Annotated in this window: 78 protein-coding genes (1 of these 78 only partly in view); 29 read left to right on the forward strand and 49 right to left on the reverse strand. The window is 56.8% G+C overall.

Annotated features, from left to right (window positions below):
- Positions 1–186: 186 nt before the first annotated feature.
- Entirely contained in the window at positions 187–486 is a 300-nt protein-coding gene (locus PMI36_RS02890; RefSeq protein ID WP_008075722.1) for a hypothetical protein, read from the reverse strand.
- Between the two features lie 140 nt (positions 487–626).
- Between PMI36_RS02890 and PMI36_RS02885 the strand changes: the two genes are divergently transcribed.
- On the forward strand, positions 627–1,325 hold the full coding sequence (locus PMI36_RS02885) for an SOS response-associated peptidase family protein (protein ID WP_008075723.1): 699 nt from the start codon (positions 627–629) through the stop codon (positions 1,323–1,325).
- A gap of 1 nt (position 1,326) precedes the next feature.
- On the opposite strand, the gene PMI36_RS02880 is transcribed toward PMI36_RS02885, so the two are convergent.
- The 3 genes from PMI36_RS02880 to PMI36_RS02870 form a co-directional block, all read right to left on the reverse strand.
- A complete protein-coding gene (locus tag PMI36_RS02880) occupies positions 1,327–1,572 on the reverse strand; it encodes a hypothetical protein (RefSeq protein ID WP_008075724.1) in 246 nt (81 codons plus the stop codon).
- Entirely contained in the window at positions 1,569–1,847 is a 279-nt protein-coding gene (locus tag PMI36_RS02875) for a hypothetical protein (protein WP_008075725.1), read from the reverse strand. Before PMI36_RS02875 ends, PMI36_RS02880 begins: the two co-directional genes overlap by 4 nt.
- Positions 1,848–1,965: 118 nt before the next feature.
- A complete protein-coding gene (locus PMI36_RS02870) occupies positions 1,966–2,415 on the reverse strand; it encodes a cell wall hydrolase (protein ID WP_008075726.1) in 450 nt (149 codons plus the stop codon).
- A 137-nt stretch (positions 2,416–2,552) separates the two neighbouring features.
- On the opposite strand from PMI36_RS02870, the gene PMI36_RS02865 reads away from it, so the two are divergent.
- Entirely contained in the window at positions 2,553–3,716 is a 1,164-nt protein-coding gene (locus PMI36_RS02865; protein ID WP_008075727.1) for an acyltransferase family protein, read from the forward strand.
- 6 nt (positions 3,717–3,722) lie between these two features.
- On the opposite strand, the gene PMI36_RS02860 is transcribed toward PMI36_RS02865, so the two are convergent.
- From PMI36_RS02860 to PMI36_RS31785, 10 genes are all read right to left on the reverse strand, one after another.
- Entirely contained in the window at positions 3,723–4,058 is a 336-nt protein-coding gene (locus PMI36_RS02860) for a tail fiber assembly protein (protein WP_008075728.1), read from the reverse strand.
- 3 nt (positions 4,059–4,061) lie between these two features.
- The gene (locus tag PMI36_RS32180) at positions 4,062–5,195 is read right to left on the reverse strand and encodes a hypothetical protein (RefSeq protein WP_008075729.1); all 1,134 of its coding nucleotides are present in this window, start codon (positions 5,193–5,195) and stop codon (positions 4,062–4,064) included.
- A gap of 24 nt (positions 5,196–5,219) precedes the next feature.
- Positions 5,220–5,900 carry a hypothetical protein gene (locus PMI36_RS02855; RefSeq protein ID WP_008075730.1) on the reverse strand — a complete coding sequence of 227 codons (681 nt, stop codon included), beginning with the start codon at positions 5,898–5,900 and terminating at the stop codon, positions 5,220–5,222.
- On the reverse strand, positions 5,900–6,211 hold the full coding sequence (locus tag PMI36_RS02850; RefSeq protein WP_032830723.1) for a hypothetical protein: 312 nt from the start codon (positions 6,209–6,211) through the stop codon (positions 5,900–5,902). Before PMI36_RS02850 ends, PMI36_RS02855 begins: the two co-directional genes overlap by 1 nt.
- 15 nt (positions 6,212–6,226) lie before the next feature.
- Positions 6,227–9,790 carry a host specificity protein J gene (locus tag PMI36_RS02845; protein WP_008075732.1) on the reverse strand — a complete coding sequence of 1,188 codons (3,564 nt, stop codon included), beginning with the start codon at positions 9,788–9,790 and terminating at the stop codon, positions 6,227–6,229.
- A gap of 57 nt (positions 9,791–9,847) precedes the next feature.
- The gene (locus tag PMI36_RS02840) at positions 9,848–10,414 is read right to left on the reverse strand and encodes a tail assembly protein (protein WP_032830724.1); all 567 of its coding nucleotides are present in this window, start codon (positions 10,412–10,414) and stop codon (positions 9,848–9,850) included.
- 84 nt (positions 10,415–10,498) lie between these two features.
- Complete coding sequence (locus PMI36_RS02835; RefSeq protein ID WP_008075734.1) at positions 10,499–10,843, reverse strand: hypothetical protein; 345 nt, start codon at positions 10,841–10,843, stop codon at positions 10,499–10,501.
- 117 nt (positions 10,844–10,960) lie between these two features.
- Complete coding sequence (locus PMI36_RS30120) at positions 10,961–11,689, reverse strand: phage antirepressor N-terminal domain-containing protein (RefSeq protein ID WP_008075735.1); 729 nt, start codon at positions 11,687–11,689, stop codon at positions 10,961–10,963.
- A complete protein-coding gene (locus tag PMI36_RS02830) occupies positions 11,686–12,654 on the reverse strand; it encodes a BRO-N domain-containing protein (RefSeq protein WP_008075736.1) in 969 nt (322 codons plus the stop codon). Before PMI36_RS02830 ends, PMI36_RS30120 begins: the two co-directional genes overlap by 4 nt.
- The gene (locus PMI36_RS31785; RefSeq protein ID WP_008075737.1) at positions 12,632–12,793 is read right to left on the reverse strand and encodes a hypothetical protein; all 162 of its coding nucleotides are present in this window, start codon (positions 12,791–12,793) and stop codon (positions 12,632–12,634) included. Before PMI36_RS31785 ends, PMI36_RS02830 begins: the two co-directional genes overlap by 23 nt.
- Positions 12,794–12,865: 72 nt before the next feature.
- Between PMI36_RS31785 and PMI36_RS02825 the strand changes: the two genes are divergently transcribed.
- The 3 genes from PMI36_RS02825 (at position 12,866) to PMI36_RS0129980 (ending at position 14,213) form a co-directional block, all read left to right on the forward strand.
- Complete coding sequence (locus tag PMI36_RS02825) at positions 12,866–13,423, forward strand: Arc family DNA-binding protein (protein ID WP_238543603.1); 558 nt, start codon at positions 12,866–12,868, stop codon at positions 13,421–13,423.
- 130 nt (positions 13,424–13,553) lie between these two features.
- Positions 13,554–13,808 (forward strand): hypothetical protein, encoded by a 255-nt coding sequence (locus tag PMI36_RS02820; RefSeq protein ID WP_008075739.1) that lies wholly within the window; start codon positions 13,554–13,556, stop codon positions 13,806–13,808.
- An 81-nt stretch (positions 13,809–13,889) separates the two neighbouring features.
- Positions 13,890–14,213 carry a hypothetical protein gene (locus PMI36_RS0129980; protein WP_238543604.1) on the forward strand — a complete coding sequence of 108 codons (324 nt, stop codon included), beginning with the start codon at positions 13,890–13,892 and terminating at the stop codon, positions 14,211–14,213.
- 81 nt (positions 14,214–14,294) lie between these two features.
- Here PMI36_RS0129980 and PMI36_RS02815 read toward each other — a convergent pair whose 3' ends face one another.
- The 10 genes from PMI36_RS02815 to PMI36_RS02770 form a co-directional block, all read right to left on the reverse strand.
- Positions 14,295–15,089, reverse strand: coding sequence for a C40 family peptidase (locus PMI36_RS02815; protein ID WP_008075740.1), 795 nt, complete (start codon positions 15,087–15,089; stop codon positions 14,295–14,297).
- 2 nt (positions 15,090–15,091) lie between these two features.
- Entirely contained in the window at positions 15,092–15,841 is a 750-nt protein-coding gene (locus PMI36_RS02810) for a phage minor tail protein L (protein ID WP_008075741.1), read from the reverse strand.
- 9 nt (positions 15,842–15,850) lie between these two features.
- Entirely contained in the window at positions 15,851–16,189 is a 339-nt protein-coding gene (locus tag PMI36_RS02805) for a phage tail protein (RefSeq protein WP_008075742.1), read from the reverse strand.
- Positions 16,189–19,227 carry a phage tail tape measure protein gene (locus tag PMI36_RS02800; protein WP_008075743.1) on the reverse strand — a complete coding sequence of 1,013 codons (3,039 nt, stop codon included), beginning with the start codon at positions 19,225–19,227 and terminating at the stop codon, positions 16,189–16,191. Before PMI36_RS02800 ends, PMI36_RS02805 begins: the two co-directional genes overlap by 1 nt.
- A gap of 27 nt (positions 19,228–19,254) precedes the next feature.
- Positions 19,255–19,527 (reverse strand): DUF1799 domain-containing protein, encoded by a 273-nt coding sequence (locus tag PMI36_RS02795; RefSeq protein ID WP_008075744.1) that lies wholly within the window; start codon positions 19,525–19,527, stop codon positions 19,255–19,257.
- A gap of 47 nt (positions 19,528–19,574) precedes the next feature.
- Entirely contained in the window at positions 19,575–19,958 is a 384-nt protein-coding gene (locus PMI36_RS02790) for a phage tail assembly chaperone (protein WP_008075745.1), read from the reverse strand.
- A 9-nt stretch (positions 19,959–19,967) separates the two neighbouring features.
- On the reverse strand, positions 19,968–20,615 hold the full coding sequence (locus PMI36_RS02785; RefSeq protein WP_008075747.1) for a phage tail protein: 648 nt from the start codon (positions 20,613–20,615) through the stop codon (positions 19,968–19,970).
- 68 nt (positions 20,616–20,683) lie between these two features.
- A complete protein-coding gene (locus PMI36_RS02780) occupies positions 20,684–21,100 on the reverse strand; it encodes a phage tail terminator-like protein (RefSeq protein WP_008075748.1) in 417 nt (138 codons plus the stop codon).
- Complete coding sequence (locus PMI36_RS02775; RefSeq protein WP_008075751.1) at positions 21,097–21,693, reverse strand: hypothetical protein; 597 nt, start codon at positions 21,691–21,693, stop codon at positions 21,097–21,099. The genes PMI36_RS02780 and PMI36_RS02775 overlap by 4 nt, the downstream gene beginning before the upstream one ends.
- Positions 21,690–22,058: a hypothetical protein gene (locus tag PMI36_RS02770; RefSeq protein ID WP_008075753.1), complete on the reverse strand. Its 369-nt coding sequence runs from the start codon at positions 22,056–22,058 to the stop codon at positions 21,690–21,692. The genes PMI36_RS02775 and PMI36_RS02770 overlap by 4 nt, the downstream gene beginning before the upstream one ends.
- 93 nt (positions 22,059–22,151) lie before the next feature.
- On the opposite strand from PMI36_RS02770, the gene PMI36_RS02765 reads away from it, so the two are divergent.
- Entirely contained in the window at positions 22,152–22,391 is a 240-nt protein-coding gene (locus PMI36_RS02765; RefSeq protein ID WP_008075755.1) for a hypothetical protein, read from the forward strand.
- 2 nt (positions 22,392–22,393) lie between these two features.
- On the opposite strand, the gene PMI36_RS02760 is transcribed toward PMI36_RS02765, so the two are convergent.
- Genes PMI36_RS02760 through PMI36_RS02745 form a run of 4 tightly spaced genes read right to left on the reverse strand, consistent with a single transcriptional unit; the run spans position 22,394 to position 24,854 of the window.
- Entirely contained in the window at positions 22,394–22,894 is a 501-nt protein-coding gene (locus PMI36_RS02760; RefSeq protein ID WP_008075756.1) for a DnaT-like ssDNA-binding protein, read from the reverse strand.
- Positions 22,895–22,897: 3 nt separating this feature from the next.
- Complete coding sequence (locus PMI36_RS02755; RefSeq protein ID WP_008075759.1) at positions 22,898–23,116, reverse strand: hypothetical protein; 219 nt, start codon at positions 23,114–23,116, stop codon at positions 22,898–22,900.
- 50 nt (positions 23,117–23,166) lie between these two features.
- Entirely contained in the window at positions 23,167–24,135 is a 969-nt protein-coding gene (locus PMI36_RS02750) for a major capsid protein (RefSeq protein ID WP_008075761.1), read from the reverse strand.
- Between the two features lie 11 nt (positions 24,136–24,146).
- A complete protein-coding gene (locus PMI36_RS02745) occupies positions 24,147–24,854 on the reverse strand; it encodes a hypothetical protein (RefSeq protein ID WP_008075763.1) in 708 nt (235 codons plus the stop codon).
- 180 nt (positions 24,855–25,034) lie between these two features.
- On the opposite strand from PMI36_RS02745, the gene PMI36_RS02740 reads away from it, so the two are divergent.
- Positions 25,035–25,631 carry a hypothetical protein gene (locus PMI36_RS02740; protein ID WP_008075764.1) on the forward strand — a complete coding sequence of 199 codons (597 nt, stop codon included), beginning with the start codon at positions 25,035–25,037 and terminating at the stop codon, positions 25,629–25,631.
- 43 nt (positions 25,632–25,674) lie between these two features.
- Here the strand turns inward: PMI36_RS02740 and PMI36_RS02735 are convergent, their stop codons facing one another.
- The 4 genes from PMI36_RS02735 to PMI36_RS02720 are packed head-to-tail and all read right to left on the reverse strand — an operon-like array spanning position 25,675 to position 30,292.
- On the reverse strand, positions 25,675–26,760 hold the full coding sequence (locus PMI36_RS02735; protein WP_008075766.1) for a minor capsid protein: 1,086 nt from the start codon (positions 26,758–26,760) through the stop codon (positions 25,675–25,677).
- Entirely contained in the window at positions 26,735–28,195 is a 1,461-nt protein-coding gene (locus tag PMI36_RS02730) for a DUF4055 domain-containing protein (RefSeq protein WP_008075767.1), read from the reverse strand. Before PMI36_RS02730 ends, PMI36_RS02735 begins: the two co-directional genes overlap by 26 nt.
- Complete coding sequence (locus tag PMI36_RS02725) at positions 28,195–29,682, reverse strand: hypothetical protein (RefSeq protein WP_008075769.1); 1,488 nt, start codon at positions 29,680–29,682, stop codon at positions 28,195–28,197. Before PMI36_RS02725 ends, PMI36_RS02730 begins: the two co-directional genes overlap by 1 nt.
- Before the next feature lies 1 nt (position 29,683).
- Positions 29,684–30,292, reverse strand: a complete 609-nt coding sequence (locus PMI36_RS02720; RefSeq protein ID WP_008075771.1) for a hypothetical protein — start codon at positions 30,290–30,292, stop codon at positions 29,684–29,686.
- A gap of 76 nt (positions 30,293–30,368) precedes the next feature.
- Between PMI36_RS02720 and PMI36_RS02715 the strand changes: the two genes are divergently transcribed.
- Positions 30,369–30,575: a hypothetical protein gene (locus tag PMI36_RS02715; RefSeq protein WP_008075773.1), complete on the forward strand. Its 207-nt coding sequence runs from the start codon at positions 30,369–30,371 to the stop codon at positions 30,573–30,575.
- A 31-nt stretch (positions 30,576–30,606) separates the two neighbouring features.
- On the opposite strand, the gene PMI36_RS02710 is transcribed toward PMI36_RS02715, so the two are convergent.
- The 16 genes from PMI36_RS02710 to PMI36_RS02645 all read right to left on the reverse strand — a co-directional run bounded on the left by PMI36_RS02710 (position 30,607) and on the right by PMI36_RS02645 (position 38,121).
- The gene (locus PMI36_RS02710) at positions 30,607–30,861 is read right to left on the reverse strand and encodes a hypothetical protein (protein ID WP_008075775.1); all 255 of its coding nucleotides are present in this window, start codon (positions 30,859–30,861) and stop codon (positions 30,607–30,609) included.
- Positions 30,862–31,050: a hypothetical protein gene (locus PMI36_RS02705; protein ID WP_008075777.1), complete on the reverse strand. Its 189-nt coding sequence runs from the start codon at positions 31,048–31,050 to the stop codon at positions 30,862–30,864.
- Positions 31,050–31,280: an Acb2/Tad1 domain-containing protein gene (locus PMI36_RS02700; protein ID WP_008075780.1), complete on the reverse strand. Its 231-nt coding sequence runs from the start codon at positions 31,278–31,280 to the stop codon at positions 31,050–31,052. The genes PMI36_RS02705 and PMI36_RS02700 overlap by 1 nt, the downstream gene beginning before the upstream one ends.
- Positions 31,281–31,339: 59 nt before the next feature.
- Entirely contained in the window at positions 31,340–31,807 is a 468-nt protein-coding gene (locus PMI36_RS30125; RefSeq protein WP_157214985.1) for a DUF2514 family protein, read from the reverse strand.
- A gap of 26 nt (positions 31,808–31,833) precedes the next feature.
- Positions 31,834–32,178, reverse strand: a complete 345-nt coding sequence (locus PMI36_RS02695; RefSeq protein ID WP_008075792.1) for a hypothetical protein — start codon at positions 32,176–32,178, stop codon at positions 31,834–31,836.
- A complete protein-coding gene (locus tag PMI36_RS02690) occupies positions 32,175–32,507 on the reverse strand; it encodes a hypothetical protein (protein ID WP_008075793.1) in 333 nt (110 codons plus the stop codon). Before PMI36_RS02690 ends, PMI36_RS02695 begins: the two co-directional genes overlap by 4 nt.
- A 136-nt stretch (positions 32,508–32,643) precedes the next feature.
- A complete protein-coding gene (locus PMI36_RS02685) occupies positions 32,644–33,102 on the reverse strand; it encodes a DUF2158 domain-containing protein (protein WP_008075794.1) in 459 nt (152 codons plus the stop codon).
- A gap of 185 nt (positions 33,103–33,287) precedes the next feature.
- Positions 33,288–33,965 carry a hypothetical protein gene (locus PMI36_RS02680; protein ID WP_008075795.1) on the reverse strand — a complete coding sequence of 226 codons (678 nt, stop codon included), beginning with the start codon at positions 33,963–33,965 and terminating at the stop codon, positions 33,288–33,290.
- On the reverse strand, positions 33,962–34,537 hold the full coding sequence (locus tag PMI36_RS02675; protein WP_008075796.1) for a recombination protein NinG: 576 nt from the start codon (positions 34,535–34,537) through the stop codon (positions 33,962–33,964). Before PMI36_RS02675 ends, PMI36_RS02680 begins: the two co-directional genes overlap by 4 nt.
- Positions 34,534–35,004 carry a hypothetical protein gene (locus tag PMI36_RS02670; RefSeq protein WP_008075797.1) on the reverse strand — a complete coding sequence of 157 codons (471 nt, stop codon included), beginning with the start codon at positions 35,002–35,004 and terminating at the stop codon, positions 34,534–34,536. Before PMI36_RS02670 ends, PMI36_RS02675 begins: the two co-directional genes overlap by 4 nt.
- A 2-nt stretch (positions 35,005–35,006) precedes the next feature.
- A complete protein-coding gene (locus tag PMI36_RS02665; protein ID WP_008075798.1) occupies positions 35,007–35,813 on the reverse strand; it encodes an ATP-binding protein in 807 nt (268 codons plus the stop codon).
- A complete protein-coding gene (locus PMI36_RS02660) occupies positions 35,803–36,672 on the reverse strand; it encodes a replication protein (protein WP_008075799.1) in 870 nt (289 codons plus the stop codon). Before PMI36_RS02660 ends, PMI36_RS02665 begins: the two co-directional genes overlap by 11 nt.
- 171 nt (positions 36,673–36,843) lie before the next feature.
- Positions 36,844–37,266, reverse strand: a complete 423-nt coding sequence (locus PMI36_RS02655; RefSeq protein ID WP_008075800.1) for a phage regulatory CII family protein — start codon at positions 37,264–37,266, stop codon at positions 36,844–36,846.
- Positions 37,267–37,453: 187 nt separating this feature from the next.
- Positions 37,454–37,645, reverse strand: coding sequence for a hypothetical protein (locus PMI36_RS31650; RefSeq protein ID WP_008075801.1), 192 nt, complete (start codon positions 37,643–37,645; stop codon positions 37,454–37,456).
- 21 nt (positions 37,646–37,666) lie between these two features.
- Positions 37,667–37,870 carry a hypothetical protein gene (locus PMI36_RS31075; protein WP_008075802.1) on the reverse strand — a complete coding sequence of 68 codons (204 nt, stop codon included), beginning with the start codon at positions 37,868–37,870 and terminating at the stop codon, positions 37,667–37,669.
- Positions 37,871–37,905: 35 nt separating this feature from the next.
- Positions 37,906–38,121 (reverse strand): transcriptional regulator, encoded by a 216-nt coding sequence (locus PMI36_RS02645; protein ID WP_008075803.1) that lies wholly within the window; start codon positions 38,119–38,121, stop codon positions 37,906–37,908.
- Positions 38,122–38,209: 88 nt separating this feature from the next.
- On the opposite strand from PMI36_RS02645, the gene PMI36_RS02640 reads away from it, so the two are divergent.
- From PMI36_RS02640 to PMI36_RS02555, 20 genes are all read left to right on the forward strand, one after another.
- Positions 38,210–38,866 carry a helix-turn-helix domain-containing protein gene (locus PMI36_RS02640; protein ID WP_032830743.1) on the forward strand — a complete coding sequence of 219 codons (657 nt, stop codon included), beginning with the start codon at positions 38,210–38,212 and terminating at the stop codon, positions 38,864–38,866.
- Between the two features lie 275 nt (positions 38,867–39,141).
- Positions 39,142–39,330 (forward strand): hypothetical protein, encoded by a 189-nt coding sequence (locus tag PMI36_RS02635; RefSeq protein WP_008075805.1) that lies wholly within the window; start codon positions 39,142–39,144, stop codon positions 39,328–39,330.
- Between the two features lie 157 nt (positions 39,331–39,487).
- Complete coding sequence (locus PMI36_RS02630; protein ID WP_008075806.1) at positions 39,488–39,799, forward strand: hypothetical protein; 312 nt, start codon at positions 39,488–39,490, stop codon at positions 39,797–39,799.
- 38 nt (positions 39,800–39,837) lie between these two features.
- A complete protein-coding gene (locus PMI36_RS02625) occupies positions 39,838–40,071 on the forward strand; it encodes a hypothetical protein (RefSeq protein ID WP_008075808.1) in 234 nt (77 codons plus the stop codon).
- Positions 40,072–40,078: 7 nt separating this feature from the next.
- A complete protein-coding gene (locus tag PMI36_RS02620; protein WP_008075816.1) occupies positions 40,079–40,306 on the forward strand; it encodes a hypothetical protein in 228 nt (75 codons plus the stop codon).
- A 65-nt stretch (positions 40,307–40,371) separates the two neighbouring features.
- Positions 40,372–40,884 (forward strand): hypothetical protein, encoded by a 513-nt coding sequence (locus PMI36_RS0129995; RefSeq protein WP_008075817.1) that lies wholly within the window; start codon positions 40,372–40,374, stop codon positions 40,882–40,884.
- The gene (locus PMI36_RS02615; protein ID WP_008075818.1) at positions 40,877–41,644 is read left to right on the forward strand and encodes a DUF1828 domain-containing protein; all 768 of its coding nucleotides are present in this window, start codon (positions 40,877–40,879) and stop codon (positions 41,642–41,644) included. Before PMI36_RS0129995 ends, PMI36_RS02615 begins: the two co-directional genes overlap by 8 nt.
- Before the next feature lie 611 nt (positions 41,645–42,255).
- The gene (locus PMI36_RS31080; protein ID WP_008075822.1) at positions 42,256–42,507 is read left to right on the forward strand and encodes a DUF1654 domain-containing protein; all 252 of its coding nucleotides are present in this window, start codon (positions 42,256–42,258) and stop codon (positions 42,505–42,507) included.
- Between the two features lie 434 nt (positions 42,508–42,941).
- The gene (locus PMI36_RS02605) at positions 42,942–43,706 is read left to right on the forward strand and encodes a hypothetical protein (protein WP_008075823.1); all 765 of its coding nucleotides are present in this window, start codon (positions 42,942–42,944) and stop codon (positions 43,704–43,706) included.
- A 621-nt stretch (positions 43,707–44,327) separates the two neighbouring features.
- The gene (locus tag PMI36_RS02600; RefSeq protein ID WP_008075824.1) at positions 44,328–44,510 is read left to right on the forward strand and encodes a hypothetical protein; all 183 of its coding nucleotides are present in this window, start codon (positions 44,328–44,330) and stop codon (positions 44,508–44,510) included.
- Positions 44,511–44,632: 122 nt separating this feature from the next.
- Positions 44,633–44,884: a hypothetical protein gene (locus PMI36_RS0130000; RefSeq protein ID WP_008075825.1), complete on the forward strand. Its 252-nt coding sequence runs from the start codon at positions 44,633–44,635 to the stop codon at positions 44,882–44,884.
- A gap of 21 nt (positions 44,885–44,905) precedes the next feature.
- A complete protein-coding gene (locus PMI36_RS02595; protein WP_008075827.1) occupies positions 44,906–45,154 on the forward strand; it encodes a hypothetical protein in 249 nt (82 codons plus the stop codon).
- Complete coding sequence (locus PMI36_RS02590) at positions 45,151–45,384, forward strand: hypothetical protein (RefSeq protein ID WP_008075829.1); 234 nt, start codon at positions 45,151–45,153, stop codon at positions 45,382–45,384. The genes PMI36_RS02595 and PMI36_RS02590 overlap by 4 nt, the downstream gene beginning before the upstream one ends.
- Positions 45,381–45,575, forward strand: a complete 195-nt coding sequence (locus tag PMI36_RS02585; protein ID WP_008075831.1) for a hypothetical protein — start codon at positions 45,381–45,383, stop codon at positions 45,573–45,575. Before PMI36_RS02590 ends, PMI36_RS02585 begins: the two co-directional genes overlap by 4 nt.
- A 155-nt stretch (positions 45,576–45,730) precedes the next feature.
- The gene (locus tag PMI36_RS02580) at positions 45,731–46,852 is read left to right on the forward strand and encodes a hypothetical protein (protein WP_008075836.1); all 1,122 of its coding nucleotides are present in this window, start codon (positions 45,731–45,733) and stop codon (positions 46,850–46,852) included.
- 53 nt (positions 46,853–46,905) lie between these two features.
- Positions 46,906–47,895: a RecT family recombinase gene (locus tag PMI36_RS02575; RefSeq protein ID WP_008075838.1), complete on the forward strand. Its 990-nt coding sequence runs from the start codon at positions 46,906–46,908 to the stop codon at positions 47,893–47,895.
- Complete coding sequence (locus PMI36_RS02570) at positions 47,895–48,557, forward strand: lambda exonuclease family protein (RefSeq protein WP_032830727.1); 663 nt, start codon at positions 47,895–47,897, stop codon at positions 48,555–48,557. Before PMI36_RS02575 ends, PMI36_RS02570 begins: the two co-directional genes overlap by 1 nt.
- 2 nt (positions 48,558–48,559) lie before the next feature.
- Complete coding sequence (locus PMI36_RS02565; RefSeq protein ID WP_008075847.1) at positions 48,560–48,802, forward strand: hypothetical protein; 243 nt, start codon at positions 48,560–48,562, stop codon at positions 48,800–48,802.
- Positions 48,799–49,260, forward strand: coding sequence for a hypothetical protein (locus PMI36_RS02560; RefSeq protein ID WP_008075848.1), 462 nt, complete (start codon positions 48,799–48,801; stop codon positions 49,258–49,260). Before PMI36_RS02565 ends, PMI36_RS02560 begins: the two co-directional genes overlap by 4 nt.
- Positions 49,261–49,341: 81 nt before the next feature.
- Entirely contained in the window at positions 49,342–49,713 is a 372-nt protein-coding gene (locus tag PMI36_RS02555) for a hypothetical protein (protein WP_008075850.1), read from the forward strand.
- Here PMI36_RS02555 and PMI36_RS31085 read toward each other — a convergent pair.
- Positions 49,682–50,362: a DUF4145 domain-containing protein gene (locus PMI36_RS31085; protein WP_008075852.1), complete on the reverse strand. Its 681-nt coding sequence runs from the start codon at positions 50,360–50,362 to the stop codon at positions 49,682–49,684. The genes PMI36_RS02555 and PMI36_RS31085 overlap by 32 nt on opposite strands.
- A gap of 109 nt (positions 50,363–50,471) precedes the next feature.
- On the opposite strand from PMI36_RS31085, the gene PMI36_RS02550 reads away from it, so the two are divergent.
- A protein-coding gene (locus PMI36_RS02550) for a hypothetical protein (RefSeq protein ID WP_008075860.1) crosses the window boundary here: on the forward strand, positions 50,472–50,586 show its beginning. Its footprint extends 209 nt past the window's final position; the window shows 115 of its 324 coding nt (coding positions 1–115); it begins with the start codon at positions 50,472–50,474; its stop codon lies beyond the right edge, outside the window.

Genomic DNA, 50,586 nt, shown 5'->3' on the forward strand with positions numbered 1-50,586 from the left:
TCGACCCCTAGCACCCCATGCTTGCAGGGGCGCTAAAAAGCTATAAAAAACAGTCCTTTGGAACGGCGCCCACTGCAATCGATGCCGTACCGTGACTAACCGTACTTTACGAATCCCCGCAAAAGTCCCTACAGGCTTTCGATAAGAAAGCCCCTGCATTCCGGCGTCCTGCCGATCGCAACACAATCAAATCTCCCTGCAATACCAAGACTGTGCATACAGAACACCATCGACCTCCTCCAGGCCACTCAACGTGAAACCGAGCGTTGCCATGCTGGTCAGGCGAGCATCAAGAAGCGGCCGAAGCGGTGGTGCGTCACCCGGCCAGGCACCGTGTCGCAGAGATGCGGTATTGGCTGTTCTCTTCAAAAGGTCAGACGGCGCGCTGGAGAAAATGACATCGCCCTTTACTGGATCGGTACTGGCGATATCCCTTTTCGATCTGGCGACGCCGCACTCTCTCATGGGCACAATCAGGAAATGCATTGCTTGCTCGATACTGGATAAAAATACAGTATCCGAAGGATTTGGCGATTGCTCAATTGGACGCTGACGATCGGTAACGTTTCGTTCTTATGCAGTAGGGGGCTGGACTACGCTGAAAGCACTGGCGGAGGACTTGACCCATGTGTGGACGACTTTCCCAATACAGCGGCATTCATGACTTTGTCGCGACGCTGAGCATGCCCAACGCGCTGATCAACTATGCAGGCGACCAGCCTTTCGAGCTCTACAACGCCGCGCCGTCCGCTCAGCTCGCCCTCTTTCACCAGGAAGGTCAGTTTCTCCGGGCCGACATGGTGCGCTGGGGATGGCGGCCGCACTGGGCCAAGGACTGCGCCGCGCCGATCAATGCCCGGGTAGAGAAAGTCGCCCGCGGAGCGTTCTTCAAAGCGATCTGGCCACACAGGGCAATCATCGCAATCAACAACTGGTTCGAATGGGTCGATGAAGGTGGGCCGAAGAAGCAGCCCTATCTGATCCGCCGCAAAGACCGGGCGCCAATCCTGTGCGCCGCGATCGGCCAATACCCAAGCGCCGAGTTTGGACCGAGTGAATATGACGGATTCGTCATCATCACCGCCGACAGCAAGGGCGGCATGGTGGATATTCACGATCGCCAGCCGGTGACGCTCAATCCCGAGCTGGCGCGGGAGTGGCTGGATCCGGCTACACCGAAAGAACACGCCGAGCAAATGGTGCTATTTCAGGGTGAGCCAACCGAGGTGTTCGAGTGGTACCCGGTGGGCCGGGCGGTGGGCAATGTACGGAACCGAGGGCCGGAAGTTATAGCGCCAACCCCTGTAGAGGGTGGCACTACATAAATCAGGCGATTTTATCTCGAGAGGCCACAGCGTCTTTACGAGCTTTATGTGCTGCCTTACGAAATCGCCTGAATGTGCGGACGTGGATCACTAAGACTTTGTCGTCCTTTTCCTTGTCCTTTTCCTTGTCTTTACCGAGCACCTTGAATTCGCGACGAACGGCTTCCACTGCGCCGACAATAGGGGCGAAGAACATTCGAGGTGTTTCCCTCGCGGCTTTAAGAAATTCTTCTTTGAACATGCTCATTGGGCACGCACCTCCAGCCAGACTTCACGCACAAATGTATACGTGGCACCTAACAACATTATCACAAAGCAGGATATGTCTAGATAAAACAGCAGATGCTCTACCCAGACAAAAACCACTATAAGGTTTTCACTAACGCCCTGCTGCTCCAGCCAATGTACGAATTTTTCGAGGATGGAAGCAATTGCTGCGATAGCTATAAACATAGCAGTGCCGACCAAGATATGCGCCAGCAGATGCATGGCAGCCTTGAAAATCCCCTTTCCTTCGCTCACTCGCCGCCCCTCTTTCGATTAGAGGAGAACTGTAGCATTGGCGGCGCGATGCACCTATGAAATCGAAATAGCCAGGACGCCTGCGAATAGGGGTTTTCGCGACGGTTTGCGAAGGCATTCACGGCACATCCCTGAAGAAAAAGTGGTGGCCGAGCTTCAGTGTCAGCTTCGCTCCCACAGCCCAGGCGGGCGCTTTCGGCATCGTGGTCGCGTAGTAGTGGGTCGCGCCTCCCGTAGAATCAGGCTCTGCACCAGACATCACCAGGTCGGCTGCCTTTTGCGCCCGGGCGAACTCAGCGGCAGGTATCGGCTTGCTTCCACAAAGGTACGGGTAGTTTGGGTCGTTCTTGTTCCAGCAACTGAACTGGTATGGCTTCAGGCACACGCCGGCGTAGCCTTCCCCCCACCACGACTTGGCCTTGCCATCGTTCACGCGGTTGCGGATGGTCCATGCCACAGCGATCTGACCAGTAAGGCTTTCGCCGCGAGCCTCTCCCCACAAAGTGCGGGCGAGGACATCTCGATCTTTTTCGGTTTCGGTTTCGGTTTCGGTTTCGGTTTCGGTCATAGTTTTCTCCAGGCAAAAAAAAGCCCGCTCAATGGCGGGCGCAGCGCATCAAATAAGAGAACATCTGTAGAATGCCCCAACGAAATTTTGCTCAATACGTCGAAATCGAACCCTGCGAAGGATCAAGAGTTAGGACAATGCATATAGCAAACCACACAAAAATGAAAAAAAATAGCGACATAGAAGCCCTTCGAGCACTAGCTATTATATTAGTCATTTTTGCGCACATCGCCATCATCCTTTCCCCCAAATCAATTTATTGGCTAGTCTTGGAAAATTTCCGATTTGGTTATGGCGTAGACATATTTTTCTGTGTATCCGGCTTTATCATTACAAAATCAATCAAGAACGAAATCCCTGTATCAAGATCATTATCTTCGCTACTAAGCCTAGCAGTGCCATTCTGGGTAAGAAGGTTCTGGAGATTGATGCCTTCTGCACTATTTTGGATTGGTGTATGCCTTGCGCTTTCTTATTTCTTCAGTAAAAAAGGCGTCTTCCTTGAATTCAATCAGATCCTGCCAGCCGCCACTGCAGCAGCACTCCAGTACTTCAACATTATCTATTCAGGTGCCAGGGACGCAGGAACACTAGGCGATACAGGAATTTACTGGAGTCTTTCGTTAGAGAACCAGTTTTATTTCGCACTACCCATCGTTGCCGTGATACTTGGTAAGCGTTGGATGCCTTTATTATTTATCACATTGATTTTGGCTCAATTTTTTATTACCAGACAGCTTATCAAGCCCACTCCAGAACTCTGGGCTGTGAGAACTGACGCTATTTCCTTTGGAGTACTATTAGCACTCTGGCACGGATCAGCTTCGTACACAAAACTTGAGCCAACATTCTTGAGCAGTAAATTGGCAACCATCCTACTACTATCAGGAATGATGCCCCTATTAGCATCCCTGACAGCACCAACCCCCCCACTTCCTTTCGCGATGGGGCTGACAGCCTTAGGTTCCGCCCTACTCGTATGGATCGCAAGCTACAACGGGTCATACTTCACGAAGAACGCTACTGTGGCTAAATTATCCAGCTACATTGGGTCACGTTCATATGCCATATACTTAACGCACGCGATATGCTTGTCGTTGGTGCGGCAAATATTTTTCAACGACTTCAACGACCCAACCCCGACTAATTTTGATGTTCCGCACACGGCTATTTACATAACTGCCTTTTTAGGCATGACATTAATTCTTGCAGAACTTAGCTACAGACTAATAGAGACGCCCCTGCGTTCAAAAGGGGAATCCATCTCTAAAAAAATAAAATACAAGACATCTATCGCTTAGGAGCTTTCAATCGGGCACGACTGGCCAATCAGGATCGCTTGGCCAGCCTGCCCGTGTCGGGGTATTACTCAGTGCTATAAAATAGCGTTTCCAGGACCTCCACCTGGAAAGCTCCTCTTCGCTGATTTCGTCAATGTCGACGCCAGCTTGCAAAGGACTTATCACCTCATTTGCTTTTTGCTGTTTTGATAGAAGCACTTCAAGATTCTGACAAACTATCTCAGCCTTAACAATTTTATCTACGAGCGACTGAGGAATCTCATCGACGCATATCTCACCGCCAGTCAAGGGCCAATCCACTTCGATTGAACGCCAGCCTGTTTCTGTAATTGCGTATGGCATGCTTTATCTCTCCATTCCATAGCCGGCAACGTCAATATACATTCCCGAACCACTGGCGGCACTTAAAGAGTAAGCTACCGCTTGGTTAGTATCCGTGACGAAATTAATCTGATTCCTTGCTCCCCCATCAATTGCCACCATCGCTAATCCGCCTACCGCGGGAATGGTCAATAGTCCAACCGTGCCCACAGCACAACTGCCTCTCAAGATTACGGACTGCGTATGTGGAGGGACGACAGCCGCAAGCGAAACAGTAACAAACGAAGTTGATAGCCCTCCCGAGAGACACCTGAAAGGAACCGCCGAAACGTTCGCAACATAAAATACGTTCTCAAATGAATATTTGAAATTGTAAATATTTCCAGAGCTATCAGTGCGCGCGCAAAAGATCATGCGACGGCTGGTATCGAGATTCTTGGTTCTTGCTAATCCAGAGTACGGCTGAGCCGGCCAAGTGGTCGAGTACTCTACAGCTGGTGTTCCGTTGTTGTTGTAGAGGTAAAAGAAAATGAAGGCATCGGTTGTGAGCCCAGCCATTCCTGATACAACAATTGGTGCAACGACCTTTATGCTCTTCCCGAGGGATGGAATGTATGCCGATCCGGTTCCGATGGTGATTGAAGATCCACTATTCCACGTCGGTATAAGGCCATCAATAAAGCTCTCCGCTACTCCGCCCTGGGTAACTGTCAACGCGGTTGTCAATCCCGTAAGCGCGGTGATATCCGAGTTGGCGCCACTCTTGGCGGCTGATAGTGCCGCTCTTGCAGCGGTATCGCTGGTCGCTCCAGTACCACCTTTGGTTACCGGCAAAACATCGTAATTGCCCGTCGTGCCTAGCGCCGCCATCTTGGCGCCATACAGGTTGACCAGAGAGCGCAGCGCATCGGCTGAATCCTTGACGTACCCCTGCAGCGGTGCCAGCGCATAACCTCCCGCCCCATTCGTGGTCCCCTGGTAATTTGGCGAAATCGACACCGCCGTATCGCTGGCGATGTTGGTCAACTCATACCAGCCGCCATCCGGCCCCCGGAAGGCATCACCTACCCGGCTGTTGGCAATAAATGCAGTGCCGGTGCCGATCACGGCATTGGAATTTTGGGTAACAGAAACCGTTCCTGATTTGTACCAGGGCATGGCTTACTTCCTATTTTGATTTATTTAAGCGGCGAGTTTTGCGAATACAGCAGGCAAGAAAAACGCGATCGGGTTAGTAGCGGCGATGGTGATTGCGTATAGCGTGTTGTTTGGGAAATCCCACCAGCAGTAGAGATTGCGGGGAATACCGCTGCCCGACGTCATGTTCATGCCGAAGGTGTTCAACAACATGTATTCGTTCTGTGGAAAGTTGAACGGAACGGTGTAGTAGATTCTGGTCAAACCTTGCGCGGTAGTGTCGTACCTGACGTAGCTCCAGTTCTGAAACGAACGGGTAAACGTGGCATTTGGCGTCCCAGAATCAAACAACAAGGCCCCTGCTCCATTCCACAACCGCATGCCGTATTGAGCTGCCGCCTGTGCTGCAAAGGCGGCGACGAAATATCGACCATTAGGCTGTGCGGTGTTCACGTCATAGGCGCGGACGTAGAACCCCGTCCAGTTGCCGGCCGAGCCGATCAGGCGCATTTGACAAAGGCCTGCCACGCCACTAACGGTGTCAGGCCGGACAAAGACCAGCGGCGGTTCCTGAGAGGTTACGGGCGTTGCGAAATACGTCGTCGAGCCCAAGCCCGATTCTTCCGTCGGCGCGAACCGTCCGGAAGAGATCACCATTAGGCGCGCATATTCCGAATCGAGAACCACGGTATTGCTGCTGTTCGTGAACTGAAGTCCGTATGCCATCAGCTGAACCTCATCACGATCAGGCGCATAGTCCCGCTCGCGATAGTGCTCGCCGCGAAGCCACGCGTATGGTTGTAGACCCGTGCGACATTGTCGACGAGCTCAGTTTCGAACTGCATCTGACTGTCGCTGTAAGCCCCGACAGGTACGACGATGGCAGATCCATTGCCCGGACCAACCCCAGGGACCGAGAAGTCCTGATTGGTCTTGCTGCCGCCTACGGGGAAGGTCACCAGGACCGACAGCGCCACACGGATGGTGAAAGAGTTCTCGTCGACCTGGAGCGATCCATCGCCGCCCCAGACCCGCATTCCATAAGCCATCTTTCACCCCAGATATCCAAGCCGCACACGCAGCACGTTGTTCGCGTCATAGACCGAGACGTTCAGCGAGTTGATCACCAGTCGACCCTGCCCCGGGACAATACCGTTGATCTCAAGTGTTCCGTCCTTGTTGAGGATCCAGCCTTGCTGGCCGGCGATATAGTTGGTCGAGCTGATGTAGCTGCCGATCTTGGCGTTGGTGATGGTGCCGTCAGCGATGAACGCCGAGTTCATGAACACCTGGCCACCCTGCACCGCAAACGGCACCGAGATGGCCCCGCCGGCGATGGTGTTGACTATGGCGAAGCGGTCAGCGCTCACCAGGAACTGGCTTTGCAGGCCGGCTCCGGTGTTCTCGATGCCAAGACCGATACCGGCCGCGATGTACTGGCCGCCCGCAGTGACCTGCATCTTCACCGACCACATAGTGCTCAGCTTGCCAGCGGTATCGGCATAGGCCGTCGATGTTTGCTGAATCGCAGCGGTGTTTTGTCCCACCGACACATTCAACTGGTCAATCTTCGTGGCCGTTGCTGACTCGTTGGTGGCAACCACCTGTTCCAGCTCGGTGATGTTCGCTGCGTTCTCGCCAATCTTTGCGTCAAAGGTGGTCAGGCGGCGTGCTGTTGCCTCGTTTTCCGAAGCTCTTACGCTACTTTCCGAGGCGATGGCCGCAGTGCTGGTCCAGCCCTTCAGGGCGTCGGCCAAATCACCCTCCCCGTTGTCATCACGGGAAGAGGCGCGCAAGGCTTGGAACGCCGTAGCCTGGGCCGTGACCACGCCGTCGAGCTCGGTGATATCGGCGGTGTTAAAGGCAACTTGTTGCGCCAGCCCGTTCGCTGTCTCGATCGACTGACCGACATCCAGCCAGTAGGTCGCGTTCGGCGGCGTCGTGTTGATTGGCACTTCGCCGGTCGCCTGGTAGATCCGCTTTCCGACAACCACAAGATCGTATTCTTCGTAGGTTGCTTCCGGGTCGTAGCCCATCAGCCCATCAAGCGCATCAATCTGAGCCTGAAGGCCCGGGATTTTGTCGATTTCGTCCAGGATGTCTTGGCCAAGTTCCGTGCGGCCGATCTCTCCAGCGATCATTTCAAGAATCGCCGCAGCATCAGCGCTCGACTGCCCCTGCACACCGATACCCACCGGATACCACGGACCGATGTTGCCGATCCGGTCCACCAAGCGCGCCCAGAAATAGAAGGTCACGCCGGCGCGCAAGCCCAGCATCGAGAAGTCGCTTTGCGGATACGATAGGTCCGTCATCTTTGTCGCCATCTCCAGGCTGGTCGTCGGCCCGTACCAGAGCTCCGTGCGCTGGGTATCCTCGGCCCCGGCAGGGAAACCCCACTTCAGGTAGATGCCGAACAGCAGCGGCGTGGCCGTCAGGTACGACACCGCCGGCGGCAGACCTTCCTTTCCCTTGAGCTGGGTGAGCATCGAATTACGCCAGATCGACGAGATGTCGAAGGCGCTCACCGCACGTACGCGAGCCACGTAGGCACCGGCGTAAATCCCGACCACATCGACACTGGTCATCCCGGTGCGCTGCAGCTTGATCCAGTTGCCGCTGTCCTTGCGCCACTCCACGTCATAACCCACCGCACCGGGCACCGCGGGCCAGGTGATGGTCATGGTGGCGATGGCGATGCCCTGCGAGACAACCGAGTTCGACGTAACGGTGATACTGGTCGGCGCCGGAACCACGGTGATCGGAATCACGCTGATCGGCCGCTCTTCCAGGCGGGCACCGGTGTCGATGTAAGCGAACTTGCTCGGCTCATATTGCAGTGCGCTGATTTCGAAGTCGCCCTCAGCAGTGCGCTTGGTCCGTAATACGCGATAGAGCGGAATCGCCAGATCATCGGCATCAAGCGCCCATTGCAATTGCGGTAGCGGCGCCTCGCTGTAGTTGGTGCTCACCGTCACCGCTCGGTTGTTCACGCTCTGCACGGTGCGCCCTTCGGCACGGCCGCCCGGCAGGTTGATGATCAGCCGGTCGCCAGCCTTGGCCTGGGTGTCACGGTCGAGCGTCACCACGCGACCAGCAACCGCAGAGATGCGCCCGCCCACCTCGCGACCAGCCAGCAGCGAATCCGCCACCGGGATGATGTGGCCAGGGAGCGGAATCACGCCCTCCATGCCGGTCTTGAACGATACGGTGCGATCCTGATTGTTGCTGAGGATCGCCCACTTGCCGCGGCGCTGGGCCTCAGAGGCGCGCGTGCAGCCAATGGCGCTCAGCTCGGTCGGTTTGTCGCCCAGACGCCGTTGCAGATCCAGATCCGCAAATGGAATGACGTCGGTGTCGTAGTTGTTCGCCGGGTTGTCGTAGCTGACCAAGGCGCGGGTGTATCGGGTCTTCGCCGAGGCGCTGCCGTACGAGAACTTCCCGTCGATGACGTTAGCCCGGGTGAACACGTAGTCGAAGTCCTGCGCGCGCGGCATATCGGCCTGCATCACAAGCTGGCCCTGAGCCCAGTAGGTCATGCCCCGGTAAATGCCGGCGATATCGCGCAGCAGCGACCAGGCATCGGCCTTGCCCTGAAGGTTCATGTCGCACAGGAAGCGCGGTTCGGTACCGCCGAGGCCGTTCGGCACCAACTGATCGCAGTACTGCGAAATCCGGTACAGCTCCCACTTGTCCACCATGAACGGCTTGATGCGCTTGCCCAGGCCGAAACGGTCCTCGGTGCACACGCCGTAAGTGATCCAGGCCGGGTTATTGGTCCAGGCTTGCTTCATGCTGCCGTCCCACGTCCCGGTGTAGGTGCGTGCGATCGGGTCGTAGTTGCTCGGTACCTGCCAGCGACGCGCCCGGCACTTCACGGTGACGGCCGGAATGTTGGTGAACTGCTCGGCGTCGAATTCGATGTAGAGCAGCGCTGTATTCGGGTAGCGCAGCTTCGCGTCAATCACTTCGGTGAAGCCGGCAATCAGCATGTTGTCGGCGATCTTGTTGCTGTTCTGGTTCGGCGTCAGGCGCCGCACGCGGATCTGCCAGCCGGTGGTAGCGTCTGGCAGATCGATCCGGCGGGAGCGCTCGTAGCGCGTGGTGGTCTTGCCGTCCACGGCGTCCACTGCCACTTGCTGATAGGCGCCACCATCGGTGGCCACGTCGATTGCGTACTCGATGCGGTAGCCAACGATGTTGCCTTCATCATCCTGACGCTGCAGCGCCGGCCAGGCGAAACGCACGCGCACGGCCGACAGCTGAATGTTGGTGATCGAGCGTACCCACGGGGAGTCGCTGCGCAGTTCCACGTTCAGCGAGGTTTCATTCTCGACTGAAGGGATACCAGGGATATAGGTCTGGTCCACGGAGCCCGGGCGCCAGTCCCACTTCACATTCGGGAAGTTGTAGTTGCCGCTCGCATCCCGGATCGGGGTGTTGTCGAGATAGATGTCGTAGTCGGTCGGGGTTTCGTCGAACTCGCCCTCGCCCACGGCGATCAGCAGCTTGGCCAGGTTGGTCGAGCGCAGGCTGTCGCTGGCCTCAGTCGGCGACTTCGGCTTGCTGCTGCCGCCCTTCTCACCGCGGATGTCGATTTTCTGTGCTGCGCCCATGCTTTCCTCCAGGCATAAAAAAACCGCCTCGCGGGCGGCCTGCTTGCTGTGTGCTGCTTACGCTTTGTCTTCGGCGTAGATCGAGGCAGAAATGATCATCCCGCCCCACCGGCGTTCGCCGATGCAGATCGGCACCGGGTTGCCGCTTGCGGTGGTGTTCTTGGCGCTGCCGAAGGCGTAGGACGGGGCGTTTTCGGGGGATGCGCTTTGCTTAAGCCCAGTTGCTTGGGGGCTTAGCAGTTGCACAACACCGCCAATAGTGAGACCAACACCAGCAGAAAAAAGACTTGGGCCAGCTCCTCCAACAAAGAAAGAAGCAGCGATGAGCACCACACCAATAATTGTTTGGAGTACCCCAGCGCGTTTGCTTCCAGATATCACTGGAACGACTCGGATTTCCTTGGTTCCACCAAGTGCAAAATCTTCTTCGCGTACATTCTTCCGATTGCGGAAGATCGCAAATCGCATGCCGCGCCGATCCAAATCTTTGATTGCCTGTTCAAAACCATCGATTGTGCACTTCAAGGCCTTGAATGCCTCACCGACGGATTTTGTCCCCAATTCTCGGTAATGCCTTCGTCCGAACATTCTTGCGAGCGGACCAGAAAGCAAAATGGTGGTCATTGATTGGTTTGAAGATTTTGGGACCACTGTTTTCTCCTGGCGTAAAAAAACCGCCGAATGGCGGTTCTGGATAAAATGACCTCTTTAAAGGCACTCGCGTACGGCCGCTTCTAAGGCGCCTCTGCCCCACATCTTCGACCACGGCATCCGCTGATACAGTGCGACCTTGCTACCTGCGCCAGCTTTGGAAATCTCAAGAACCTCATCGGTCATCATCTCTGTAGCGACGACCAATCGATATCCGTTATCTGTTTCAGACATGGTCGACGTAGTGCGCTGCTCCTGCCATCTCGGGAAAACGCACAGAGCGTACTTCTTGGCCGACTTGCTGGTTGACGCGCTTATTGTTGGTTCATTTTTCTTGACGTCGCCCGGCGACGAGCACCCAGCCAGCAATGCAACAGCCAACGCCCCTACGAATAATTTCATGTCGTTCCCTCACTGAGATTTGGGGGACTTTATCACCAACGAAGGGGCAATACGAAAGCCCCGCATGGGCGGGGTTCTTCGTTGATCGGGAGGTAGGCCGTCCCTGGCTGTTGCGTCTCAACCTTCGCCGAGAATCTCCTGGAAACGGTCAACTGCTGCACTGTTATAGAAAAAGGTCTCGCACTGCCGATCACTATACTTCGACTTGTCGAGTCTAAGTTCGCCGTACTGGTCCGTTTTCAGACCGTGCTGATTCGCAAGCCGACCGATTTTTTGTGCGCTGACTCCGAACAACTGCCCCACCTCACCCGCCAGCTTCAGGCTTTCTTCGACCTTGGGTAGAGGGATCAAACGCTGCCCGAAGGCAAGCTCTGAAATGTGGCTGAGCAAAGCCTGTTTACTGGTATCGCCGAGATTCGGCAGGTGAGCTAGCGCAAGCCTACCAAACTCTACGGCCGAGTCATTGGCTGCCGGTGGATGTGATCGCGAATTGACTGCATGCCCGTCATTCCAATATTTCCAGAGCGCGTCATCGCATTCATTTTGATACTCAACAATTTTGTTTCGAACTCGCTCGTCTTTTACTCGACCGGTTTGAACGGTTGAAAGCCACCCTGCGAGCTTACGCAATGGCAGGCAAGCGACCTGCTGGATCCCCCCCGCTGAAGGTATCTCCGTTACGGAGACACCCCAGCGCGCAGGGTTCGCGGTCAGCTTCTTATGCTGACCTCCCCAATCCAGCCCAATTCCCTCTACAACTGGGCGCATTGGCACATACGGCTGACCGTTGAGGTCAACCAGCATCAAGTTTACGCCATGAAATGGAACCGTCATCAGCGCACTCATGCCGCCACCTTCCACTTCAGCTTGGCCATTGCCGCCAAAGCAAAATCGAAAAGATCTGCTGGTGGAACGTGAATGCCATTCTCTCCAGCAATAGCACCGAGAAACTGCATCGGCGACATCACGAACGCATCAATAGGAACCGGGTGGACCTGCCGATTGCCAGCGCCATCGGTGAAGACGATGAAACGCTGTGTCGGTGAAAGCTCGGCCGGAAGTTCAACCCCCTTCTCTTCCCGGCCCAGGTATTCGCCCTCGATCGCGTAACTCGCGACGAAGCTGCAGGCCGACTCGAATTCGCTCGCAGGGATCAGTTCGGTGCGAGACACATTGAAGCGAGTGTGAAGGCGGTTGTGCATCACCAGCTGAAAGCTCTGACGATTTTCGGCCGGAACAGCTTTTGCTTTGTCTCGAATTACCCCTTTGATGATGTTGAATTGGCTCAAGCTAAGCTGATCCAACAACACTGTCATTTTGCCTTGATCATCGTACTGGCCATGCTTGCGAATTGCTGGGAGCACTTCGGCAGTCACCCACTTCTTGAAGCGCTTCGCCTCAGCCTTACGACTCTTGAAGATGAGGGAGTACAAGCCAGATTCGTTAACTACCAGCATTTCCTGATCGCCAGAGGGGGTGTTGACACTGGCAATACCCTTCTCGTCTGCATCCAGGCCGTCACCTTCCCGATCCGCACGGCCATTCACAGCCAGCGACACGTTGCCTATGGCGAGTGAGCCGCAGACGTCCGCAGCAACGAACCAAGGCTGTTCGTCAATCAACAGCGTCCGAACCTGCTGCTTACCAAATTTGAACGAGATAATCTGCGCAGTCCGACTCTGGACATTGTTTTCTACTGGAATTGCGGTAGCATTACTCATGACGATTTCTTCCTGGTAGTTGATCTCGTTACCCCAAACCTCAGCGCCGGCCAGCGCTGGGGTTTTTTTATGCCCGTTTGATTTGCTCATCTCGCTGCATTGCCTCCCTGAGAGCCTTGCCAACCAGCCAGTTCTGACTGCGCTCCTCCTGCAGAGCCTTCCTTTCTAGCCAGGCTTTAATATCCGGCTCTGCCCGAAAAACTACTTGCGCCATTTCACGTACCTTCATGCCAATCTCTCCCTTCTAAGCACCGTGCTTAGATTAATTTAAGCACCGTGCTTTATTGCAGTCAATAGCACCGTGCTTCATTATTTAGAAATGAGCAGAACAGACCTTCAGGTTAATTTCAGGATACCGGCCGAACTCAAGACAGATCTTGAGCAGGCCGCCAAAGAGAGCGGGCGATCCTTAACTGCTGAGATTGTCGCTCGCCTCAATCTCAGCCTTCTCGCTGATGGCAAAAACGGAGAAGAGCTTTTCGCTGCTGATAAGGCAAAGGAATATGCGTCTATCGCCCGAATGAGCTTGCCAGCCGTGGTGCGAGAGCGAATCAGAGTCGCAATAAACCAATCGATCGTCCGAGGCTTGAACAGTGCAGACGTATCGCTTAGTGACTTGGGATTGGAATCGCTTCCGTCAGAGTACCTCGCAAAGATCCAGATTGAGCTCAGCCAAGAACTTGATGAAGCTGGTTATAGCTTCGAATGGGACGGAGGTGAGTCGATTTGGATTACTTACGGCGACGATGAGTCCATTCCTGACGCTCCAGAGATTGAGATGCCTAGTATCACCAAGCGGGATAACGAGACGCTCGAACCACCGCGACGACTCATTGTTAACCATAAACGGAAAGCCTGAGCCGCACCCTGCAAATCCATATAGCCAACTCAGAGCCCGGTCAGTCCGGTTTTTTTTCGCCTGTACGAATCCCCAGTAACGCCCCAGCAAGCCCTGTAGTAGCGTAATGCCTCACTCGCAGGAGTCGACTATGAAACGAAACGCGGAACTATCTGAGCAGTTCACCGAATCTCTTAGGATGACCCCACTCGGCGAACCACTTGTGTTTAATTTTCGTGGCGCCCCTACTCCGGTTGAAGTGAAGTACACCTTCACCGGTGGATGGGTAGTCACACAAATCCTTCACCCTGGAGTTCCGCTAGAGATTGTGAAAGGCAAAGACGGTCACCTCCTGCAGGTCGATATTACCCTTCTACCTTATGACGGCATGAAGGCAACCGAATAAAGGAATTCCCCAGTCCTTTGCCTGCAAGCCCAAGGACTGGGATTGCGCCATTTTCGGCGCGTTTATGACTTGGAGGTCAATGTGAGCGAAAACAATGCTGGAATTAGCATGCTAAGTCTCGATGAGAGACTGAAATCGCTTGAAAAGGAAGCTGGTATCGGCGAGGGAGCTCATGTCATCACGCCGTTTGAGGCCGGGACGCTAGCAGCGCTTACAGCGATTGGGGTTTCCTTGGGAGCCGTCGGCTTCGATAAGCGAAATAAAATGATCGATTTGATTGGAGTGCTGAAATCTAAGCTGCCAGAAAATCCGAAATTCAAAGGCGCTGATTCGATTTACCATGCTCCTCTCGAAGCTCTTCTGACAGGTCTTTCCCCAATACCGTCTGAGAGATCTGCCGACTGAGCCAATCCAAAACCTTCCCTGCGTCATGATCCCCAGGGAAGGGATCTGAAAAGCTGGGCGTTGTGTTCGGAACGTTTTGAGTCATGTCATTCTCCCGCAGCCCTGCCGCATCTCGTGGGTTGGCTGTGCATCTTTGTGCCTGAGGATCAGGCGTGTCCGGTCCAACCACGGTCCGCCGAAGACAATGATCTCGCTCAGCCTGCCGTACAAGTGATGCAGCAGGAAAGGCCCTGGGCCGAACGTCGCCGCATCCTCGCTGGGAAGCGTCGGATCGGTTCCAAGAAAGATCCCTGCGTGGTTCGGGTAAACCGTCCGCCCGACTTCCATCACGATCATGTCGCCCCGCTGCGGCTGATCGACCCGATAGAAGCCGGCGGCCTCGTAGTTCGACTCGTACAGGCTGGTGTTGTCCTTGCTCTCCCACCAGCCGTCGGCACGCTTGAAGGCCTCGAACTCAAGCCCCCACTCGCGCTTGTACCAATCGGCGCAGACCTGCCAGCAGTCCCAAGCGCCGTGTACAAATGACCGCTTGAGCAACGGCGTCTCGCCAGAAGGCATGACCGTTCGCAGGTCACCTTCAGGCCAACTGATGATATGCCACGGCAGCGCGGTCGCTTCGCACATCGCCAAGTCGCGCGGTGAAGGCCGGCTAGTGGCGTCCGGGTGCGAATGAACGATGCCGATCACTTCGCCGATATCTTCCGCCGCGACATAGTCTTCAGGGTCAATTCGGAATTCCTCGCTGGATTCAGATGCGATGTTTCGGCACGGGTAATACTGTTGTTTTCGCCCAATGCTCAGCAGCAGACCGCAGCACTCTTTCGGGTACTCGGCCGCCGCGTGATCCTGGATCGCGCTCAAGATGTGCTTGCGCATGGTCAGCTCCGTGCGATCAGGGAAACGGCGGGGAATCCACCAAACGGGTAGGCATTGCCCTCGCCAAAGCGCGGGATGCAACCCCTGCCCAGCGTGGCATCGCACTCGTCCAGTTCTGGATTGTCGGTTGGCACGCCGTCCTTCGTGACGTATCCGCCGGTGTAGCCGCAGTTCGGCCTCCGGTAGCCGCCGGTGAGACACCAGTGGCACAACGTTGTGGCCTGCCGCCCGATGGATTCGCCGCCGACATCACCCGGGCTGGCCAGCTCCCAACTAACCGTCTCCCCATCCTCGTTCGTCTTCTGGTCGATGTACCAGACCTCGATCGTCTCTTGGGTTGGGTCTGCTGTTGGGTTACCGGCCGGGAAGTTCACTGCATCCAGGTACGTGCCCAAGGTGTGACGCATGGTCAGCTTGAACTCGAGCAAATCGTCGAATGCCAGACAAAGCGCGGTAATTCGCCCGTTGACGTTGCCGACCGACAGGGTTGGTCGAACTGCCGTACCGTCACCATTGGCCTCGATGCCGTCGATCTGCATTGGCCAGGCGCCGTACTCGTTACCCTGCCACCAGATCGCTTTCGCGGGAAGCTGATCCGAATCGGCGCCGGCGGCAATCAATTCCTCCGGCGAGTGCGGGATCGCATGTCCGTGGAAGCGCAGCACGTCCGCACCGTAGTCCGTACCGTCCAATTCAAAGAGCAGCACTTCACTGCCAGGTTCGAGGACCTGGATGTCACTAATCAGCGGCATGATTGCCCCTTATGGTTGGAATGCACGGTCAAAAGTTGCCGTGAGTTTGAAAACTCCGCCGCCCACCGGAGTGGGTACGGGATTCTTGCAGGTGAACAGGCCGAGCTGGCCAAGCGGCGTGGTCCAGAGGAATGCCTTTGCACCGGCATGCCGGTCGAGGAACGCCATGATCTCCAACACTTTGGCTTTTGGGCCGCTGTAGGTGATCGGATAAGCGTCCTCTTTGTTGTTCGGGCCGTCGCCAGCCGTCTGCTTGTAGCCGTTACCGAACTGCGAGGTGCGCACCCGATAGGTAATTTCAGGTGCGTCGCCGTGCTGAGTTGGCCAGGTGAATGTCTCAATCGCCATCAGGCTCTCCCGTTAACGTTGCGAAAACTCACGCCGCCAGCACGCCACGACTCGGCCACGGCTCTCTCTGCTGCGGCCTTCATCTGCGTCTGGAGGTTTTGCGAAAGCGCCTGTTGGTCGAGCTGCATACCTTCAGAGCTGCGATCCGGAATCGCCACGGTGACTGGTGCGTTGATGCTGATGGTCGATCCACTGCTGCCACCGCTCAAAGCCCGCACGCCAAGCTGGCCGCCGGCCGTTCTGGTCAGCGGCATGATCGCCTCTTCCCCCGCCTCCCCCATGATTCCGATATCGCCACCGGCCATGCCGAAGGCTGTTGGCTTGCTCACAATGCTATTGGTGAAGGCTGCCCCGTTGGCAAACAACTGCACACCGGACGACCAGGCGCCACCATCGGCCTGAATGCTGCCCGGTGTGAAGCCCGATAGGTCGCCGCTGTAGCCTGCCTGAGTCGATCCTGCTGAAGCTGCTGATCCCGCACCGCCGGCGAAGTAACTCGCACCTGCGCCGATGAGACTGCCCAGCAGCGCGGAACTGGCTTGCCGAGTAGCAATGCGCGCCATGTCCGCCAAGATCGATTTTGTAAAGTCCGCGAACGACAGCTTCCCAGTCATAGCGAAGTTGACGACTGCGTCCTCCATCGAAGTGAAGGCGTTGGTGAACAGACTCTTCGTCTGCCCGGCGACATCCCGAGCCGACTCCAGGTAGTTCTGCCATGCCGACGTTGCCCCGGCACTCCAGTCACCCTGGGCTGTCGTCATCTCGTCGTAATTGGCTTGCACGGTGTCGTGCATATCCTGCTGTGTAGCTTTTAGCGCTGCCAGTTTCTGGGTGTACTCGTCGAGGCTCATGCCGCGCGAGCCATCGCCGTATTGGTTTGCCAACTCCAGGCTTTGCTGGTTGAAGCGATCGTCGATACCGTTCTGCTGATCCGTCAGCCCGCGCTGCCGATCACCCTGGCCTAGGCCAGAAGCCGCACGCAGCCCTTGCTGTCGAAGCGTCTCGACCTGTTGCTGTAAGGCGTCGGTATACGTTTTGACGGCCAGAGTCTGCTTGCGCAGGCGACCGTCTTCGTTGGTGGCAATGATCGAAAGCTGGCTGTCCGTTTCCTGCTGCGCCTTGACCATCGCGCTGCGTGCATCCGAGATCTTTTGATCGATCTGGATGATCTGCGCTGCAGTCGTTCCCTTTTTGGCCTTGGCTGCTTCCAGAGCCGCGATTTCCACCTCATATCCCTGGGCTACTTCGACGGTTTCCTGCTTAAGCAGGCTGACACGTTGCTCAGTGTAGCTGGCCTGCGAGATAACACCGGCCCGCTGAGAAGCTTCGAGTTCCTTATCGGCATTTTTGTAGTAGGCCAAAGTTTCGGCGAGTACATTTTTTGCGTTGTTGAAGCCCGTCAGGTCGACGCTGCCTGCTGCGCCCTTCGGATCTTTGAACTTGTCGTTGAGGTTCGCCATGTTCTTGGCGACCGCGGCTGGATCAAGCCGTGGATCGTTCGGGCTGGTCTTGCGGATATCGTCGAGCTGCTTCTTGTACTCCTTGATTGCCTCGGCACGCTTCTGCTCGTTGGTCAGTGAAGATTTTGTCAGGGCATCGACTTTGACCATCGCAGACACAGCGTCTTGCTGAGCCTTGGCCTGCTCGCCTTCGTATTTGGCGATGTCGGCCGCTGCAGCCTTCTGGTCCTCCAGCATGTTCAGCTGATTGCTGTAGAGCTCAACCATCTCTTTCTGGTTTTGGAAGGCGCCCACATTGCCCGATTGCGCCTGCTCCAGATTCCACCGGGCCTGCTCAATGTCGGCATCGATATCGGGCCGCCCCAGGTTCTTCAGGTTGTCCGCTGCTCGCGCGACAGCGTTGTAACCCTTCTCCCAGAAGCTCAGGTTTTCGAGGATCCTCGGGGTACGCTCGTTGATCGCATCCGCGTACTGCTCGGTTGCCAGCTTCACGGCGCCGGCATGGTCGCCCTGCTCTTCCAGAGCGGCGATCTGCGAATAAACCGAGGCGGTCAGGTAGTGGTATTGCTCATTCAGCGCGGCTGATGCCTTGACCGGCTCGTCTGCGATCTTTTCGAACTCCGCAACCGTCTCTTTTATGGCTTTGCCGGTCGCTTCCTTCATGGACACGGCAGCCTGGGCAATGCCGCCGAAACTCTCGCCAGCGATTTTTCCGTTGCCGGCCAGCAGCGCCAGCACTTCGGCAGCCTGGCCAGTCGTGCCGACGGTCGCGCTGACCTGCCGTGCCATTTCGCCAAGTTGGCTGGCGGTCATGCCAGAGGCGTTACCGGTGAGCACCAGACCTTTGGTATAGGCGTCCTGCTCTTCGCTGCCCTTGTAGTAAGCAACGGCCAGCCCACCAACGGCAGCAGTGGCCAAGGCAATTGGCGCCAGAATGGCAAGCAGGCCAGCAGCCGATGCACCCGCACCAGCGCCCAACTGAGCAACAGCACGAACACCACTACCCCAATCGCCAGAAGACAGCGCATTGCCGAGCTGCACGACGTTTTCCTGAGCCTGGCGGGTGCCGAGCTTCAGCTTGTCGAAACCGGTGGCAGTTTTTTCCAGTGATGCGTAGTTGCCGTTCAGCTTGCCCAGCGCCGAGTTGTACTGGTCCTGACTGATGCGGCCGGCATCGAGATGCTTGCCCAGCTGCTCAACCTGATTATCGAGCTTGGCCATGGCCGCACGGGCTGGGTCGATCGCGCCGAGCAGGCTGTTCAGCGCCTTCTGTTCATCAAGCGTGGACTTGGCCAGCGCCGCCTGCTGTTTGTCGAGCTGTGCGGTGATCTTGGTGAACTCGGCCTCGCCATAGGCACCGGTCTTAGTGAGTTTCGCCAGATTTTCGCGCTGCTTTGCCAGTTCCTGCGTGGTGGTCGCGCCTTTCGACAACGACTTCTCCAGCGCTTCCATCTCTTTCATCAGGCCGACGGCGGACTGCTCCGCGCGATCGCCGGCCTTGGTCATCTTGTCGAGTTCGACAGTGGCCCGGGCGGTGTCAGCTGAGTCAATCTTGATGCCCAGTTCTGCGATGTTCATCGACTCACCTTGAATAAGTGCCCGTCTTCACGGGCTGTTGTCGCGGGCTTCTGCCATGACGGCGATGGCTTCCGACTCCATCACACGAATGTCCTGAAACACGCGTTGGCGATCCTTAGCCGGAATGCCAACGAGCTTCATCACGTCGGGCAGGACGCCGTAATCGAGTCCGGTTGCGCCGCATGCGCCTGTGCGCCACTGAGTCCACATCGAATCCATGACGAGGAACGACTTCCAGTTGTCCGGCCAGACCTCGACAGTTTCGTCGTAGTCCTCTGGTGAAAAGCCGAACAGGGCCATCTGTTCGGCGGATCCGTCAGACTCGTAGAGCGCCCGGGCAGCGGCGGTTAGTTTCCCAGGCGGGCCTTGCCGAAGGCTTCGCTGTAGGCCTTCACGACGGCATCCGAGACACCGATGCAGCTCTTCACCAGAGCAGTGATCGACTCGTCGTTGAGCTTGTCGTTGAAGCCCCATGCCACGATCAGATCCTTAATCTGTTCGACACCCTGCTCCACTTCCGCTGCGGTGATTTCGGTGAGAGTTGGCTGGGTGTCTTTGAAGCGCTCGCCCAGGGCTTCGGCTTTCTCCTTCCAGGCGTCGAACAATTCGGCCAGGGCCGTACGGTCTCGATACTTGAAGGTGAACGGAACCATTGCGGGTTTGCCGCCCACCTGAGGGATGGCCACATCGACGGTGAACGTCGGCTTTGGCGCAATCGAAAACTTTGCCATGGGAACCCCTTAGGCGTTGTAGCGAGTTGGGCGGGAGGCGAACGACAGCGTGATGGTCCGCGTCATGATGTTGTTGCGGCTCAGCGTCGGGGTCGCAGTGATCGACACATATGCGTAGTAGTAGATGGTCGCGCCGCCTGGAAGGTTTGCGCGAACCAGGCGCGGCTCCTTGTCTTCATCGGCGGCTTCCACCACGGCGACGTATGCCTGAGCAGGGTCATCTGCAACTGGCAGCGTCATGCTGCTGGCCGACTTGGTGGTGGGCAACTGACGATCATCGTCGTCCTCGAGGAAGCCGTAGGTCAGGAACTGCTGCTCACCGCCGTTTGCGGTCGGCTCGGTGATCTGAGAGATCTGGGTCCAACCGGACGCAGCACGAACCGATCCCGCACCGGAGCCTGCCGGGTAGTTTTTGACGCTGGTGGTATCCACGCCCTCAGCCGCGAAGTCGCCCACATCGGAATCGATCACTCGCGCAGGGCGGCCGTTCAGCTTCGCCCACGCCGAATCAATGACGATCACGTCGCCATTGGCCAGGCCGTGCGCGGCAGCGGTCAACACTGCGGGCTTGGCGTTGGTGATCGCGGTGAATGGCTTCGGGACGCTAAGAACGCTGGCGATCTCGAAGGTCGTGCCGTTGGGAATCTTGACGCTCATGGGTTTTCCTCTTTGCAGAAATGACAAAACCCGCGCAGTGGCGGGTTCTGGGTTGCCCAATGGGCGGATTAGTTGGTGTCGGCTCGGTATTGAAAAGAGACCGGTACAGTGAAGGTCGTGTCGTCTGGAATGCCGGGGCCGGGGTCGACTGGTGTCATGGTAACGACGGTCAGCGCGCCTTTCGTGTTTCGCTCATACAGCGGGAACAAGGTGGCGATCTGATCAGCCAGTGCACCGGCTGCGCCGCGGTACTTCCCCGATGGCGTCACGATGCTGACCTGAAACACGCCGGTGTACAGCTTGTGGTCGCCACCGAGCGTGTTGCTCGCAGTGTCCGCCGGTAGCGTGAACGCCTTCAGGTAAGTGGCGCCGTCAACTGGCGTGTAGGCCTCGTTCTCGACGACGACCTTCAGCGGTACCGGCAACGCTTTCGCCCAGTTGATCAGCTTGGCCTCGTAGATTGAGGCGATGATGTTGTGGCTCATATCTGGTTGTTCCTGATGGCCTCCTGCACGATCTGCTGGAAGCGGGCCACGGTGATGCGGACCATGCCACCCGGTGCCTGGGTCGAATGTCCGAACTCAAGCGGGATGGCGTACGGCAGGTTGTTGACGAGATAGGCAGTCTGTCCGGCGGTGAAATCGCTGACGGCCGAAACCAGTGCGGCGATCGTCTCTTGTCCGCTCGGATCAACTTCGCCAAACGTGACGTTTTCGACGACATCAATTGAAAGATGCCAGTTGGCTCGGAACCGGCCACCGACGTAGCCTTCGGGGGCAATGATATCCATGCCGTCGTGCAGCTTGCGACCTGGCTTCAGCCGCCCCTCCTTTGTCAGGTTGGCTGGATCGCTGCGCAGGCTGCTGTTGTGGTCGTCCACGGCCTTGTTGTACTGGCGAGCTACGGTGTTCTGCGCCCATATCTCGGGAATCCCCACCGGCGACATGCGGATGACGCTGCTGCCGACCTCGATGATGATCTCGCGCAGACTTGCGTCGATGGCTTCCGTCGCTTGGGCTGCAAACTCGGCAAGGCTCAAGGCGAAGCTGCCGGACTGGCCGGCACCGGCGCGACTCATGACCGCACCTGCAGCTCGTACAGAATCGGCGCGCCGGCGGGGTTAATCTCTTTCAGCGGTGGAACGATTGACCAGGTGCGCCCTTGGACAATGACCTTGTTCAACAGGTCCGGCACCCACTCAAGCCCCTGCGCGGCGATCTTGAGTTTCTTGTCGCCCTGCTTGATAAGGCTGTTGTTCTGGAATTCTTGACCGGTGAAGTCGAGCAGGATGCCTTGAGCGGTCTGCTCAATGACGGTGCTGGTCGGTGCCGTTCCGGTGTCCGGATCGTACTCGCCGACGGTCATTGCCCGAATGATCACGGGCTGGCCGAACTCTGTGATCATCTCCAGAGCCATCACGGCCATTTCGTCGTAGAAGGCCATGGCGTCTCCTTGAGGCTGGTAGGTTTTTTGAAGAACAGGAAGATATGCAATACTCGGAACGCAACCACAACCACAACCAAGTTACGGGTATCTATGAGCAACGATTTGATTCGCCAGACTCAGCAGGAAATTGATCTGTCCGTCATGAACATGATTAAGGCTTACCTCTACCGCACTTACGGTACGAGATACCCAGAAGAGCAGCGCGCCAAGATTGCGGATATTCTCGCAACCGCTGTTGTTGTTGAATTCAAAGGAACCGACGAGTGCAAGAGCCTTCCACCGCAGGAACAGGGCGAGCACTACCTACTCAAAATCGTTAAATCAATCTGACGCTAAGCCCTAACAGCAAACAACCCGCGCTTAACCAGATAGTCCGCAAACTGTGTCGCGCTGGGCCGGTCCGGTGCTGCCGGCAACAGTCGGCCGCTGGTGTTCGAGATCGTCGCGTACTCGCGATCAACAGCGCCCTCCACACGCTCACGGGTGATTGCGCCCTTTCGCTTGTCGATCGGGTCGATGTCGTCGGTGTGGATCTCGGCGGCCAAGGCCATCTGGCCGTACTGGATGCGCGCGGGCAGGTAGTTGTCGGGCTTGATCTGGCAGTCCAGTTCAACCCCGCGGCGCGGCCAGGCCAAAGCCTGATCACTGTCAGTCTTGCGCCCCTTCCAGGTCTTGCCATCCATCGCCAAGGCGGCCCGGCGAAGCAGCGCTTCTTGCGCGGGCTCGTCCGCAGGGATGGTCACGCCGAACTTGCCGGCGTACATGACCAGGTCCGCGGCGTTCGCGTAGCTTTCGGCGTCTGGCTTGCCGGTGCCGTCCTCGATGATGAGCATGAGTCAGTCCTTGGGTTTGTTCAGGTCAGCGCCCACCTTCGCAGGTGCAGTGCGGTACTCAGCCTTCAGCGTAGCTTTCGGCGGCTTCTCGACTTCGCCGCCACGGTCTTCCGTGACATTGGCATCGATGATGATCAGGCCTTCCTTTTTGGCGATTGCCTTCACGTCATCTTCGTAGCGGTGGAACGGGCCCGGCAGATACCAGATGTTATCAGTCATCATTGTCACTCCGCTGCGCCAGGGCATTATGCCCCGGAGCAGTCATCAGGTGGTTACTTGGAGGCATCGCCGATCAGAGCAACACCGGCGGTGTCCTTGATGCTGGCTGCGGTTTTATCCCAGTTGGTACCGGTGGCGAGCGCGGCGCTCGATGGAGACTTGCCGCCGTTCGCGACATCCCAGGTGTAGCCCTTGATGCCGAGACCGAAGGTGTAGTCCACCTGGATGGTCGTGGTGATGCGCTCGTTACCGTTGTTGGTCTGCACGTTCGAGATGATGTCTCGATTGTCGTGCACAAGCGCGGCACCAGCCGCCAGACCAAGGATGATCTCCTTGTTCGGCGTGCCTGTTTGAGCGAGAGCCGGCGCATCGGTGACGATCGAGGTCTTGCCGAGGATATCGACGACGCGAACGTTGCCGGCCTGGAACAGGTTGTTCGGGTTGGCAAGGCCTTGGCCGACCAGCTTGTGCCAGGTGGTGCCCTGCATGACTTGAGCAACCAGGTTCTGGCTTGCGTCGCCGAACTTCGCGTGCGCGCTGTTCAAGCCGGCCTGGGTGATGCCGGCGGTGGCCGACACATCGTTCACCGCTGCTGCTTGCGCGGTGATCGCAGCAACCAGCGCGGCGATGGCGGTGTTCAGCTGATCCTTCAGCAGTACTTCGGCAAATGCGCGGCTCGCAACTTCAACGCCTTGTGCAGTCGGACGCTGCAGCCAGGTCATTTGCGACGGCTCGTAACGAATCGGACCGAAGCCGCCCGCGACTTTCACGGTGGTGTCTTGCAGCTCGGTCAGGTCAACCGGAGTCACTGCGGCGTTAGCACCATAGCGATTCACGCGACGCTGAGCCGCCCCGAGGTTCTGGAAGAACGACTCTTGCAGGAAGTCACCGGTGAAGCCGTTTGGCGACAGCACAATCGCGCCGTTGCTGGCAGCGTTGAACGCCTCCAGCATTTGGTCCAGCGTCTCGAGAGTCGCCGGCATGATGTAATCGTTGAAGACCTGCATTTGAGACAGGGACATGAATTATTTCCTTACTTGAGAGGGAGATCAGAGAACCGGCTAGCGATCGCTGCCTGTCGTTCTTCCTTGGTGCCGCCGATATTGCCTTTTGCGGCCCCGCCGCCACCTCCAGCACCGCTGGCCCCGCCACCGGATGCTTTGCTACCCGCGATCAACGGCGCGAAGGCCGTGTCGTTTGCGAATTCTGCTTTCAGCTCATCCAGCGTTGCCGCCGAGAGCTTGCCCTGCTGGTCGAGTACGACCACAACAGGCTTCCCGTCGCGCTGTTCGACGCTCAGACGGCGCTCGATGTGCGGCAACAGGGCTTTGGCGCTGCCTGGGATTGCCAGCGCAGACGCGATATCAGTAGCGGTACGGCCGACAGTCAGATCCCGGATCTGCGCGCTCAGCGTTCCACGCTCCTGCTCCAGCGTGCCGTTCAGCTCAGCTTCGCGGCGGTTGTATTTTTCGGACCATGAACGCTCGAGCTCTTCGACGTTGCCGGACTTACGGGCATTCTCTTCACGCTCCAGGCGCGCCTGATCTTCAGCGTCCTTGCGCGCCTTGTCGGCAGCCTTCTTCTCGTCCAGCAGTTCCTGAACCTTGGATTTCAGGCCCGAGACATCTTCGGGTTGCGGCAGACCTTCAATGCCGAGTACGAACTTGCCGTCCTTCTCGGTGTAAAGAGCGCGCACGGTTTCGTCGACACCATCCAGGCTGTCCAGTTGGAATTTCAGCATTGTTTGTCTCCCAGAGACGTAGGTGCAGGCCCTGCCTGCGGGTTCTGCCTGTTAAGAGGCGATGTTGTAGAGGGATCCGCCCAGAAGGAGCGATATAAACCTTGAAGGAGTACTCCCTGAGCGATATAGTTTGCTCATGGAGTGAAATTAATCACTCCTTAAGCGACCCTGGAGGTCAAAATGCAAAACCATCAAGTCATCTATGATGCGAACAAAAAACCACTTTTCGTCGTCATCCCGTACGACGACGAGTACAAGCGGGCATTCGGAATTGAGCCATCGCTGGCTGCGATGAGCTCCGACTACGAAATCCCGCTGACGATCACCCTGCCAAACGCTGGGGCCGGTGCAACTATTGACCTTCCACGATTCGTCGAATACTGGGTGCGCTGTGGAATCCAAAGCCTTCCTATCAACAAGCGTGCCAAACCGCTTCGTGAATTCGAAGGCCGGGAGCGGTTCTCGCTCGAAGCTCTGATTCGGACCTGCTTCATCACCGAGCCGTATCGGAACACCATGCAGGCGGTCAACGAGGTTACAGACCAGTTGATCAACACCGGCCTATTTCGCGAGGTGCGCTTCAATCAGGCACAATTGCTTCCTGGAAAAATCTTCGATCGTGAGCAAGCCATCCTGCAGGCCGAGATCCAGCCATACTCGCGGACTGTGAACTGCCTCGAAATCGTCTACGAAAAAGCAGCCGAGTTCTGCAAGCAGCATCCGATTCCGAAAGACAGCAAAATCGACTCCCGGTGGTTTAATCGAGATCGCCCTTGATTCCTTGAGGTGGGCGTTGCTGAGCAACCCCGCCGCTCGTTTCTCAGAGACCAGCGCTGTAGAAAGCAAGCGGCTCGAGCTTTTTCATCTCCAATAGAGTCAGCGGTGCAAAATTGCGATCAAGCTGCAACTCGGCGAAGCGCTCGACGTTCAGCCCTCCCTCCCGGAACAGCTTCGCCCGAACCGGCCCGATAGCCTTGTCCTGAAACGCCGCCGGCTGTTGCTTGAGCCAGTCGTAATAGCTGAGGTCTGCCCTCACCTGCTGGGCGCCTCTGTCGCCGATGGATGCCCGGGTGGCGTCCTTGGCGAACAGAGCGCTGAAGCGCGTCACCGCCACCACCGTTGAACGGCAGTTGATGTGGATCGGCGGCCGCGGCCCCTCGGTCAACTTGAAGCGCTGCTTGTCGAGGGACCGGCACTGACTGGTGGTCTTCGTGTCCAGGGTGCTGACCCACTCCACCGCCTGCACGACATCAGAGTTCTCTTTCAGCGTTTCCATGCGCGCCTGGGTGGCGACGTGCTGCACCGCTGTCCGAACCACGGCGCCGGCGTTCCGGTTGGTCGTGGCCAAGATGCCGTCGTTGTACTGAAGCGCCTTAGTCCCGCGAATGTTCTTGATGATCTGGAAGTTCGTTTGGCCTTCGAAGAAGCCCTGCCGGATCGCACCAGTGAGTCGTTGTCGCTCGGCGGCGGTGAAGCCATCAATGAACGACTTGAGCAGCTTGCCGCCATCCGCACCGCGCACGCTGAGCGGATTGGTGAGGATGGCCGCCCTGATTGCAGCAGCGCCAGGCACAGCGGCATTAAACGAGACGCCCACCGGTGCCGCCCGAGTCAGGCTGGTCGCTTCGAACTCAGCCTCATAGTTCGCAATATCCACCAGATCGAGGTTCAGCTTGTCGCTGTAGCGGTTGAAGATGCCCAGCAGCAGGCCGTCCACTTCACTCAGCAGCCGCTCCAGCCTGACGATGGTGTAATCCGTCAGGTCGGTCCGGGTCAGCCGCTCACGAATCGAGCGGTCAATCTCCTTGAGGAAAGGCCCAAACTTCGCGACCTCCCCCGACTTAAGTTGCTCGAGGAAAACGGCATGCCGGATCGTGGCATCAAGGATTGCTTGGTTTGCCGCCATTCGGGATTACCTCGTCGTCATCCAAGTCGATCACTGGATTCTCTGTTTCCAGTTCGTCGCGGATCTGATCGTCGGTCTTCTCTGGATCGATCACCCCCCGATCGCGCAGGTACTGCCAGAAATCGCCCGCCGGCAACTTGCCGCCCTGCACTGCGTTGAACAGTGCGGAAAGGATCGTTGCGTCCAGGGTGATCTGGCTGAAGTCCTGATTGAGCTTGTAGAGGGTTTCGCCCGGAGCATTCACGAACTCAGCCATCCAGACCAGACACTGGCTGTAGGCCTCGCTGACGTTGCTCACTACCAGCGACAGGACACTGTGTTCCGCGGCGCTGTCGTTATCGGCCTGGGTCGCGGTCTTCACCGCGCTACCGCGCTCGATCAGCCGGGCACCGAGCGACACCATGTCCTCTTTCTTGGCGTCCATGGCCTCTTTGACGAGGGTGTTCGGCTCAGGCTGAGCAAAGCCACACGATCCATTGGCCGGCAGCGTCAGTGGAGCGCGGGAGCCGACGTAGATGCCGTTCGCTTCCAGGTGATCGCGCCAAGCCTCATCGAGTCCGGAAATCCAGAACTGTGGCTGACCCGAGAACCACACCGAATCCTCGTAGTCCGCGCTGTTGCAGTAATGGCCGATGTTCAGCACGGCCATGTCGTACAGCGGCGAATCGTCGATGCTGGTGTCGTTGTTCTCGCTGCCGAGGAACTGGAACGGAATCAGCTTCCACGGATGACCAAGGCCATTCAGCGGAGTGAAAGACGCGATGACCATCGTTGTTTCGCTGCTGCTCTCTTCCCAGACTTCCTGCGTGTAGATGCCGGCCTCGTCGAGGCGAAGCACTCTGTATTGCACGACCTTGTCACTGCCGAAACCGTCATCCGTATCTTTGTCGGCCTCTTCGCGCAGGACAACCAGGCTCAGCAGGTGTTGGCCTCCGACCTTGCGAGTTTTCCAGTTCCTGATGGCTTCGGCCGGGTAGCTGGCAACGCTTGCCCGGGCCCGGCCTGCTTGTTCGTCAGCCCTGCTCACGGTACCGGCTTCGACGGCGGCGTAATCCACCAGCAGACCATGGCGGCCGACTTCGAGCAGATGCCCAATGACCGATTGCGATTGCTGATAGACGCTTACGCCCTGCCCGTCGATGTCCTTCGACACGTAGTCGAGTGCGCCAGGGACGGTCAGTGTTGGCCAGGTACGGAACACTGCCCCCACCAGACTGTGTTTAGTCCGGCCGGTCGCGTTGTAGAACACGGCGCGTTGCTTATAGCCCTTGTAGCGGTCCCTGTTCTCGGCGCTGGTGTCATGTTCATTTGGCTTCGGCAGATAAACATCGCCTCGGGCCTTGACCGTTTCGGAGCCTTTGCACACGTCGCGCACCAGCCGCCAACGGGACTGTGCCGCGTCGTATTCCGGGCGGGTGTAGGTGACGTCTGCCATTAGCGTGCGAATCCCATTTTGATTGATTTGACCGGCTTCCTTGCGCTCTTGGCGACAGCGAAGTACCGGAATCCGTCGGAGCCGTGAGACGTCCAGTCGTGAAGCGGTTTGTCTTTCCAGCAGCCGCGCTTGTCGTCCCACTCCTTGCGGTAGTTCTCAAGACAGGCGATGCCTTCCTCGCATTTGGACTCGTCGAAGGCGCACTTGGGCAGGATCTCGCGAGCCTGTTCAATGCCATCGTTGATACCGAGCTTGGGAACGACCTGGAACGTCATGCAGTACTTCTGCCCGTCGATGTCGTAGCCCTCACGGGCCAGTTCTCGGCGGGTCTTTGCATCGCTGCCGAACTCGCGGTTATCGATGTCATGCGGCCCCCAATGCTCTGAATACGTGTAGCCACGATCCTTCAGCACCTTCATGTAGTGGCGCAGACCTTCGCCCGAGTTCTCGTAGTAATCGATGATGTGATATTCCTCGCCGACCTGACGCACGAACCAGATGGCCGTGGAGTCGCCGACGCCGATATCCCAGAAAGTCATCACCGGCAAATGGCTGTTGTTCGGCAGCACACCCACGCGCTGACTGGCGTAAAGCTTGGTGAACTGCTGGGCGTAGTAGGCGCCCTCAATCGACTGCTGGAAGGCTTCGGCCGGCAGAGACGGGTATTCCCGCTTCATGTCGTCGCCGAGTGTCTTCTCCTTGGCCGCGTACCAGGCGCGTTGACCGTCGTTCGTGACGATCCCGTGCTTGGCGTGCAACTCGTTGAAGTAATCGGTCAGGCGCTGCGGGATTACCACGTCAGTGGGGGCAAGCCAGTAGGCTTTGTTCTTCCACCAACTGAAAAAGAAGAACTTCCAGTCCAGCAAGCCAAGAGGCACGCCGGCCAGTTGTTGGCGCTCAGCACTCTGCGAGTAATCGAAGAAGTAGCCGGCCCGGCCCTCCGCCGTCGACTCAATCGTGACGAAACAATCGGTGGCCACAGCCTCGAATGCACCGGTGACGATCTCTCTGGCCTTGTGTGGAAACTTGGCGCAGATCTTCCCGAACTCAGACACATGCAGGTAACGCAGCGTGCCACCTCGGAACGACGTGGAAACGTAGAGCGAGCCGCCTTTGCTGAACACCAGCTCACCGGCAGCGTCGTTACTCGCCGGGTTGGCTGCGCGGATCTCGGCCGGTAGGTTGTCGTAGGCGTACTTCACTTTCTCCCGGAACAGGCGCTTGGCGTCGTTCAGGGTGTGAGCGATCAACGCGCACTTGGCCGACTCGAACAGAGCCGCGTCCAACTGGATGATGCAGCACTCAGTGGTGAAGCCGAGCTGCCGAGCCTTCAGGATGATGTTGCGGGTGTGCATCCCATCGAAGTACTCGAGCTGCTCGTCCGTCATCCGGAAGCGGACCTTCTTGCCCTGCTTGTCCGTGATGAAGTAGAGATTGTTCAGGCGCCAACGCTTGTCCCGGAGCAGCTTCAAGTGCTCGGGCTTCATGTCAGGCTTCCTTCGATAGATCGTCCATCAGTTTCGATAGCTCGTCGGCATCGTTGCCGCCAGTCTTGGTGTCGAGGTCGTAGGCTTGGCGCTCCAGGGAGATCAGGGTCTTCAGCGTCTCGGCCATTTCCTTCATCGTCTTGGAGCGACCAGGTAGATCGATGATCTTCTGGTACAGGTCGTTGCGCTTGTCCTGCCCGTTGTCGTCTTCGGAGCGCATCAGCTCGCCCAACTCTTCAAACAGGTGGCGGTTGTCAGTCAGGCTTTCCAGCTCATCCAGCAGTTTGTTTGTGAGGCGCCGGCCGCGCGAGATGTCGCCGCGGTGAGCCATGCGGATGTTGGCAATGACCTCAGCGTTGACCTCAATGATCTCCCGCTCGGTTTCCACCGATTTGCTGGCAACCTGTGTGGCAACCTCTCGTTTGGCAACCAGTGAATCAGCCTTCGCCTTGATCTTCGCCTTAAGGTCTCGCTCCCATCCGTTCGCCTTGGCGCGCTTCTGGATAGCGGTGTGAGAGACACCACAGGAGGCAGCGATCTCTCTTACGGAAAGCAATCCAGCCCGGTAGGCGCGTTCGATTGCCTCCCAGTCGGGCTGCTTGGTTGTCATTGGAATTCTCTGATACTTGAAATAGTGGCGCGTTGCCGGTATTGGTGAGACTCAACTCATCAGCAAGGAAAGCAACATGTCTGAATTGGCAAAAAACGTGACCAGCGCCAGCCCAAAAAAAACTAATGAGGAACACTACCGCGCTTATGCTGTAGCCGCTGCACTTGAGGTGATTGCGGGATACGTGGCATCAGGCCTGTCGGTGAACTTAGAGTCGGAGATGGAAAGTCTCTCAAGCTATGCTGACAAAATCCAAGAAGCGCTGAAGGTCAACGCAGAGTGATTCATCAGTGCCGCACTCACCTGCGGCACATCTACCCTTCCCCGCCATCCAGCAGCACATCAATCAACTTCTGCTCACCCAGACGCATGGCACCCAAGCACTGCAGGTCGTCACACTTAGGCCCCAGCCCGAACACAGTGACCTCGCCTTTTGGGCCGATCAGGGTCAGAGCACCAACAGAACAATGCGGATGCACACCGGCATCGAGATCATCAGCAATCTTGCGCAGGGTCTTGGCGGCGTCGCGCCAGTCCTCTCGTTTGAATTCCACAACCTTGACGGTCACTCAACTCACCATGATGTTGGTCTGCGTCAGGGCGTGCCCGTGCAAGAGAGACACGACCAATCCTTGAGGGAGGCCGGCAGCCTTGGCAGCGTCAATCGCTTTGGCGATGGCGCTATCCAGTTCAGTCACTGCCTGGTTGATGGCGGGGCTCAGCGGCAGAGCGTGATGTAGCCGAGTCACCTTGCTCATCAGCTGAACGGATCAGCAGGTTTGGCGATCGAGCGTACGAACCACATGAAACCTTGTTGCAAGTTCGTCTTGGCAAGGGCCAGCAGGCGTGGATCGACACCGTCAATCTGGCCGATTTGCTTGAACAGTTCACCGGCGTCAGCTTCAAGCGCCTTGATGGAGTTCATGCCGTCAATTTCCGATTGAGTCAGGTCGCGATAGCCAGTGATTTTCTTGTGCTGATTGTCCATTGTGATTCCCTCGTCGCAGGTTGCGACACAATTTGATGATTCGCGAAACGTGTCGCGGACTACTTGATGTTCTGGGCGGCCGTATATGCCGCCTCACACGCAAAGCCAGCTATTCGGCTTCGGTCAAGCGCTTCTGCCAGGCTTCCCGCTGTTTCGTCAGCGCTTCTACGCAGGTCGGCAAGCAGAACTGTAAGGTCGGCTCTTGCCTTGCTTCCGCTGGCAACCTCGGCAGTACAGGACTTTCGACTGGCAACGAGGTCGGTGATTTGCTGCTGCAAGCTGCGAGCCCGGCCATCAGCAATAGCAACGGCAGCCGTAACGTGTTCAGTCTTGGCTTTCGCATCGTCGGAGACTCGGTTGATGTCATCAGTGATTTGGTGTTGCAGGCGCAGTGTGTTGCCAAGGGAAGTCACCCGAGCATTGGCCGTGTCGCGCTCAGCCACTACGAGCGCGCGATCAGCCTTCACGCTATCCAGCCGCCACGAGAGGTAGCCGATGGATGCGAGCGCAGCCAGAACAACCCACATCCAGATCGGGACCATCCGAAGAAGAGTCACGGGTTCTTTCTCTCTGCTGCCTTGCCGACCTTGTCGCAGGTCATGCAGTGCTCGCAGTTCAGCGTTCGGCAGAGCCACGCTTTCACCGGCTGCCAGTACGTGACCATGAAGATGTGGCGCACGCCGGCCAGGGCCAGAGACACATGCAGCGTCAGTCCTGCGGTGGTCGGACCGAAGAAGATGTTCTGACTCCGAACCATCACCACAAAACCGCTGATGGCGATCGTCGAGTAGATCAGCTTCCCAAGGATGCCGTCCCTCACCTTCCCGCTCAGTACGCACCAGGTGGCCCACAGCGAAATCAGACCTACCGCGATGGAGTTGATCAGTTCGTAATTCATGGTGGATTGCCTCCCCCGAACCGCTGGCGAATGAACGCCCAGAGGTCAGCGGCTTTAATAGCCCGGGTGATCGCAGCAATCAGCGATCCGCCGAAGGTGCCGAGTAGGAAGCCGATACCGGCAACGCTTCGAGGCTCGACGACGCCGAGGTAGGTGCTGACCAAACCCGTCAAGTAATGAGCGCAGGCAGCACCCGAGAAAATGAAGATCACCCAGGCTTTCCGGTCTACCAGGTCGTCCCGGTGCCACCAACTCGCAGCGATTGCCCCGAGCAGCCCAGCTGTGAACCATGTATCCAACCTGTCGAGCAGGCGGTAGAGAAGCTCCATGCGCTCGACTCCGTTGGCATGACGTGAATTGAATCAGCTCCAGCAGCACTCCCAGCTCAGAGCGATGGGTGTGGCGGAGCCGAAAACGAAAAAGCCCCAGCAAATGCCAGGGCTTTTAATTGAAACTAAAGATCTTCTAGATCGGCTTAACGGTGCCAATTTCAAACTCACCGCGCACCTCTTTCTTGCCGCTCACCCACCTGCATCCAACGAGATCATGCCGAGTTGATCCATTAGTTCTAGCGATGTTCCCGCCAAAGGCCACTGCAACACTGAAATCCTTGGGTCCACAGCGATCAACTACCATGCGCGGACCACCCGAAGCGAGTTCGACCGGTTCACCCTCTCGGGGGTTGTAGAACTCAGTGGACTTCACGAACTGTAGGTCAGTTTTTTTTATTTTATTTCTCTTCAATTCAGTTTTTTCAAACCACTTGCACTCGACATAATCGTTGCTCATGGTCTGCGGCGCCGCCATTCGTCCCGTGACCCCAAGCGCCCCCCCCACAGGAACCGGACCAGCATTGATCACAGTCATAAGTTGGTTGGTTAATGTGTAACGTACAACATCGCCCAGCTTCAATGCTTCGCTCATTAGTGAGCCTCCTTGTTAGCTCAACCCAATATGAGGGTTGAAACAAGAAATTCAAGCTCCCTAGTAACCGCGAACGCATCCATTAAAAAACCCGGTGCTTGGCCGGGTTCAGATATTCGTGTGCGTGTTGCGTGAATTGCGCACTATGGGAAAAGTACGCGCAATTCCCCGTCACGTCAATATGATTATGCTGCCTCTTCTTCTTTTTCCGTGTGAATCACCTGCCAGACCGGTTGTTGAGCCTGAATATCCACTTCCTTGATGACTTCTTTCAGGGATTCCCACAGGTCCAGCCAATCACGCGTCCAGTTCTTCGGGTCGATGGTGACGCCGAAAAAGGTATTCATCTCTGCGGCGACTCGTGCCGGACCCCACTCAGCCGCCCCGACCACTTCCCCCTTGTACGATTGCAACGCCAGAGTCACCAGGTACTGCGCCTTCACGCGCTTGGCCGAAGTGAGGTCGGGCAACTTGGCATGGGCGGTGATCAGCAGCACAGCGTTCATGACGTGGCGCATGGTCATTGCCGGGTGGTAGAGGTAATGCCCGAACTGCTGCACCTGGAACGGCAGCGTGTCGATGGCGCGCAAGACCTTGCCGATGGTGGCCAGGTGCGCGGCGCGGGCGGTGGATCGGCCAATCGGCGTGCGGCGCGTCTCGCTGATGCTGATCTTCTGCCGAACGATCTGGATGCGCTCTTCTTTGTCGTCGCCCAGGGCGGCAAACACGGCCTCGTGGCGGCGCATTCGATTGCCGGCCTTCACCGGTGCCGATTCAGCCTTATCGATTGCCACAGCGCTGATCGACGCGTTCGATTCGTGCTGCGACTCAGTCCATACCTGTCTTGCGTTGATCAGCTTCATGCTGCTTCCTTTTTCAGTTCTTTGGTCTTCGCCAGGTAATCGGCCTTGATGTTTTTCAGGTCTTCAATGGTGTAGCGCTTCGGGTCGTGCGGTCCTTCGAGCCAATCCACCCTGTCGGCGCCGATGCGCTTCACCAGTTCGATGCGGTAATTCACGATGTCGCCGGACTTGTGCGTGTTGCATGGCGAGCATTGCCGGTGGCAGTTCAGCGGTTCGAATCGCAGCGCCGGATTACTCCCTACAGTCCGGTAATGCCCGGCGTCGTACTTGCCCTGGTGGTGTCGGCCGCAGCTGATGCACGGCAGAGCCGCGTCACGCTCACGAACCCAGGCGTTGAAAGCAGTCTGAGCCTCCTTCATGTACTGCCCTTTCGGCTTGATCCGATCTTTGGCTGCGCGGATCTCCTTGCGGCCAATATCGGCCAACGATTTGCGCGCTTTTTCTTCGTTTACGTGCTTGATGGCAAGGCCGCACTTTGGGCTGCACACAGACTGACCCAGGCGCTGCGGCGGGAAGCTGATGCCGCATGCAGGGTTCTTGCACTTCTTCGGCTTGGGTTGCTTGGCGATCATGCAGCCTCCTTGCTGAGTAGATCGGTGAAGACCACGCCTTGGCCGGTGAAGAACGTGGCGATGCGGTCGGTGTACTGGATGCCTTGGGCACGGTTGAACAGGCTGGTAACGGGGAAGCCGTCAGGGCCAAACAGCTTGCACTCACCCATCATGGCCAGCTTCTCCTCGTAGGGCAGATGACGCATGACCCGGTACCACGCTGCCTGGAACCCCGAGTCCTCGTTCAGCAGGATTTGCACCCCGAAGTGCAACTTGCAGTAACGCCGAGCGTCAGCCGCGTCGCCGATCTGGCTCATCTCAGCGATGCGCTTGTACATCCCAAACCACAGCGAGTTCTGATCAAGCGTGCGGTCCTTGCCCGGGCGCAGGGAGACCACGACGAACTTCTTGTCGCGGTACATGGTGGTCAGGCAGGTGATGGCCTCGGAGAGCTTGGCCTGGCTGTTGACGCTGATCTTGTCGGTCATGATCAAAACCCCTCCTTGCCGCGCTGAGATTCCCATTCGAACGGAATGACGATCACCCCGCCCTCCCGCAGACGATCCGCACACCGCTCGCCGATCGCGGCCGGCAATGCCTTGGCATCCAGATTGGAAACGATCACCGTCGGGCGCTGCTCCTCGTACCGGCCGTTGATGATTGCGAACAGCGTGGTCAGCTCGAAGTCGCTGGGCTTTTCCTTGCTGACGCCGATCTCATCGAGGATCAGCAGAGAGGGGCTGATGAGGCTCGACAAGATCTGGCTTTCACTCTGCTCGCTGGTCCGGTCGTAGCTGGCGCGAATCGCTTGCAGCACGGCGCCGACAGTGCGGTACACGGCGGTGGCGCTCGATCTGGCCATGATCTCGTTGGCGATCGCCACGGACAGGTGCGTTTTGCCCGTTCCCGGTTTCCCCAACAGCAATAGACAGCGGCCCGACTCGGCGATCTGCGAGAACTCGGTGGCATACCGGCGGCAGGTGTTCAGCGCTTTGTGCTGCTCGGCGGTGGTGGCCACGTAGCCTTCGAAGGTTTTGCCAGCGAAGCGCTTCGGGATCAGCGCTGAGCCAAGCTTGCGCTCCATGGCCATGCGGAGCATCAGCGCCTTGCTCTTACGCTCAGACTCTTCCGTCGCTATCTGGGCGATTCGAGAGCACTCAGGGCAACCGGTCTTCAGCTCGCGACCGATGACCGAGAAAATCTTCTGCTCGAACTCACCGTGGGTTTCGCATTCGGCGGGCTGGATGCGAGTTCCCGGCGGAAGCTCGGGGGTCGGTTGTACTGGTTCAGAACGCATAGCTACCGTCCTCCCGCTGGATTAGTCCGTCGGTGTAGTTGCGGTCAGCGAAGCCGGTGTGACGGCTCTGCGGGGCAGTTTTGGCAGAGGGTTGTTCAGCCAGGCGCTTGGCGATCCACTCGGCCTTGAAACCTTGCCATCCAGCGGACAGTGCCTCGGTCATGGCGGTCTTCACGTCGATCCCATGATCGGTCTTGCACTTAACCAGTTCGGCGTTTAGCGAATCCCAAACGGTCGCGGTGGTCGCGGCGCGCTTGGTCTTGCGCAGGGACAGCCAGTCGACCAGCAGTTGCTCAGGGATGGCGTTCGGGTTGTTGGCCAGCATCTGGATTTTGCCGAACGGCTTCTTGCGCTCAGGCTTCGGCGGAGCCAATTGCGCTTGGGGCGGATTAATCTCTTTCGAAGAAAGAGTTAATAGGGGTTCTTTCTTTGTATAAAGAAGGCAAGTTGCCGTTTTGGTCTCACTCGCCTCAGGTCTCAGTGAGACGATTTGGGCTGAGTGAGACGTTTTGGTCTCAGTGAGACGGTCAGGTTTTTCCTCATAGAAGGACCACTCGCGAATAGGGGAAATCCCGATATCACCTCGGCTTCCCCCTACCCGGAAAATGATTCGACGCTCAAGGAGATGACTGATCGCTTTCGACGTGACGTCTCGGCGCATGTTGGTCTGCTTGCCGATATCGTCGGCGGTCAGGCGCTTGGTTTCGAGTTGATAGCCGATGGTCTGCCGTGCAATGGCCATGAGAACGCGCAGTTCGCGCGCTGGCAGGTCAACCGTAGCCAAAGCCTCCATCAGGCTGTTGTCCATACGGGTGAATCCCCTGCTGCTGTTCAGCTGGATGATGTTGTCGGGGGTCATTGCTTGACTCCCTGAGAACGAGATTTGAGGCGCGACACGTTTTCGGAATTAACAAAACGTGTCGCAACATGGTTCGGGGTATTGCTTGAATTAAGCTGGCTCTGCATAATCGACGCTCTCTAGTTTCGCGAATCAGCCGACCTTCTCCGTCGGCTTTTTTGTGTCTGAAATTCAGGCAGCCTTCAGCGACTCGCGCAGCACGTGCAGCGCGTCAATTGCTTCCTGGATGGCTTTGTCGCCCTGGGCTTTTTCGTGCTGACTAATGTGGTTGTCTGCGGTGGCGTCGAAAATCAATCGGCCCACGTCGCCACACTCGGCGGTCAAGTGGCACAGAGCGACCATCAACGGCTTCGGTGCAGGGCGTTCACGCTCGACCAAGTCAAAGCCGAACTCGTTAGCCAGGGCCGACAGCGGACCTTTGTCGCCGGTGTGCAGCAAAATCCCGTACAGATGCTCGATGGTCAGGTGGTGAGCGTCGTTATCCGGGTTTGCGCGCTGGAGCAGGCTCACATGCGGAACACCCATCTTGGCGCTCAGCGACTTTGCTTCGTTGTCCTTGACCGCGTCGTGGCAGGCCCGCAGGAACTTGTCCATTCGTAAAACCTCGTTTCTGTTTCCGTGGTGGCGTAATGCCAACAAGGCGATCATTCGTTCATCAACTGATCAGGGACGAATCCATGACCTTCTCTTCTTCCAGTCCCGAACCAGGGACCAGCGCCAATCTTGAAAGCTGTTACCGACCTAACATTCCCGCTTTGCGGTCCCTAATAAGGGCTGTGAATCACCGCTTGGGAGGAAAGGCGACTACGTTGCTATTGGGTAAGGCGCTGTCGCAGATCGCTTTCTTGAGCCCTGGCATGGCCAGTCGCAAAAGCTCGGAGGCCAAAGCATCCGGGGTGATTCCGATCTCCGACGCCCATCGCGCCAGTTCTTCTGTTGCGCCCTTCCTGAGTTCAACCACTGCACTGGGCATGAAACCCCCTCTATGGCCTTCTCAGGCGCGTCTTTTCTCCAGCTCAAACGGAAGCTCTCCGAGCGTTCGCTTGACCTCAAGCGCGGCCTCGATGATTTCTCGGCTAAGCACGCTGTGTTGCAACTTCATGTCGCGAGCAACGTCCTTCAGTTCCTGAAAGACTTCATCATCGAGGCGCACCTTCACCTGGTGCTCGTGGCGGTGCGTTTTATCGTCGTAAGCCATAGGTTCACTTCCGCTTTCGGTGTGACTGGGCAGGGTTAGGCGGCGGATTTACGAGTTGGCTGATGGCGAGAACAGAGCTCGCGAGCGGTGATTTCACCGCCTGTAAGCTCCTCCGCCTTGAATGCCTTCTCTGCGCTCATCAAGTAAATGCCAGACACCCAGTACGAAACCGCAGCTTGAGATACGCCGAGAGCCAGAGCTGTTTTGGTTTGCCCGCCGAAGTGGTCGACGAGCCTTTCGATGGGGGTCATTTGAGATCCCTCCTGATAAGCCTGCTTATATCCTAAATAGAAGGACACTTATTTGCAAGCCGATAAGGGAACTTATAAATTCCAGCTGATGAGCACACTCGCCGAAAGAATCAAATCCGCACGAATTCACGCCAAGCTGACGCAGAAGGCTCTCGCTCTTAAGGCGGGGGTTGAGCAGCCGGTGATCTCGCAGTTGGAAACTGGAAAGAACCTCCAAAGCGCGCACCTGCCGAAAATTGCGCATGCGTGCGGCGTGAGCGCCATTTGGCTATCTGAGAATATTGGTCAGATGATCAATTCAGCGGCGGCCGAGTCGAACGTGGGCGAATCCCGTCAGCCCGTTGAGTCCTACCGCTACCCGGTAATCAGCTGGGTAGCCGCCGGCGCCTGGGCTGAGGCCGTGGAGCCCTACCCGGCCGGCTTCTCGGATCGCTATGAGTTTTCCGAGTACGACTCAAAAGGTGCCGCGTTTTGGCTTGAGGTCAAAGGCGACTCGATGACTTCACCGGTTGGGCAAAGCATTACCGAAGGGACTCTAATTCTGGTAGACACGGAAGCAGAGGCTGCTCCCGGGAAGCTAGTTATCGCCAAGCTGCCGGATAGCAACGAAGCGACCTTCAAGAAGCTGGTAAATGACGGCGGCAAGCTATTCCTGAAGCCGTTAAACCCGTCATGGCGAATTGAGCCTTTCACCGAAGACTGCCGAATCGTAGGGGTTGTGGTTCGGGCGCTTCAGAAGTTTTAAATAGACGGCTAGGTGAGCCGATCCATGGGGGTATTCGTGTGCATGCACATCTTTATGGGTAAGAAACGCAGTGAAATCTGTCTCGCCCGGCATGCTGAAGGCGGAAAGGATAGTGCAAGGCAAGGCTGAGTGGATGCTGTAGCGCGGGCCTACAAATGCACGCCTACAACGTTTAAAGGTTAACGCCGTTAACTGTTCTCCGGAGAACCATTAAAGGTACGGCGGATCACCCTGAGTACGGGAATCCCTGCCGATCTGGAACGAGGGCTGACGGCATGGCGCACTCACTTCAATACCAGATAACCGAATCAGTTCGCGTCGTTGAGATCGAGATTGGGAAACTGCTCGATTTGGCAGCAATGCTGAAAGACGATGGAAACGATGCCCTGGCGACGGCTGTCTCGAACCAGGCGAATAAGCTGCTTGAGGCTGCTGTAGCGCTGAGAATCGCGATGGCAGGCTGACTGCTTATGCTGCCGGATCGTCGGCGTTGTGGTTTGGGTACTTCAGAAGTTTTAAGCCAGCAAATCACGATCCTGAATTACGTGTTTTGGCGCGAAGAGTGATTGCGCACAGAGCCGATGAAAACCGCCCCCTTGAAAACGAAGGAAAGGAACTCCGATGAAAAAGCTAATGGTCACAGGGTTGCTCGCGTTGATCGCCGTTGCGATTTACACGCAAATTACGCTCTTCGTGATCCCTCCCATCGGGGCCGTTCCGGAAGGGCGTACAGTCGTCATGCTAAGGCTCAATAAGACCAATTTCATCGATAGCCCTGATGCCATGTGCGACCGTATGCAGGGTGGAGTCAGCTTGCTGTGCAGAGGAATGACCATGGCCGCTGTCGTAGAAAAAACCAAAATCATCGCAAGGCTTCCCTACTCGGACTGGCTCTATCTTCAGTCTACGGATGGAAAGCGATTCAACCGCTGAGTCATTCTCTTATGTCGACGATGTGATGGGAGGCTTCCATGGGACTCAATAAACCAGAGCAAGACCTGAAGCGAGACCTCCAGGGTGTCGCCTCTGATTTGAAGTGGTCAGCGGTGGAGCTAAAGCGTATTGCTGAGCGACTCAGCCTGGCCGGCAATGAGATCGATGCCCAGGCCATCCATCACCTGATCACTATTTTCAAGGCTGGCGAAGCAAGACTTAATGCTCGATCGGTGGAAATATCCGCCAAAAATCCTGAGTCGATAGCCTGAGGTCAGCATGTCCCTCACCAAGCCCAGCCAAGAGCTGCGCCGCGAACTCAAGGCCCTAGGGCTTGATATCGAGCAAGCTGCAGACGAAGTGCTCAGAATCACCAAGGACTGCCGTGATGTCGAGGTGGCAGCCGTCCTGAAGCTGATTGCGAAGCTCTACGAGGATGCGGATCGGGTTGCGGCGCTGGCGGATGAGGTGAAGGCGGGAAGGATTGTGCGGGGCAAGGCTGAATAGGTGACGGGCACTACACATTCGAAAGAATGTATTGCCGAAAATAAGGATTCAAGGAGGATTCTGCAGTGATTGCCACGCTAACAGATGAAAAAATTACGAATCTGCTTACATGCCAGAAGACCATCGCCAACCCTGGCGCACGGTGGAAAGACTACCCAGGATGCAAGCAAAAGAATTACGAAGTCACCTCAGATGACGGCGCTGATTTCGAAATTTATTTGCGCCAAAACAAAAAGATACCGCACAGCTTTTCTTGCGGCATTTTGTTGAGGCTGCCCAATGGAGATGCAGTAACCTTGGCACGCTACAACGGGAGCTGTCATGCGCACTCCAACCCTCTTGAGGGCGGCGAAAAGGTAGACTTCACACCGCACATTCACCGGGCTACTGAGCGATACATTCGAGTCGGCAGGAAACCTGAGCATTACGCAGTTGCATCTGATGCCTACACTGATCTCGAAGGAGCATTTGATGCCCTTCTGTTAGACTGCAATGTGTCAGGGTTGGGCCGACCTAATACGAAGCACCCGGATGTCGGGACCTGGCAGCAAACCACTTTAGGCTTCTTCGATGAGTGACCTGGCAGACATTCGCAAATCTCTATGCTCCGCGTTCTGCGACGATGTCGCCGTGCGCGCCTGCGGGGAAATGATTGCCGTCGCGCTTCCAATGGTCGCGAGAGATGGGGACCAATTCACTGCGTATCTGTCTCGCATCGCTGGCGGCTGGCGCATCTCAGATGCTGGCACCACGATGATGCGGCTCAGCTACGAGAATGACATATCTAAATTTTACTCCGGCTCAAGGGCCAAGCTATATCAGAGCATTTTGTCAGAATCAGGACTGGCCGAAGATGAAGGTGAAATATACCTTGAAGTCCCTGCTGACAAGATGGTCAGAGGACTTTTCGACATAACTCAAGGTCTGTCTCGCATCGAAGATATGGCGCTGTGGTCGTGGTCCAGAGTCGGATCTACTTTCTATGACGACCTACGCGAGGCGATCAAATCCACTCTACCTGCCGGATCGTATGAAGAGGGGTATATTCCAGACATCCCTGATGGCCCAGCATACATGGTCGACTACAAGATTCACTCCGAGGGGCGCCCCGTCTACCTGTTCGGAGTAAATGGCAAAGATAAGGCTCGCATCACAACGATTACTCTTCTGCATCTGAAGCAAGTGGGCGAGCCTTTCACCTCGATCATTGTTTGCAGTGATTTCACAGGACTTCCTAAGCAGGACAGCGTCCGACTGCTTAAGGCTGCAAATGACTTCGTACCAGATATTACCGACCTAGACACATTCAGAGAGAAGGTGAGGCATCACCTTCGATAGCCCGGCTCAGCACAGGGCTTTTCGTATCTGCCTGTCATGCCTTCGTCACACCTACCAAGCACAATGCAGTCAGCCAAAGGGATTTGGCCACGTGCATAAAGAGCCCGGCCTAGCGCCGGGCTTTTTCGTTCTACCCTACCCTGGCCCGCCCATGCACTCTGCGGTGCTGGCAAGCAATGCCCCCGCCTGCTGGACAAGCTTTATCCACTCGTCGCTGGTGATAAGGTCGGCGCGTTGCATAGCGTCAGCCCGCCTCAACAGACCGAAGTACTTAACCTCTGCGTCCATTTGGCTTCCGGCCAGTGTGAATAGCTCGCGCCAAGCTGTCATGGCCAGTCTTCGCTGTGCCTCTCTCATTGGAGCCCCTAGTGGTGATCTATGGGTCAGGTTACAGGGCCGTTCAGTATGATGGCACTCTGGGCGACCAATGGTGGCCGTGCGCCATGAACGAATAAAAGAATCTGAATAGAGCCCGCCAAGCGCGGGCTTTTTTGTGCCTGGAGAAAAGCTCGCAAGCCCCCGGCTACCGAAACAAATAGGCCAATGTTTCTTGCCAAAATATGGCAGGAACAATACTGTACATGCATACAGTTATAGCAAGGAGCTTTTCCATGTCAAAAATCGCGTCACCCGCTTCGCATGCCAGAGACTCATATGAATTGGTTGGTCGGCGCATCCAGCGTCTGATAGCCGCGCCAGGCGTTCAGAAGATCCAAGTTGTCACCGTCGCCCGCAACGATGATGAAAGCCCAGAGGCTTGGCGTCAGGTAATCCAAGACATCGAAGAAACGAGCGGCGTGCGCATTGAGCACCTGGACGGCGGCGCCGTCAGGATCGGATGGCGACAGTACTGCGAAGCGTGAAAGGACCCGCCTACGAGCGGGTTTTTTATCGCCTCCGTTAAAATATATAAGCACGCTTATTGACGAATAAAATAAGCGCACTTATATTTCAATCCATCGCAACCCAGTCCCCACATCGGGACCAGCTGCGAAGGGTCGAGAGATCCGCCGCTCTTTAACAGCTCAGGATCCTCGCCATCGACTACCCCGGGTTTCAGCCGGTAAGTGCGAGCAAAAAATAGTTGATGCCAAGCCAGCTCTGGAACTGGCCGTGCTCACCAGATGTGAGTACGCGAAACCACGCAAGCCAGCCGTACCAGCACCGAACACGAAATGTGCGACGACGGCCAGAGATATGAATCCGACGATGCGCGTGGTGGAGACAACAGATTTCACTGGCTGGCCTTGGCGACAGGGCCAGACGGGAAATCAACCGAATAAGCACGGAGCACCTAATGAGCGATAAAACACTTCAACAGCTTCTCGCTGAGCGCGTCACCGCATTCGCATCCAGCGAAAAGCCGGTCGAAATCATCGACGAACACGTTAAGAAGATGTTCGCCAGCGTGATAGACAACTGCTTCGGCCGTTACGGCGACATGGGCAAGCAGGTCGAGGAAGCGATCAAGGCCGCTCTGCCAGCCAATTTGACCGAAATATTTGAGCTGACCCGCTACAACGCCATGATCGCCGCTGCGCTGAAAGAAAAGTGGGAAAACAGCGGCGTCGAGGCTGACATGGTGCGCTTGGCGCAGAAGCAGATCGATGAGGTTCTGAACAAAGACGCGATGCCTGAAGTGATCAGTTTGCAGGCTCTCCTGGAGGCTTTTGTAGAGGACCACAAAGAGTCCGCTGCAGAAGAACACTGGGAGGCCCCCGACATCCGCTTCCAAGCATCCGACTACGGCGGCCTGCACATCTACTTCGATAAGAAACCCAAGGATCACGGGATTACGACCTACTCCAGAAGCTCTGAGCGCAGCGAATACCTGCTCGACAACGCGATCCACATCAGCTTCGACCGCCACGGGAAAGACCGAGACGAAAAGGGTCTCGAGGTCGGATCGGTGTACGCCGCGAAGATCGACAACGAGAAGATCAGCCAAACCCTGAAATTCCGTTCTGAGTTCGAAAAGATGGTCGCCGCACTCTACTTCGGCTCTTCAAAGATCCTCGTCGATTGCGACGAAGACGAGTTCAGCTACGGCATTTACGACTGAGCATCGCCTCTGCCCATTCAATGAGTGGGCAGAAGGATGTGGATGAAAGCGGACGTGGCCTTGGACCAGCGGGAGCTGAGGCATTCAACAAATAGACGTAGCGGCCTTATTCGGCCATCTGCATCCCGAGCACCTGGTACTCCCCAGCACCAGGCCGCATCGGAGAGTGATCGAAGCGTGCCCAAGCGGGCTGCAGCGCTAGGATCGCAAAGCCCCGGAAATGTCCTGAGCCGGTATGAGCGAGACGGCCAACACTATAAACGCGGCGGGAAACAAGCAGGGGTTGCGCCCTGGTGTTTCGATCACTCTCCGATGCGGACGAAACTGCGGCCTATAACCGCCCACCTGCATCGCAACCAACTACCGAGGAATGCTCGGCAGTTGCCCTTCGTTACGGAGGTTTTGCCATGAAGTAGCTGAACGATTCACCCGCGTGGCACAGCAAGCCTGAAGGCTGCGCCCAACACCCATACAGGCAGCGGACAGTAGGCCGTCGATGCTACCGCGCATCGGCCGGGTTTCCGGTAGGCCACCCCAGCGCACGAAGACAACTTGATGCTGCAAACCCAGGCCGTCGCCAGTCGCGGGCCTGGGCCCCGCATCCCATATCGGAGCCGACACATGGAAAAGCTTCAAGTCCAAATGGACAAAGGCTGGGCATACGTCTTTTGCTTCATCGGGAAGAAATTGGAAACGACTGACAATCGCGACCACGCCCTTCCGCGCAAATGCCCGGAACTTGCGGGCAGGATCCTCGAGGAGTTCGAAAGGGACTTCCCCGAAGAGAAATTCCGGCTGGCCTGATCGGGCCGGCTGCACCCTCCTCCCGACACCACCCGCATGCACTCCCCTCCGCGCCCAACGGCAACCAGCGGAACGGATGAGTGCAGCCGAGTTTTGTTGGATCAACCACAGAGGTATTTGCGATGCGCCCAGTAATGACTCGAATCGGCAATTCCTGCTCCGGCTTCAAGAGCGCTGGTAAAGCGCTGTTTCATCACTGGGGTGTAGACACGATTGAAGCTGATACCGGCTTTGGAAACTACACCGTGGCGATCGTCGAGTATCCGGACGGCCGTGTCGACATCTTTCCCCCGGCGAACATTTTGTTCCTCGATGTGCAGGACCAGGGTCAGGCGGTCATCGACAACTTCATCGGCGAAGCGAAAGTCGCTTAACCCGCCACTCTGGAGGCGACCATGGCAACCAGCTATGCAGACGGTGCACAAGCCCGAGAGTGGGATAGGCGCTACGACGCTTGGGGTCGCGAGAAGAAAGCGAAGCCCGACGAGTTCCACGACTATGAAGCCTCCGAACAGATGCGCACTCAGGCGCTGGCTGATCGTGCCGTTCGCGCAATCGAAGAGCGCAAAAGCCTGAGGCGGCGCATTACCGCAACCATGGCTCAAATGGAAATGGTGTGTCCGCCAAAAGGAGGCGCAGCGTGAGCACTCAACAACGCGACCACGATACGGCGGTCACCTGGATCGAAGGTGAGATAGACAACATGATCCGCGACCTCGGCAAGCCAAACGCCAGTTCAGCTGCGACATCAGTAATCACGTTGGCATACCTGCTGCGCGTGATCGACGACGCCGAGCAGCGCCACTACCGGGCGCGCATCGATCAGATCTACTCCTCCTATAACGAGTCGAACAAGCAGGGAGCAGCAGCATGACGACCCCACCGGTTAAATCACTAATCGACGAGCAGCTCGACGAGATCGAATCGAAGCTGGTCCTGCTGGGTTTCGGCCTGCCATTCAACGAGGTGATTGGCAAGTCTCGCGAAGCTTTGGTCGCCAGCCTGCCACGCCGTCTGGCGGCAACCATGAAAGGCGGCCGGATCGCGGTGAGGGTTCGGCCATGACTTCCTATCAGCGCGCAAAGCGCTTTTGGTTCTGGCGAGGCTCAGCCATCGCCCTACTCTTCTTCACCGCCTGGATGCTGGCAAGCTCCTACTCCGGCCAGCTCACTCAATAACCCACACCTTCAAAGCTGCGCACCGCGCCGCAAGGAACTGTCATGTCCGCAAATACTAAACAAGCACAAGAATCGCTCGAAATGAGCGAAACCGACGACGTACAAAAATCTGTAGTTCCTGCGGTTGCCGTCACCGACATCGCCGAATATCGGCCGCACGAGGAACAGATCGTTCGTCTGGAGACCACTTACGCGAAGCTGGTCGTTGACTGCTCGACCAGCGAAGGTTTGGCGAATGCGAAGGAAGTTCGCGTTGATATCCGCGACGTGCGCTACGCCCTGGCGAACACCACCAAGACGGCGCTCGTTCCATATCAACAGAAAGTCAAAGATGCCCAGGCTCGCGTCAACCAGGTTAAGGAATTCGGCGAGGCCCTGAAGGATCGAGTCTTGGCAATCGAGGCGCCTGTTGACGAAGCAATCAAGGCCGAAGAAAAACGCGTAGCTGACGCCAAAGCCGAGCGCGAGCGTGTCGAGGCTAAACGTGTCGAAGCTATCCGGACGAAGATTACCCGCTTTAGTTCTGTCGCTGCTGCATATGCAAGCCGCAGCGCTGCTGATGTCGCAAGCGTCCTGCAAAGCGTCAAGGAGTCGGTGATTCTGCCCGAAGAATATGCTGAGTTCGAAGCTGAAGGCACCATCGCTCGCGACAACGCTATTGAGCAGCTTGAAACGCTACACAGGTCTGCCGTTGAACGAGAAGAGGCTGCCGCCAAGCTGCTGGCCCAACAGAAAGAACTTGATGAGCTGCGCGAGAAGCAGCGCATCGCCGATGAGAACGCGGAGAAGGAACGCCAACGGATCGCAGCAGAAGATCGCCAGCGCATTGCAGATCAGCAAGCAGAATTGAACCGGCAGCGCGAGCAACTGCAGCGCGATCAAGACGCTCAGCGCCTAAAGGACGAGCAGAACCAACGCGACCAGGAAGAACTGGCTCGCCTGCGCGCACAAGCTGCCGCACCGGCACCACTAACTGCCGTGACTCCGGCTCTGGTTGCAGAGAAGGTTGAAATCGCCCCCATCTGCACACATGCGGTCGCCTCTGAATCGGACGATGTGACCACGACCGCGCCATCGGTTGACGACATTGTCGAGGTGGTAGCCCTAGGCTTCGACGTGGACCTCGGCACTGCTCGCGCTTGGCTTCAAGCCATCCGTTTCTAACCACCCTTTCCATCTAAAGGTCGACTCACTCCTTGTCGGCCACGGAGAGCGCAATGAACGATTCAGACACCCAAGCACCAACCGGCCTCGCCACGTACCACGATCCATCGCACAACGCAGCAGCGCTCATTCTCGATCCAGGCACCATGAAGTCGATGAGCGACCTCGCGCTGATGATGTCGAAGGGCGTGACAACAGTCCCCAAGCATCTGAAGGGCAATCAAGCTGACTGCATGGCGGTAGTGCTACAAGCAATGCAGTGGCAGATGAACCCTTTCGCTGTTGCGCAGAAGACGTTCATCGTCAACGGCGGCGCCCTGAGCTACGAGGCGCAGCTCGTCAACGCAGTGATCACCGCCAAGGCACCAGTCAAGGGTCGCCTGAACTTCGAGTGGTTCGGCAGCTGGGAAAACGTCATCGGGAAGATGCGCGAAGTCACCAGCAAGACCAAGAAGGACGAGGACACTGGCGAGTTCAAAAAGTACCGGGTTCCGGGCTGGAGCTTTGACGATGAGAAAGGTCTCGGGATTAAAGTTTGGGCAACCTTCAAAGGCGAAGACGAGCCGCGCGTTCTGGAGCTACTGCTCACCCAGGTCCGCACGCGGAACTCTACGCTTTGGGCGGAAGACCCCAAGCAGCAGATTGCCTACCTGGTGACAAAAAAATGGGCGCGACTCTTCTGCCCTGACGTCATCCTCGGCGTCTATACGCCCGACGAGTTCGAAGACTCGTACGGCGGCGAAATCGATATCACCCCTGTGAAGCAGGCGGCAAACACTGCGGCCGCTGCTGGTGTGTCGTTCGGCCCGAAATCCCCATCGCCGGAAATCGACGGAGTATTTGCAGACCTTTTGGTCGTAGCGAAGCGTCAGGACATCGAAGCCTATGCGACAGCCTGGGCAGGTCTCAAACCTAAGCAGCGCGCAGCAATCGGCCTTGAATGCCATGAAGCGCTAAAGGCCATGGCGGCAACTGTTGATGGCGACTTCACCGAAATAACTGGCACCAACGACGACCTGTCTCAGGCCGAGGAAGCAGCGTAGTGAGAACGGAACTTCAGGGCACTGAAAAGTGGCAAGCAGACCGATCTGGCCGAGTGACAGCCAGCCGGTTTAAAGATGTGCTTGCCTGGGGGAAGCCTGACAAGAATGGGAAGCGCGAGCCTATGGGTGCGCGCACCTCATACATGCGCGAACTGTGCTTCGAGCGACTGGCAAAGAAGTCCAAGCACAACGTCAGTAGTGCTTCCATGAAGTGGGGTCACACCGAAGAACAGAAGGCTCAGGACGCCTACGAGATGCTGACCGGCAACATCGTCATACCGTCAGAGTTCATCGTCCACCCGAAGTACGACTGGCTCGGCTGCTCGCCAGACGGCCTGATCAACGATGACGGGGGCACCGAGTCGAAGTGTCCATTCAACGAGGCGATACACGTCAGGACTTGGCTCGAAGGAATGCCGGAGGAACACATGCCGCAGGTCCAAGGCTGCATGTTCGTTACGGGCCGGAAATGGTGGGACTTTCTTTCGTTCGATTCTCGCCAAGATGAAGAGTGTCAGCTCTACATCGAGACGATTCACCGCGACGAAGACTACATCGCCAACCTGCACAAAGAGCTGGTCCAGTTCAACCTGGAACTGAATCGCATGGTTGATGAGGTCGCGGACAAGGCCAGGGCGCAGGCCCATCGCTTAGGAGCTTGATCATGATCAGCAACCTTAAATACGACATCGAGTTCCGGCGCGAGAAAGCGCGGGAGCTTTCCAGCCAAGTCGAACAGCACTTAGCCGCGGGCGGGTGCTTCTCCAGATCGGAGCCCGCTCAAATCAATCCACCACCGGCTGAGCGCTCCACAAAAATCGATCCTGAAACGGTACTCAAGCGTCGCCGCCCGGCCATCACTGCGGCTGAGCGCAAGGCGCTGCGGAAACTCGCGGAGGCATTATGAGCAAGCGGAAGCCCAACAACGGCTTCGCCCGCGCTGAACGCAGCTGTCGGGCGCTGCTCCGAACCAACCACGTTGCGGTCGTAAACATCGATCCGAGCGGCGCGCAGATCATGGCGAACTGGAAAAGCTGCCGGCAGATCCGGAGTTTGGCGATTGCCAACGCCCTCTTCGACTTCTCCTACCGCTGGACGATCTACATCGGCGCCATGTGTCGAGACGAGCGCGGCGTCGAGTACGTCAAGTCGGTGGAGATATCGCCGGAGGGCATCTACAAAGTGGAGCGCCTGACAGATGCCATCGAGCATTACTACCTGGAACTGCGAAACAGCTGCAACCTGAATCACCTGGTTGCGTCTGGATGGATCGCAGTTCCCGCAGAGGTATCGCTTGAAGAGGCGCAGGCCGCGAAGTTGTTTTATGCGGCCGGTATCTGGCATCAGGTGAAGGTCGCCGCATGAGACGAATCAGCAACCAGGTGCGCCAGCGCCGCCGACAGACCTGGCTGGACTTGCCGGCCAGCGGAATTGAAGAGGTAGGTCATGGCCGAAGAACAGGAGCTGACGGCGGAAGCCAAGAAGCAACGCAGGAAGCGCGAGAAGGCAGCAGCGAGGGACGCCGCATTGGGCGTCGAGAAGTTTACAGTTGAAGTGGCTGGCGTGTTCAAGCCTTACCTCAAGCGGGTCATGGCCGCACACGGCATCAACAACCAGCAAGACATTCACCAGCGCCTGCTGATCAACCTGATCGCTGCGGACTTCGAAACCCAGGCTTGGATGCTGCGGAATGTCACGACACCTTATGAGATTCCGGAAAAGGTGTCGCGAGCATTTTACGAGAAGAGCATGGCCGAAATCATGGCGGACCCAAGTGACATGATCATTACACCTGATCCTTCACAGGGAAAACTGTAGCGGCCATTTTAGGATGGATATAAACGCTATCTAGCAAATTATCCACAACATCCATTGCCAAGCTGAGTTGATCTGATGAGCTAGGCCGCGCCTCGTGCGCAGAATCGTTGCCCATTGAGCGAAGCTTATGGAGGATCTCACATCCTGCGGGAGTTAAAACTCCCATTCGAACGAGATCATCGATCTTTTTGTATAAGTTCCCTCCCTCGGCGCTCTTATCTTTGCAAATCATCTCGATAAGAACCCGCACACCAAGACCCGCCAATATCTTCTGTCCGCCATTCAGAGCCTGTATGAGTTCTTCATAGGCTGCACGTACCAGAGGCGGCAGAAAAAATATTCCTTTTAATTTAAACCTACCTGCCGTTCTACTTGGGTAAACATCCACAGTGAAGTCATGAACATTTTCATCAGACTCATGATCGTAATAATACGTTTCGGAATCTGAATATTCTTTACGAAAAGAAAGCTCATCACAATTCAAACATTGAACTATTTCGTACTCAGTTATTGCGGTTTCGTGATCATGCTCATCGGTTCTTCTCACGGACTTTATAACAGCGTGCTTTTGATCAATTTTACACACCTCACAAATTAAACGGACGGTTGCCCCGTTAGTATTGTCGTGAGTGTAAGTTCTTCCGTGCATTATTTTTTCCCCGGCGAAACCGGCCCCATGCCGGTCCCCCGTAATACCCCAATCCAAACCAAATTGCCACCACCGGTCACGGAGGGCGGCGCCTGACTGGAGAAAGTCAATGGGTCTCCCTGTCTCAGCTCTCACCGATGAAGAGCTCATTCATTACGCTGGAATCGACGAAGACGCCCAGGCTGAGATGGCGAGGAGGTCGATATCGTTTCGAGGGACCTATC

The organism is Pseudomonas sp. GM79 (assembly GCF_000282495.1).
GTDB lineage: Bacteria > Pseudomonadota > Gammaproteobacteria > Pseudomonadales > Pseudomonadaceae > Aquipseudomonas.

What these genes read in the sequence shown, in the direction of transcription:
- PMI36_RS02890 (WP_008075722.1), bottom strand. Translation starts at nt 486, where the DNA reads ATGCATTTCCTGATTGTGCCCATGAGAGAGTGCGGCGTCGCCAGATCG.
- PMI36_RS02885 (WP_008075723.1), top strand. Translation starts at nt 627, where the DNA reads ATGTGTGGACGACTTTCCCAATACAGCGGCATTCATGACTTTGTCGCG.
- PMI36_RS02880 (WP_008075724.1), bottom strand. Translation starts at nt 1,572, where the DNA reads ATGAGCATGTTCAAAGAAGAATTTCTTAAAGCCGCGAGGGAAACACCT.
- PMI36_RS02870 (WP_008075726.1), bottom strand. Translation starts at nt 2,415, where the DNA reads ATGACCGAAACCGAAACCGAAACCGAAACCGAAACCGAAAAAGATCGA.
- PMI36_RS02865 (WP_008075727.1), top strand. Translation starts at nt 2,553, where the DNA reads ATGCATATAGCAAACCACACAAAAATGAAAAAAAATAGCGACATAGAA.
- PMI36_RS02860 (WP_008075728.1), bottom strand. Translation starts at nt 4,058, where the DNA reads ATGCCATACGCAATTACAGAAACAGGCTGGCGTTCAATCGAAGTGGAT.
- PMI36_RS32180 (WP_008075729.1), bottom strand. Translation starts at nt 5,195, where the DNA reads ATGCCCTGGTACAAATCAGGAACGGTTTCTGTTACCCAAAATTCCAAT.
- PMI36_RS02855 (WP_008075730.1), bottom strand. Translation starts at nt 5,900, where the DNA reads ATGGCATACGGACTTCAGTTCACGAACAGCAGCAATACCGTGGTTCTC.
- PMI36_RS02850 (WP_032830723.1), bottom strand. Translation starts at nt 6,211, where the DNA reads ATGCGGGTCTGGGGCGGCGATGGATCGCTCCAGGTCGACGAGAACTCT.
- PMI36_RS02845 (WP_008075732.1), bottom strand. Translation starts at nt 9,790, where the DNA reads ATGGGCGCAGCACAGAAAATCGACATCCGCGGTGAGAAGGGCGGCAGC.
- PMI36_RS02840 (WP_032830724.1), bottom strand. Translation starts at nt 10,414, where the DNA reads ATGACCACCATTTTGCTTTCTGGTCCGCTCGCAAGAATGTTCGGACGA.
- PMI36_RS02835 (WP_008075734.1), bottom strand. Translation starts at nt 10,843, where the DNA reads ATGAAATTATTCGTAGGGGCGTTGGCTGTTGCATTGCTGGCTGGGTGC.
- PMI36_RS30120 (WP_008075735.1), bottom strand. Translation starts at nt 11,689, where the DNA reads ATGAGTGCGCTGATGACGGTTCCATTTCATGGCGTAAACTTGATGCTG.
- PMI36_RS02830 (WP_008075736.1), bottom strand. Translation starts at nt 12,654, where the DNA reads ATGAGCAAATCAAACGGGCATAAAAAAACCCCAGCGCTGGCCGGCGCT.
- PMI36_RS31785 (WP_008075737.1), bottom strand. Translation starts at nt 12,793, where the DNA reads ATGAAGGTACGTGAAATGGCGCAAGTAGTTTTTCGGGCAGAGCCGGAT.
- PMI36_RS02820 (WP_008075739.1), top strand. Translation starts at nt 13,554, where the DNA reads ATGAAACGAAACGCGGAACTATCTGAGCAGTTCACCGAATCTCTTAGG.
- PMI36_RS02815 (WP_008075740.1), bottom strand. Translation starts at nt 15,089, where the DNA reads ATGCGCAAGCACATCTTGAGCGCGATCCAGGATCACGCGGCGGCCGAG.
- PMI36_RS02810 (WP_008075741.1), bottom strand. Translation starts at nt 15,841, where the DNA reads ATGCCGCTGATTAGTGACATCCAGGTCCTCGAACCTGGCAGTGAAGTG.
- PMI36_RS02805 (WP_008075742.1), bottom strand. Translation starts at nt 16,189, where the DNA reads ATGGCGATTGAGACATTCACCTGGCCAACTCAGCACGGCGACGCACCT.
- PMI36_RS02800 (WP_008075743.1), bottom strand. Translation starts at nt 19,227, where the DNA reads ATGAACATCGCAGAACTGGGCATCAAGATTGACTCAGCTGACACCGCC.
- PMI36_RS02795 (WP_008075744.1), bottom strand. Translation starts at nt 19,527, where the DNA reads ATGGCCCTGTTCGGCTTTTCACCAGAGGACTACGACGAAACTGTCGAG.
- PMI36_RS02790 (WP_008075745.1), bottom strand. Translation starts at nt 19,958, where the DNA reads ATGGCAAAGTTTTCGATTGCGCCAAAGCCGACGTTCACCGTCGATGTG.
- PMI36_RS02785 (WP_008075747.1), bottom strand. Translation starts at nt 20,615, where the DNA reads ATGAGCGTCAAGATTCCCAACGGCACGACCTTCGAGATCGCCAGCGTT.
- PMI36_RS02780 (WP_008075748.1), bottom strand. Translation starts at nt 21,100, where the DNA reads ATGAGCCACAACATCATCGCCTCAATCTACGAGGCCAAGCTGATCAAC.
- PMI36_RS02775 (WP_008075751.1), bottom strand. Translation starts at nt 21,693, where the DNA reads ATGAGTCGCGCCGGTGCCGGCCAGTCCGGCAGCTTCGCCTTGAGCCTT.
- PMI36_RS02770 (WP_008075753.1), bottom strand. Translation starts at nt 22,058, where the DNA reads ATGGCCTTCTACGACGAAATGGCCGTGATGGCTCTGGAGATGATCACA.
- PMI36_RS02765 (WP_008075755.1), top strand. Translation starts at nt 22,152, where the DNA reads ATGAGCAACGATTTGATTCGCCAGACTCAGCAGGAAATTGATCTGTCC.
- PMI36_RS02760 (WP_008075756.1), bottom strand. Translation starts at nt 22,894, where the DNA reads ATGCTCATCATCGAGGACGGCACCGGCAAGCCAGACGCCGAAAGCTAC.
- PMI36_RS02755 (WP_008075759.1), bottom strand. Translation starts at nt 23,116, where the DNA reads ATGATGACTGATAACATCTGGTATCTGCCGGGCCCGTTCCACCGCTAC.
- PMI36_RS02750 (WP_008075761.1), bottom strand. Translation starts at nt 24,135, where the DNA reads ATGTCCCTGTCTCAAATGCAGGTCTTCAACGATTACATCATGCCGGCG.
- PMI36_RS02745 (WP_008075763.1), bottom strand. Translation starts at nt 24,854, where the DNA reads ATGCTGAAATTCCAACTGGACAGCCTGGATGGTGTCGACGAAACCGTG.
- PMI36_RS02740 (WP_008075764.1), top strand. Translation starts at nt 25,035, where the DNA reads ATGCAAAACCATCAAGTCATCTATGATGCGAACAAAAAACCACTTTTC.
- PMI36_RS02735 (WP_008075766.1), bottom strand. Translation starts at nt 26,760, where the DNA reads ATGGCGGCAAACCAAGCAATCCTTGATGCCACGATCCGGCATGCCGTT.
- PMI36_RS02730 (WP_008075767.1), bottom strand. Translation starts at nt 28,195, where the DNA reads ATGGCAGACGTCACCTACACCCGCCCGGAATACGACGCGGCACAGTCC.
- PMI36_RS02725 (WP_008075769.1), bottom strand. Translation starts at nt 29,682, where the DNA reads ATGAAGCCCGAGCACTTGAAGCTGCTCCGGGACAAGCGTTGGCGCCTG.
- PMI36_RS02720 (WP_008075771.1), bottom strand. Translation starts at nt 30,292, where the DNA reads ATGACAACCAAGCAGCCCGACTGGGAGGCAATCGAACGCGCCTACCGG.
- PMI36_RS02715 (WP_008075773.1), top strand. Translation starts at nt 30,369, where the DNA reads ATGTCTGAATTGGCAAAAAACGTGACCAGCGCCAGCCCAAAAAAAACT.
- PMI36_RS02705 (WP_008075777.1), bottom strand. Translation starts at nt 31,050, where the DNA reads ATGAGCAAGGTGACTCGGCTACATCACGCTCTGCCGCTGAGCCCCGCC.
- PMI36_RS02700 (WP_008075780.1), bottom strand. Translation starts at nt 31,280, where the DNA reads ATGGACAATCAGCACAAGAAAATCACTGGCTATCGCGACCTGACTCAA.
- PMI36_RS30125 (WP_157214985.1), bottom strand. Translation starts at nt 31,807, where the DNA reads ATGTGGGTTGTTCTGGCTGCGCTCGCATCCATCGGCTACCTCTCGTGG.
- PMI36_RS02695 (WP_008075792.1), bottom strand. Translation starts at nt 32,178, where the DNA reads ATGAATTACGAACTGATCAACTCCATCGCGGTAGGTCTGATTTCGCTG.
- PMI36_RS02690 (WP_008075793.1), bottom strand. Translation starts at nt 32,507, where the DNA reads ATGGAGCTTCTCTACCGCCTGCTCGACAGGTTGGATACATGGTTCACA.
- PMI36_RS02685 (WP_008075794.1), bottom strand. Translation starts at nt 33,102, where the DNA reads ATGAGCGAAGCATTGAAGCTGGGCGATGTTGTACGTTACACATTAACC.
- PMI36_RS02680 (WP_008075795.1), bottom strand. Translation starts at nt 33,965, where the DNA reads ATGAAGCTGATCAACGCAAGACAGGTATGGACTGAGTCGCAGCACGAA.
- PMI36_RS02675 (WP_008075796.1), bottom strand. Translation starts at nt 34,537, where the DNA reads ATGATCGCCAAGCAACCCAAGCCGAAGAAGTGCAAGAACCCTGCATGC.
- PMI36_RS02670 (WP_008075797.1), bottom strand. Translation starts at nt 35,004, where the DNA reads ATGACCGACAAGATCAGCGTCAACAGCCAGGCCAAGCTCTCCGAGGCC.
- PMI36_RS02665 (WP_008075798.1), bottom strand. Translation starts at nt 35,813, where the DNA reads ATGCGTTCTGAACCAGTACAACCGACCCCCGAGCTTCCGCCGGGAACT.
- PMI36_RS02660 (WP_008075799.1), bottom strand. Translation starts at nt 36,672, where the DNA reads ATGACCCCCGACAACATCATCCAGCTGAACAGCAGCAGGGGATTCACC.
- PMI36_RS02655 (WP_008075800.1), bottom strand. Translation starts at nt 37,266, where the DNA reads ATGGACAAGTTCCTGCGGGCCTGCCACGACGCGGTCAAGGACAACGAA.
- PMI36_RS31650 (WP_008075801.1), bottom strand. Translation starts at nt 37,645, where the DNA reads ATGCCCAGTGCAGTGGTTGAACTCAGGAAGGGCGCAACAGAAGAACTG.
- PMI36_RS31075 (WP_008075802.1), bottom strand. Translation starts at nt 37,870, where the DNA reads ATGGCTTACGACGATAAAACGCACCGCCACGAGCACCAGGTGAAGGTG.
- PMI36_RS02645 (WP_008075803.1), bottom strand. Translation starts at nt 38,121, where the DNA reads ATGACCCCCATCGAAAGGCTCGTCGACCACTTCGGCGGGCAAACCAAA.
- PMI36_RS02640 (WP_032830743.1), top strand. Translation starts at nt 38,210, where the DNA reads ATGAGCACACTCGCCGAAAGAATCAAATCCGCACGAATTCACGCCAAG.
- PMI36_RS02635 (WP_008075805.1), top strand. Translation starts at nt 39,142, where the DNA reads ATGGCGCACTCACTTCAATACCAGATAACCGAATCAGTTCGCGTCGTT.
- PMI36_RS02630 (WP_008075806.1), top strand. Translation starts at nt 39,488, where the DNA reads ATGAAAAAGCTAATGGTCACAGGGTTGCTCGCGTTGATCGCCGTTGCG.
- PMI36_RS02625 (WP_008075808.1), top strand. Translation starts at nt 39,838, where the DNA reads ATGGGACTCAATAAACCAGAGCAAGACCTGAAGCGAGACCTCCAGGGT.
- PMI36_RS02620 (WP_008075816.1), top strand. Translation starts at nt 40,079, where the DNA reads ATGTCCCTCACCAAGCCCAGCCAAGAGCTGCGCCGCGAACTCAAGGCC.
- PMI36_RS02615 (WP_008075818.1), top strand. Translation starts at nt 40,877, where the DNA reads ATGAGTGACCTGGCAGACATTCGCAAATCTCTATGCTCCGCGTTCTGC.
- PMI36_RS31080 (WP_008075822.1), top strand. Translation starts at nt 42,256, where the DNA reads ATGTCAAAAATCGCGTCACCCGCTTCGCATGCCAGAGACTCATATGAA.
- PMI36_RS02605 (WP_008075823.1), top strand. Translation starts at nt 42,942, where the DNA reads ATGAGCGATAAAACACTTCAACAGCTTCTCGCTGAGCGCGTCACCGCA.
- PMI36_RS02600 (WP_008075824.1), top strand. Translation starts at nt 44,328, where the DNA reads ATGGAAAAGCTTCAAGTCCAAATGGACAAAGGCTGGGCATACGTCTTT.
- PMI36_RS0130000 (WP_008075825.1), top strand. Translation starts at nt 44,633, where the DNA reads ATGCGCCCAGTAATGACTCGAATCGGCAATTCCTGCTCCGGCTTCAAG.
- PMI36_RS02595 (WP_008075827.1), top strand. Translation starts at nt 44,906, where the DNA reads ATGGCAACCAGCTATGCAGACGGTGCACAAGCCCGAGAGTGGGATAGG.
- PMI36_RS02585 (WP_008075831.1), top strand. Translation starts at nt 45,381, where the DNA reads ATGACGACCCCACCGGTTAAATCACTAATCGACGAGCAGCTCGACGAG.
- PMI36_RS02580 (WP_008075836.1), top strand. Translation starts at nt 45,731, where the DNA reads ATGTCCGCAAATACTAAACAAGCACAAGAATCGCTCGAAATGAGCGAA.
- PMI36_RS02575 (WP_008075838.1), top strand. Translation starts at nt 46,906, where the DNA reads ATGAACGATTCAGACACCCAAGCACCAACCGGCCTCGCCACGTACCAC.
- PMI36_RS02565 (WP_008075847.1), top strand. Translation starts at nt 48,560, where the DNA reads ATGATCAGCAACCTTAAATACGACATCGAGTTCCGGCGCGAGAAAGCG.
- PMI36_RS02560 (WP_008075848.1), top strand. Translation starts at nt 48,799, where the DNA reads ATGAGCAAGCGGAAGCCCAACAACGGCTTCGCCCGCGCTGAACGCAGC.
- PMI36_RS02555 (WP_008075850.1), top strand. Translation starts at nt 49,342, where the DNA reads ATGGCCGAAGAACAGGAGCTGACGGCGGAAGCCAAGAAGCAACGCAGG.
- PMI36_RS31085 (WP_008075852.1), bottom strand. Translation starts at nt 50,362, where the DNA reads ATGCACGGAAGAACTTACACTCACGACAATACTAACGGGGCAACCGTC.